This is a genomic window from Streptomyces sp. NPDC006339 (genome assembly GCF_040612775.1).
Lineage (GTDB): Bacteria > Actinomycetota > Actinomycetes > Streptomycetales > Streptomycetaceae > Streptomyces.
The window spans coordinates 111,878-169,548 of the sequence record NZ_JBEXQW010000010.1 but is presented as its reverse complement, the minus strand read 5'-3'; the positions used below and the strand labels follow the sequence as shown (position 1 = coordinate 169,548).

At 71.3% G+C, this 57,671-nt stretch carries 43 protein-coding genes and 1 pseudogene (2 of these 44 running past the window's edge); 15 read left to right on the top strand and 29 right to left on the bottom strand.

Annotated features, from left to right (window positions below; all coding sequences use genetic code 11):
* The 8 genes from ABZ135_RS10995 to ABZ135_RS10960 all read right to left on the bottom strand — a co-directional run.
* On the bottom strand, positions 1 to 1,200 hold the 5' portion of the coding sequence (locus tag ABZ135_RS10995; RefSeq protein WP_356694107.1) for a glycosyltransferase. The gene continues 405 nt to the left of window position 1, outside the view; the window shows 1,200 of its 1,605 coding nt (coding positions 1-1,200); its start codon is at positions 1,198 to 1,200; its stop codon lies beyond the left edge, outside the window.
* A 10-nt stretch (positions 1,201 to 1,210) separates the two neighbouring features.
* The gene (locus tag ABZ135_RS10990; RefSeq protein WP_356694106.1) at positions 1,211 to 2,023 is read right to left on the bottom strand and encodes an Ig-like domain-containing protein; all 813 of its coding nucleotides are present in this window, start codon (positions 2,021 to 2,023) and stop codon (positions 1,211 to 1,213) included.
* Between the two features lie 9 nt (positions 2,024 to 2,032).
* Entirely contained in the window at positions 2,033 to 2,836 is an 804-nt protein-coding gene (locus tag ABZ135_RS10985; protein WP_356694104.1) for a rhamnogalacturonan acetylesterase, read from the bottom strand.
* 38 nt (positions 2,837 to 2,874) lie between these two features.
* The gene (locus ABZ135_RS10980; RefSeq protein ID WP_356694102.1) at positions 2,875 to 4,377 is read right to left on the bottom strand and encodes a bifunctional cytidylyltransferase/SDR family oxidoreductase; all 1,503 of its coding nucleotides are present in this window, start codon (positions 4,375 to 4,377) and stop codon (positions 2,875 to 2,877) included.
* Between the two features lie 68 nt (positions 4,378 to 4,445).
* A complete protein-coding gene (locus ABZ135_RS10975) occupies positions 4,446 to 6,440 on the bottom strand; it encodes a hypothetical protein (protein ID WP_356694100.1) in 1,995 nt (664 codons plus the stop codon).
* 278 nt (positions 6,441 to 6,718) lie between these two features.
* A complete protein-coding gene (locus tag ABZ135_RS10970) occupies positions 6,719 to 7,807 on the bottom strand; it encodes a signaling protein (RefSeq protein ID WP_356694098.1) in 1,089 nt (362 codons plus the stop codon).
* Between the two features lie 131 nt (positions 7,808 to 7,938).
* Complete coding sequence (locus ABZ135_RS10965; protein WP_356694096.1) at positions 7,939 to 10,068, bottom strand: 3-hydroxyacyl-CoA dehydrogenase NAD-binding domain-containing protein; 2,130 nt, start codon at positions 10,066 to 10,068, stop codon at positions 7,939 to 7,941.
* Complete coding sequence (locus tag ABZ135_RS10960; RefSeq protein WP_356694094.1) at positions 10,065 to 11,291, bottom strand: acetyl-CoA C-acyltransferase; 1,227 nt, start codon at positions 11,289 to 11,291, stop codon at positions 10,065 to 10,067. Before ABZ135_RS10960 ends, ABZ135_RS10965 begins: the two co-directional genes overlap by 4 nt.
* 334 nt (positions 11,292 to 11,625) lie before the next feature.
* Between ABZ135_RS10960 and ABZ135_RS10955 the strand changes: the two genes are divergently transcribed.
* Positions 11,626 to 12,804 carry an alpha/beta fold hydrolase gene (locus ABZ135_RS10955; RefSeq protein WP_356694092.1) on the top strand — a complete coding sequence of 393 codons (1,179 nt, stop codon included), beginning with the start codon at positions 11,626 to 11,628 and terminating at the stop codon, positions 12,802 to 12,804.
* 30 nt (positions 12,805 to 12,834) lie between these two features.
* Here ABZ135_RS10955 and ABZ135_RS10950 read toward each other — a convergent pair whose 3' ends face one another.
* The 3 genes from ABZ135_RS10950 to ABZ135_RS10940 form a co-directional block, all read right to left on the bottom strand.
* Positions 12,835 to 14,118 (bottom strand): ribonuclease D, encoded by a 1,284-nt coding sequence (locus ABZ135_RS10950; protein WP_356694090.1) that lies wholly within the window; start codon positions 14,116 to 14,118, stop codon positions 12,835 to 12,837.
* Between the two features lie 167 nt (positions 14,119 to 14,285).
* The gene (locus ABZ135_RS10945) at positions 14,286 to 14,951 is read right to left on the bottom strand and encodes a response regulator transcription factor (RefSeq protein ID WP_015037008.1); all 666 of its coding nucleotides are present in this window, start codon (positions 14,949 to 14,951) and stop codon (positions 14,286 to 14,288) included.
* 237 nt (positions 14,952 to 15,188) lie between these two features.
* Positions 15,189 to 15,917 carry a DUF3000 domain-containing protein gene (locus tag ABZ135_RS10940; protein WP_356694088.1) on the bottom strand — a complete coding sequence of 243 codons (729 nt, stop codon included), beginning with the start codon at positions 15,915 to 15,917 and terminating at the stop codon, positions 15,189 to 15,191.
* 91 nt (positions 15,918 to 16,008) lie between these two features.
* Between ABZ135_RS10940 and hemE the strand changes: the two genes are divergently transcribed.
* Positions 16,009 to 17,085 carry a uroporphyrinogen decarboxylase gene (gene hemE, locus ABZ135_RS10935; protein WP_356694086.1) on the top strand — a complete coding sequence of 359 codons (1,077 nt, stop codon included), beginning with the start codon at positions 16,009 to 16,011 and terminating at the stop codon, positions 17,083 to 17,085.
* Between the two features lie 37 nt (positions 17,086 to 17,122).
* Here the strand turns inward: hemE and ABZ135_RS10930 are convergent, their stop codons facing one another.
* From ABZ135_RS10930 to ABZ135_RS10920, 3 genes are all read right to left on the bottom strand, one after another.
* Complete coding sequence (locus ABZ135_RS10930; protein WP_356694084.1) at positions 17,123 to 17,614, bottom strand: hypothetical protein; 492 nt, start codon at positions 17,612 to 17,614, stop codon at positions 17,123 to 17,125.
* A gap of 66 nt (positions 17,615 to 17,680) precedes the next feature.
* Complete coding sequence (locus ABZ135_RS10925; protein ID WP_356694082.1) at positions 17,681 to 19,054, bottom strand: FAD-dependent oxidoreductase; 1,374 nt, start codon at positions 19,052 to 19,054, stop codon at positions 17,681 to 17,683.
* A gap of 72 nt (positions 19,055 to 19,126) precedes the next feature.
* Positions 19,127 to 20,170 carry a DUF4349 domain-containing protein gene (locus ABZ135_RS10920; RefSeq protein ID WP_356694080.1) on the bottom strand — a complete coding sequence of 348 codons (1,044 nt, stop codon included), beginning with the start codon at positions 20,168 to 20,170 and terminating at the stop codon, positions 19,127 to 19,129.
* Positions 20,171 to 20,354: 184 nt separating this feature from the next.
* On the opposite strand from ABZ135_RS10920, the gene hemG reads away from it, so the two are divergent.
* Together hemG and hemQ are read left to right on the top strand one after the other, a co-directional pair.
* Complete coding sequence (gene hemG / locus ABZ135_RS10915) at positions 20,355 to 21,887, top strand: protoporphyrinogen oxidase (RefSeq protein WP_356694078.1); 1,533 nt, start codon at positions 20,355 to 20,357, stop codon at positions 21,885 to 21,887.
* Positions 21,888 to 21,904: 17 nt separating this feature from the next.
* A complete protein-coding gene (gene hemQ, locus ABZ135_RS10910; RefSeq protein ID WP_282695702.1) occupies positions 21,905 to 22,618 on the top strand; it encodes a hydrogen peroxide-dependent heme synthase in 714 nt (237 codons plus the stop codon).
* Between the two features lie 58 nt (positions 22,619 to 22,676).
* On the opposite strand, the gene ABZ135_RS10905 is transcribed toward hemQ, so the two are convergent.
* The 4 genes from ABZ135_RS10905 to ABZ135_RS10890 all read right to left on the bottom strand — a co-directional run bounded on the left by ABZ135_RS10905 (position 22,677) and on the right by ABZ135_RS10890 (position 27,899).
* On the bottom strand, positions 22,677 to 24,413 hold the full coding sequence (locus tag ABZ135_RS10905; RefSeq protein WP_356694145.1) for an alpha/beta hydrolase: 1,737 nt from the start codon (positions 24,411 to 24,413) through the stop codon (positions 22,677 to 22,679).
* A gap of 143 nt (positions 24,414 to 24,556) precedes the next feature.
* On the bottom strand, positions 24,557 to 25,594 hold the full coding sequence (locus ABZ135_RS10900; protein ID WP_356694076.1) for a TIGR04222 domain-containing membrane protein: 1,038 nt from the start codon (positions 25,592 to 25,594) through the stop codon (positions 24,557 to 24,559).
* Positions 25,595 to 25,601: 7 nt separating this feature from the next.
* Positions 25,602 to 27,053, bottom strand: a complete 1,452-nt coding sequence (locus ABZ135_RS10895) for a DUF692 domain-containing protein (protein WP_356694074.1) — start codon at positions 27,051 to 27,053, stop codon at positions 25,602 to 25,604.
* 93 nt (positions 27,054 to 27,146) lie between these two features.
* Entirely contained in the window at positions 27,147 to 27,899 is a 753-nt protein-coding gene (locus ABZ135_RS10890) for an aminoacyl-tRNA hydrolase (RefSeq protein WP_356694072.1), read from the bottom strand.
* A gap of 82 nt (positions 27,900 to 27,981) precedes the next feature.
* Here ABZ135_RS10890 and ABZ135_RS10885 point away from each other — a divergent pair, with 82 nt between their 5' ends.
* From ABZ135_RS10885 to ABZ135_RS10865, 5 genes are all read left to right on the top strand, one after another.
* The gene (locus tag ABZ135_RS10885; RefSeq protein ID WP_356694070.1) at positions 27,982 to 28,656 is read left to right on the top strand and encodes an AIM24 family protein; all 675 of its coding nucleotides are present in this window, start codon (positions 27,982 to 27,984) and stop codon (positions 28,654 to 28,656) included.
* 15 nt (positions 28,657 to 28,671) lie between these two features.
* Positions 28,672 to 29,577 carry an ATP-binding cassette domain-containing protein gene (locus tag ABZ135_RS10880; RefSeq protein WP_356694068.1) on the top strand — a complete coding sequence of 302 codons (906 nt, stop codon included), beginning with the start codon at positions 28,672 to 28,674 and terminating at the stop codon, positions 29,575 to 29,577.
* Entirely contained in the window at positions 29,574 to 30,224 is a 651-nt protein-coding gene (locus ABZ135_RS10875) for an ABC transporter (RefSeq protein WP_356694066.1), read from the top strand. The genes ABZ135_RS10880 and ABZ135_RS10875 overlap by 4 nt, the downstream gene beginning before the upstream one ends.
* Positions 30,225 to 30,481: 257 nt before the next feature.
* Positions 30,482 to 34,819 carry a LamG-like jellyroll fold domain-containing protein gene (locus ABZ135_RS10870; RefSeq protein WP_356694064.1) on the top strand — a complete coding sequence of 1,446 codons (4,338 nt, stop codon included), beginning with the start codon at positions 30,482 to 30,484 and terminating at the stop codon, positions 34,817 to 34,819.
* 98 nt (positions 34,820 to 34,917) lie between these two features.
* Positions 34,918 to 41,970 (top strand): polymorphic toxin-type HINT domain-containing protein, encoded by a 7,053-nt coding sequence (locus tag ABZ135_RS10865; RefSeq protein WP_356694062.1) that lies wholly within the window; start codon positions 34,918 to 34,920, stop codon positions 41,968 to 41,970.
* Positions 41,971 to 42,287: 317 nt separating this feature from the next.
* Here ABZ135_RS10865 and ABZ135_RS10860 read toward each other — a convergent pair.
* From ABZ135_RS10860 to ABZ135_RS10845, 4 genes and pseudogenes are all read right to left on the bottom strand, one after another.
* Positions 42,288 to 42,593: pseudogene (locus ABZ135_RS10860) on the bottom strand (tyrosine-type recombinase/integrase); the annotation flags it as partial.
* 149 nt (positions 42,594 to 42,742) lie between these two features.
* Positions 42,743 to 43,585, bottom strand: a complete 843-nt coding sequence (locus ABZ135_RS10855) for a polysaccharide deacetylase family protein (protein WP_356694060.1) — start codon at positions 43,583 to 43,585, stop codon at positions 42,743 to 42,745.
* Positions 43,586 to 43,641: 56 nt separating this feature from the next.
* Positions 43,642 to 44,508, bottom strand: a complete 867-nt coding sequence (locus ABZ135_RS10850) for a PPK2 family polyphosphate kinase (RefSeq protein ID WP_356694058.1) — start codon at positions 44,506 to 44,508, stop codon at positions 43,642 to 43,644.
* A 116-nt stretch (positions 44,509 to 44,624) separates the two neighbouring features.
* Positions 44,625 to 45,296 (bottom strand): TetR family transcriptional regulator, encoded by a 672-nt coding sequence (locus ABZ135_RS10845; RefSeq protein ID WP_356694056.1) that lies wholly within the window; start codon positions 45,294 to 45,296, stop codon positions 44,625 to 44,627.
* Positions 45,297 to 45,371: 75 nt separating this feature from the next.
* Here ABZ135_RS10845 and ABZ135_RS10840 point away from each other — a divergent pair, with 75 nt between their 5' ends.
* Positions 45,372 to 46,313: an oxidoreductase gene (locus ABZ135_RS10840; RefSeq protein WP_356694054.1), complete on the top strand. Its 942-nt coding sequence runs from the start codon at positions 45,372 to 45,374 to the stop codon at positions 46,311 to 46,313.
* An 87-nt stretch (positions 46,314 to 46,400) separates the two neighbouring features.
* Here ABZ135_RS10840 and ABZ135_RS10835 read toward each other — a convergent pair whose 3' ends face one another.
* The 3 genes from ABZ135_RS10835 to zapE all read right to left on the bottom strand — a co-directional run bounded on the left by ABZ135_RS10835 (position 46,401) and on the right by zapE (position 49,459).
* The gene (locus tag ABZ135_RS10835; RefSeq protein ID WP_356694052.1) at positions 46,401 to 47,783 is read right to left on the bottom strand and encodes an alkaline phosphatase PhoX; all 1,383 of its coding nucleotides are present in this window, start codon (positions 47,781 to 47,783) and stop codon (positions 46,401 to 46,403) included.
* 130 nt (positions 47,784 to 47,913) lie between these two features.
* Entirely contained in the window at positions 47,914 to 48,342 is a 429-nt protein-coding gene (locus tag ABZ135_RS10830; protein WP_356694050.1) for an OsmC family protein, read from the bottom strand.
* A 34-nt stretch (positions 48,343 to 48,376) separates the two neighbouring features.
* Positions 48,377 to 49,459, bottom strand: a complete 1,083-nt coding sequence (gene zapE, locus ABZ135_RS10825; RefSeq protein ID WP_356694143.1) for a cell division protein ZapE — start codon at positions 49,457 to 49,459, stop codon at positions 48,377 to 48,379.
* 51 nt (positions 49,460 to 49,510) lie between these two features.
* Here zapE and ABZ135_RS10820 point away from each other — a divergent pair, with 51 nt between their 5' ends.
* The 4 genes from ABZ135_RS10820 (at position 49,511) to msrB (ending at position 52,839) form a co-directional block, all read left to right on the top strand.
* On the top strand, positions 49,511 to 50,308 hold the full coding sequence (locus tag ABZ135_RS10820) for a pyrimidine reductase family protein (protein ID WP_356694048.1): 798 nt from the start codon (positions 49,511 to 49,513) through the stop codon (positions 50,306 to 50,308).
* Between the two features lie 106 nt (positions 50,309 to 50,414).
* The gene (locus ABZ135_RS10815; RefSeq protein ID WP_356694046.1) at positions 50,415 to 50,888 is read left to right on the top strand and encodes an indole-3-glycerol phosphate synthase; all 474 of its coding nucleotides are present in this window, start codon (positions 50,415 to 50,417) and stop codon (positions 50,886 to 50,888) included.
* A 113-nt stretch (positions 50,889 to 51,001) separates the two neighbouring features.
* Positions 51,002 to 52,411 (top strand): UDP-N-acetylmuramate--L-alanine ligase, encoded by a 1,410-nt coding sequence (murC, locus tag ABZ135_RS10810; protein WP_356694044.1) that lies wholly within the window; start codon positions 51,002 to 51,004, stop codon positions 52,409 to 52,411.
* A 20-nt stretch (positions 52,412 to 52,431) separates the two neighbouring features.
* Positions 52,432 to 52,839, top strand: coding sequence for a peptide-methionine (R)-S-oxide reductase MsrB (gene msrB / locus ABZ135_RS10805; protein ID WP_356694042.1), 408 nt, complete (start codon positions 52,432 to 52,434; stop codon positions 52,837 to 52,839).
* A gap of 58 nt (positions 52,840 to 52,897) precedes the next feature.
* Here msrB and ABZ135_RS10800 read toward each other — a convergent pair whose 3' ends face one another.
* Positions 52,898 to 53,341, bottom strand: coding sequence for a Fur family transcriptional regulator (locus ABZ135_RS10800; protein WP_356694040.1), 444 nt, complete (start codon positions 53,339 to 53,341; stop codon positions 52,898 to 52,900).
* 211 nt (positions 53,342 to 53,552) lie between these two features.
* Here ABZ135_RS10800 and katG point away from each other — a divergent pair, with 211 nt between their 5' ends.
* The gene (gene katG / locus ABZ135_RS10795) at positions 53,553 to 55,787 is read left to right on the top strand and encodes a catalase/peroxidase HPI (RefSeq protein ID WP_356694038.1); all 2,235 of its coding nucleotides are present in this window, start codon (positions 53,553 to 53,555) and stop codon (positions 55,785 to 55,787) included.
* 89 nt (positions 55,788 to 55,876) lie between these two features.
* Here katG and ABZ135_RS10790 read toward each other — a convergent pair whose 3' ends face one another.
* The 3 genes from ABZ135_RS10790 to leuE all read right to left on the bottom strand — a co-directional run.
* Positions 55,877 to 56,752: a helix-turn-helix domain-containing protein gene (locus tag ABZ135_RS10790; RefSeq protein WP_356694036.1), complete on the bottom strand. Its 876-nt coding sequence runs from the start codon at positions 56,750 to 56,752 to the stop codon at positions 55,877 to 55,879.
* A 23-nt stretch (positions 56,753 to 56,775) separates the two neighbouring features.
* A complete protein-coding gene (locus ABZ135_RS10785; protein ID WP_356694034.1) occupies positions 56,776 to 57,585 on the bottom strand; it encodes an alpha/beta fold hydrolase in 810 nt (269 codons plus the stop codon).
* 72 nt (positions 57,586 to 57,657) lie between these two features.
* On the bottom strand, positions 57,658 to 57,671 hold the 3' end of the coding sequence (gene leuE / locus ABZ135_RS10780; protein ID WP_356694032.1) for a leucine efflux protein LeuE. Its footprint extends 637 nt past the window's final position; only the last 14 of its 651 coding nucleotides appear in the window; its start codon lies beyond the right edge, outside the window — the gene reads right to left on this strand; the stop codon is at positions 57,658 to 57,660.

Here is a 57,671-nt window from a genome sequence, read left to right as displayed (position 1 = left end):
ACGCGTGGTGAGCTGCTCGAAGAACGCGTGCCCGTCGAGCAGGAGCAGCGAACCGTTCCACCGCATGCCGGTCAGCTCCTGATTCACCGTCATCTTGTCGGTGATGTCGAAGAGTTCGTCCGGCAGTGGGACGGCCGGGTCGCGGAAGAACGGCAGCAGCGTGTAGACCCGGCCGTCCTCCACCTTCTTCTTCGGCGCCGGCCGCGTCTTGTCCGCCTCGTACGCCGCCATCTGCGCGGCCTCGGCGTGATGGCCCCCAGCGATCAGAGCGAACCGGACCGCCAGCGGACGCGGCAGCAGGGCCAGCGCGGTCGGCGGGACGTGATCGCGCAGCAACTCGGCGGCCGCCCACAGGGTCCGCTCGCGTTCCGCCTGGCTGTCCGAGGCGAGCAGCAGCGGCCCGGTCGCCTTGCCCAGGTCCGCCTCCAGGTGACGGGAGATCAGCAGGTCCTGCCGCGGCCCCGGCGGCAGCAGCGAGCCGAGCAGTGCGATCATCCGCGCCACCAGGGCGATCCGCTGGGACAGCGCCACGGAACCGGTCTGCGTCGGGCCCTTGATCACACAGGTCTCGTGGGCCACCACCGCGATGTTGTCGGCACGGACGAGGGCGGCCGCCGTGAACGCCTGGTCCTCGCCGATCGTCATGTCGGTGGGGAACTCCAGGCCGCAGCGCCGCACCATGCTGGTCCGGAACAGCTTGTCCGGTGTCAGCGACCAGTACACGCGCGAACCGTAGAGGTCCACCGAGTCCTCGGTCTTGCGGAACATCGACGTCGCCACCGCGTGCTTGCCGGAACTCTCCAGCTTGCCGAGCACCACGTCCGCCTCGTGGGCGTCGGCCGAGCCGACCATCAGCTCGAGCGCGTTCGGGGTGAGCCGGTCGGCGCCCGTCAGGAACAGCAGATACCGGCCGGTGGCCTGGCTCATGCCCCAGTTACGGGCCTCGGCCGTGGACAGCCCCCGGCGGAACTGGCCGGCGCGCAGCCAGCCGGCGTAGCGGTGCTCGGCCTCGGCCAGCAGGGAGGCACCTTCGTCGGTCGAGCCGTCGTCGACCGCGATGACCTCCATGCGGTCGGTGCCGATCGACTGGGCGAGGAGCGAGTCGAGGCACGCCGGCAGCGTGCGGGCCTGGTCCCGGACATGGAGGACCACGGTGACGTCCCGGATGTCTGCCGGGTGCACGGGTACGGAGGTGGTCATGGTCCGGCGCCTATCCGTTCTGCGGGGGGACGGTGGTCCCGGGCCACGGCATCTCGCCGGTGAAGTCCGACCACTGCCAGTTCTGGAATTCGGTGGTGAGCTGCTGCTCGGGGAACACCCCGGCCCGCCCCTCCAGGCTGCCGACGAACACGTTCACCGGGGCGGTGACCTGGTCGCCGTCCGGGGTGGCCACCGTGTAGGTGAACCGGTCGTAGCCGGTGAACCCCTGGTAGGGCAGGTAGCCGAGCCAGCCGTCCTGACCCAGTTGCGCGGCGCCGAAGCGCGGCTGGGAGACCGCGATCGGAGTGCTGCCCGGGGGCACGGCGGCGAGCACGTCGACCGCACCCTGCGTGCCGGGGGCGACGACGATCCGCAGGCCGGGCGCGAACATAGTGCGGATGAGGAGGGAGCGGTCGCGCAGCGAGGCCGTGCGGACCGTCTTGCGGGAGTCGCGCCCGGGCACCGCCACGGCGATGTGGGGGCGCAACCGGGGTTCCTTCTTCTTCGGCCGCTTCACCCGGACCGAGAAGAACCCGACACCGTTCGCGCCGGGCTCGGCCCGCACGCGGTACCAGCGCTGCTTGGGGAAGTAGTCCACGTGCTGGACCGCCAGGATCTCCGCCGCGTCGGCGAAATACTTCTCCTGGAGGTACGCGTAGCCGAACGGGGCGTTCTCGACGGCGACGGAGAGCGCCAGTTGGACGACGTCGCCGGGGGCGACACCGGTGAAGGGGGGAACGGAGCAGTAGAGCGCGGCATGGACCACGCCCGGGGAGCTCTCCTCGTTGCCGACGGCCCTGCCGCGGCACAGCAAGTGGTTCATGGACCGGCCTTACAGATCGCGGGCGGGAGTGACACGGGACTTCGTGCGGTGCTGGAACGTGGCCTCGTCGAGCCACCCCATCTCCTCGTATGAGAAGGTCCGCCGGTCCAGGTCCTTCACCCAGTGGGTGGGGACGAGCTGCTGGGTCACCAGCGCGCGGGCCACGAACCGCGCCACCTCGACGGCCCCGTCGGCCCGCAGGTGCACGTTGTCGGCGTCCTGCACGACCGGCATCAGGGGCTCACCGGGCCGCAGATAGGTGAAGACCCGCTTGGTCTCCTCGGGCCCCAGCTCCTCCCACCACTGCAGGCTCTGGCCGTACACGTCGATGAGGGGGACGAACTCCTCCTGGGCGAGCTGCCGCATGGCCACGGGGTAGTCGCCGAGGAACCGGCTCACGTTGCCGTGCCGGTCGATCCGGCGCCGCTCGAACGGCATCATCAGGATCGGATGCGCCTGACGCTCCCGGGCACCCGTGACGTACGCCCGCAAGTGCTCGATGAAGTCCTCGAACGGCTCCGTGTGGATACCCGGGTCCGGCTTCCAGTCGATCTGCCCGAAGGCCATGATCAGATAGTCACCGGGGGCCATGGTGTCGAGGATCCACTGAAGCCGTCCGCGTTCCCGGAAGCTCTTCGTGCTCGCACGGCCCCGGGAGCAGTTGACGACCTCCACCTCGTCGGTGAGGAACAGATCCAGTGCCTGCCCCCAGCCCATCATCGGCAGATGACTGACCGGCCGCGTGACCGTGCCCGAACCTCCGGACAGGAAGATCCTGGTCCGGTGGCCCTCATGTGCGTTCGTGTAGGTCATGACCCTCCCTCGTTCCACCCCGCCCGGCGGACGGCCCCTCAGAGCTCCTGGACTTCCTGCCGGCTGAGCACCGAGGCGATGGCGCGCTCGAAGCCCGACTGGGACGAGGACGCGCTCGTGGGGTCCTGCTGGCGTACGTCGACCACGTGCCCCGTCATGCGGGACACCAGCACGTCGAGGGCGCTGCGCGCCACGGTCTCGGAGGACAGCAGGCTGCCCGCCGGCTCCTGCCCGAAGGCGTTGGTCCGCATCGGGGTCGCGGTCCGCTCGGGGTTGACGCAGTTGACCCGCACACCGTCCTCCGCCCACTCCTCGGCGAGCGCCTGGGTCAGGTTGACCACGGCCGCCTTCGTGGAGGAGTACAGGCTGTACTCGGAGCGGCCCCGCGTGTAGCTGCTGGACGTGAACAGCAGGAGCTGGCCGTGGGACTCCGCGAGGTACTTGTAGGAGAAGCGCGCGATGTTCACCGGGGCGAGGTAGTTGACCTCGGTCGCCTCCCGGATGGTGTCGGTGTCGGTGTCGGCCAGCCGGCCCGTGCGCAGCACGCCCGCGGTGTTCACCACGTAGTCGATCCGGCCGGTCTCCGCGTACGCCTTCGCGAGCGCTTCCTCGATGTGCGCCGGGTTCTCCACGTGCGTGCCGGTCGTGGACCGGCCGAGCGCGTACACCGTCGCACCGGCGGCCTCGGCGAGCCGGGCGATGTCCGCGCCGATGCCGTACGAGCCGCCGAAGACCAGAACCGTGCGGCCGTGCAGCGCCTCCCGGTAGGATTCCTCGCCGACCGCCGCCGGAGCCGTGGACGAGGCCAGTTGGAACAGCTTGTCGGCGATGAACACGTCGACGGGCTGGGTGACCTTCATGTTGTACTCGTCGCCCATGACCACGTGGACCGGCACGTCCGGCAGGTACTTGATGACGACCGAGCAGTCGTCGGTGGCCTCGAAGGACGGATCGGCCAGCGCCAGTTCGTAGGCCCTGCGGATGGTGGACAGGTGGAAGCCCTGCGGCGTCTGGCCGCGGCGCAGCCGGGAGCGGTCCGGCACCTCGGTGATGAACTCGCCGTCGTCGCCGTGGGTGCGGGTCACGATGATGGTGTCGGAGGACGGGATCGCGACGTCCACGGCCTGGTAGCGCTCCAGGGCCCGCACGCACTCCTTGACCACGCGCTGGGAGAGCAGCGGCCGTACGGCGTCGTGGAACAGCAGGCAGGCGTCCTCGCCGTCGGCCAGGCCGTCGGATATGTGCCGGATGGCCACACTGGTGGTCTCGCTGCGGGTCGCACCGCCGGGCAGGACCCGGGAGACCTTGCCCAGTCCCGCCCTGGCGACGATCTTCTCGGCCTCCGTCACGTAGTCCGGGGCCATGAGGACGATGATCTCGTCCACCTCGGGGGAGTTCTCGAAGACGCACAGAGTGTGTTCGAGGATCGACTTCCCCGCGATCTTCAGGAGCTGCTTCGGGATCGAGAGGCCGACGCGCTGCCCGGTGCCGCCGGCGAGGACGACGGCGACGGTACGACGGCGGGTGGCAGGACTGGTCACGATCTCCGGTCTCCTGGGTGAAGGGTGGGTGTGGCTGGCGGTGTTGCGGGGCGGGCAGGGGGCGCGCCCTAGGCGAGGATCTGCGCCTGCTCCGGGTACTCGATCGGGAAGTCCCCCACACCGCGCCGGTACAGGTCGTTCGCCGCGGCGTTGAACCGGACGACGGACGGCGGGTAGTCCGGGCCGAGCAGGTATTCCTTCAACTGCTCGCGGTACGCGGCCATGGTGTCCCGCTCGGGGTGGAGCATGGCGTCCAGGGCTTCGGCCAGACCGTTGCAGTCCAGGTCCAGCAGGTACGACGCGTACGCCGTGCGCTGCTCGTTGCGGAACTGGTCGTCCGGCAGACCCTCGAGGTTGAAGATCGCGTACGGCTTGCGGGTCGCGACGAAGTCCGAGACCACGCTGGACATGTCACCGATGAGCAGGTCCGAGTGGTTGAAGCAGTCGTTGAGCGTCGGGATCCGGTCCAGCACCACGTGGTGCGCCTCGTCCGGCACCGCGCTCCAGTAGAGGTCCCCGGCCTGGTTGCGGCTGCGCCGGATCCGCGCCGTGCGTTCGGCCTCGGTGAGGTCCGGGTACGGGGAGCGGACGCCGCGCTCGGAGAGGTCGGCGATGCGCTTGTCGATGCGGGCGAGCTTGCGCGCGGCGGTTCTGGCGTCCGACGAGCTGCGCCCGAAGCGACGGGCGTTGTCCTCCTCCAGGAGGGCGATGATGCGCCGGTGGGCGGCGCCGGCCGCGGCGGACCGGGAGCCGGTCAGCGGATGCGGCTTGTAGATGATCCTCAAGCGCCGCTCGTGGGCGAGCAGCGTCTCGATCAGCTTCTCACCGGCCGGGATGACCGAGGTGTAGCAGGCGTCGTCGGTCCAGCCCTCCCACGTCGGCGCGTAGATGACGGTGGGCACCGGCTGGCTGGTCTGCCCGGTCCAGCGGTGCAGGGACATGAGCTGGGGGCGGCCGACCTCGACGATCTGGTCGTGGCGCACGGCGTGCTTGATGCGCTCGTAGCGGTCGCGGCCGGCGCGGCCGGCCACCCAGATCTCGTCGAAGACCTTGCTGACGCGGTTGCTGCTGGCCGCCTTGTCGCTGTCGCCGTGGCCGATGAAGACGTGCTTGACGTCGTGGCGCTGGAGCATGTGCACGTTCTTGCCGGCGTTGCCGGGGTACAGGCAGACGCGCAGCTCCGGCATCTCGACCCGGGCCAGGTACTCGGCCTTGGGGACGCAGATGACCGGTACGGAGGTGGCGTCCAGATAGCGCAGGGTGGCCCGCTCGCGCAGCACGATGATGGGGCGCAGATCCATCGCCTCCAGCGACTCCAGCCACATGTTCACCTGGTACATGAAGTCCCGGGAGATCGCGGCGAAGGTGAAGTAGAGGGCGACCTGGGGGCGGTACCGGGCGAGCTCGTGGTTGAGCTCGTCGATGGCGGTGTCGGCGGAGGGCAGGATCAGCGCGTTGCGGGCGCCCGGCAGCAGGACGAGCAGCGCGATGTAGCCGGCGGAGACCGAGAGGATGCCGCCGTAGGTGACGAACCTCCAGTTGTCGGTCGCCATCGTGCCGAGCGCGCCGGCGAACAGCGGGACGTCCAGGTGCAGCGTCTTGCGGACGTGCTTGTTCATCAGGAACGGGTGGGGCATGCGCCGGATGCCGAGGGACTCCATGTCGAGTCCGCGGGTGGTGTACGGCAGTTCGGCGCGCTTCTTGCGCACGTGCTTGAGGACCGCGCCGTACGCCAACTGGAGGGCGAAGAGCAGCAGCAGTCCGACCGCGGTCATCTGGATGACGAAGGAGTCGATGTCGGCCATCGCGCCGCACAGTCCGAGCAGTAGGAACTGCCGGATGAGGAAGCGGATGGTCAGGCCGAAGCGCGAGTCCCGGAGCCGGTCCAGGGTGGACGACTGGGCGCTGTGGAGGAGCAGGTCGGCGACGTAGCTGACGGCGGCCGAGACGGCGAACACCTTCAGGGACGGCAGCACGACCGCGGCCATCATGCCGACGAAGCTCAGCACCAGGGCGCTCGATATGAGGACACCCAGAAGGGCCTGACGACGCTGCTTGTTCATGGCCTCGAGGCCCCTCCTTGTCGGTGTCGTGACGCGGGTCACTTCGCGCCAGGACCTCGCCACGGTGGGGACGTGACTCTCGACCTGTGCAGATGCTGTAAAGCGTTTGGAAAGTATAAGCAGGGGTATCAGTGGCGCGAACCACGAGTGGACGTAAGGTGAATCCGCTGCGCGCGCGTGCCGAATAGTTATGGAACGATGCCGAAATCGTGCCCTGCGCCCGTACAACCCTGTCGCAGCGTCACCGCCGGATCACTTTCCGTGGCGGCTCGCGTGCGTTACCGCCGCTGCTCGAATCCGTACAGGGCGATGTTCCGGCGGCCGCTCGTCTTGACCGAGAAACCCATGCACAGCAGGGGTTCCGGCGACACCCGCACGGCGATTCCCTCCGGCTCCCGGTAGCGGAGGGAGGGGTCGACGGAAACATGACGGCGGCCGGCGGGTTCGCCCGTCCGGGCATGGACGGCGGAAATGTAGGTGTTTCCGCCCGAATCACGGGGATTTCGACCGTCGGATTTGCTGTAGGGATTTCCGGTGAGCTGGTAGATGTAATCGCCGTGGAGCGCGCACCCCTGAAACGTCTCGCCCTTCAGGAACGCGGCGCGCCCGATGCTGTGCAGCGGTGCTTCCTTCCCCGCCAGGACGTCCTGGAGCCGGTGCACGGAATACCCGTGTTCCTCGCCCTGCCGGTAGCTGATGAGGAGCCGCCCGGTGGTCATGTCCACCGCCGGATGGACGCGGCTGCTTCCCTTGGGTGCCAGCCGGTGGTGCCGCACACCACGGTCGTCGCTGTCCAGGACCGCCCCGTCCCGGAACCGCACACGGGCGACCGCCCGCCCGTATCCCGTCCTGGGGTGCGCCTGCGACTCCATCCACAGCCACACGGTGTCGCCCTCGGGTTCGACGCCCATCGAGACGCCGTGACCGAAGCCCCGCAGATACATCCGGCCCAGGCGCTCGCCGGCGCTCGAGAAGCGGGTGACGCACAGATCGCCGGCCCGCTTCCGGTCCTCCGCGTCCACCGGCCCCTTCTCCCCGCGCAGGGTCAGGCCGCCCTGCGCGAGCTGCACCACGTACACATCACCACGGGTGTCGTCGAAGGCCAGCGACTGCGGTCCGGTGGTGTCGTTGAGCGCGGTGGGGCGCCACAGCCGGGTGGGACGGGCGATGTCGAACGCCCCCGCGATCGCGGGGGCCGCGGGGGCCTCGTCGCCCTCCTTCGACTCCTCGGTCTCCTCGTCGGCCCACAGGGTCACTCCCGCCAGACCACCGAGCGCCAGTGAGGCCGCTCCCGCCACGAGGACGCTGCGGCGGCTGATTCCGGGGCCGGGGGTTGCCATGGTGCGGGCCGTTCTGCCGGGGGACAAGATCCACCATTCTGTCACCCTCCGTTCACGGGTCGAACAGAGGACCGGCACCGCCGGGGGCCTGACGAAAAAAAGGGTGCCCGCCCCTCGAAGAGGGACGGGCACCCGACGGTCCGCACGGACCTACCGCGTTACGCCGGCACGCTCGCCACGCCCTGCTCCAGGAACCGCTTGCCGTTGACGCGCTCGGAGACGCCCTCGCGGTCCAGGTACGGCGTGATGCCGCCCAGGTGGAAGGGCCAGCCCGCGCCCGTGATCAGGCAGAGGTCGATGTCCTGCGCCTCGGCGACGACACCCTCCTCCAACATCAGGCCGATCTCCTGCGCCACCGCGTCCAGGACGCGCCTCCGGGCCTGCTCCTCGGTCAGGACGGTGTCGCCCTGCTTCAGGAGGGCGGCGACCTCCGGGTCCAGCTCCGGCTTGCCGGAGTCGTACACGTAGAAGCCGCGCTTGCCGGCCTCGACGACCGCCTTCAGGTTGGGGGAGACCTTGAAGCGCTCCGGGAAGGCGCGGTTCAGGGTCTCGGAGACGTGCAGGCCGATCGCCGGGCCGACGAGCTCCAGGAGGACCAGCGGGGACATCGGCAGACCCAGCGGCTCGACCGCCTTCTCCGCCGTGGCCACCGGGGTGCCCTCGTCGATGATGTTCTGGATCTCGCCCATGAAGCGGGTCAGGATGCGGTTCACGACGAACGCCGGGGCGTCCTTCGTCAGCACACCCGTCTTCTTCAGCTTCTTGGCGACGGCGAAGGCCGTGGCCAGCGAGGCGTCGTCGGTCTTCTCGCCGCGGACGATCTCCAGGAGCGGGAGGATCGCGACCGGGTTGAAGAAGTGGAAGCCGACCACGCGCTCCGGGTGCTGGAGCTTCGAGGCCATCTCGGAGACCGACAGCGAGGAGGTGTTGGTGGCGAGGATCGCGTGCGCCGGGGCGACCGCCTCGACCTCCGCGAACACCTTCTGCTTGACGCTCATCTCCTCGAACACGGCCTCGATGATGAAGTCCGCGTCCGCGAAGCCCTCGGCCTTGTCCAGGACACCGGAGACCAGGCCCTTGAGACGGTTGGCCTTGTCCTGGTTGATGCGGCCCTTGCCGAGCAGCTTGTCGATCTCGGCGTGGACGTAGCCCACGCCCTTGTCGACGCGCTCCTGGTCGATGTCGGTCAGGACGACCGGCACCTCCAGGCGGCGCAGGAACAGCAGGGCGAGCTGGGAGGCCATCAGACCGGCGCCGACGACACCGACCTTGGTGACCGGGCGGGCCAGCGACTTGTCCGGCGCGCCGGCCGGGCGCTTGGCGCGCTTCTGCACCAGGTTGAAGGCGTAGATGCCGGCGCGCAGCTCGCCGCCCATGATCAGGTCCGCGAGGGCCTGGTCCTCGGCGTCGAAGCCCTTCTGCAGGTCGCCGTCCTTGGCGGCCTCGATGATGTCGAGGGCGCGGTAGGCGGCCGGCGCGGCGCCGTGCACCTTGGAGTCGGCGACGAAGCGGCCCTTGGCGACGGCCTGGTCCCAGCCCTCGCCGCGGTCGATCTCCGGACGCTCGACCGTGACGTCGCCCTTGAGGACGGAAGCGGTCCAGATCAGCGACTGCTCCAGGAAGTCGGCGCCCTCGAAGATCGCGTCGGCGATGCCGAGCTCGAAGACCTGCTTGCCCTTGAGCTGCCGGTTCTGGTTGAGCGAGTTCTCGATGATGACCTGGACGGCCTTCTCCGCGCCGATCAGGTTCGGCAGGATCGTGCAGCCGCCCCAGCCGGGCACCAGGCCGAGGAAGACCTCGGGCAGCGAGAAGGCCGGCAGGGCCTTCGACACGGTGCGGTAGGTGCAGTGCAGACCGACCTCGACACCGCCGCCCATCGCCGCGCCGTTGTAGTACGCGAAGGTGGGCACGGCCAGGTTCGACAGCCGCTTGAAGACGTCGTGGCCGCCCTTGCCGATGGCCAGAGCGTCCTCGTGCCGCTTCAGCAGCTCGACGCCCTTGAGGTCGGCGCCGACGGCGAAGATGAACGGCTTGCCGGTGATGCCGACGCCGACGATCTCGCCGTTCGCGGCCTCGGCCTCGACCTGGTCGATCGCCGTGTTCAGGTTGGCGAGGGACTGCGGGCCGAAGGTGGTCGGCTTGGTGTGGTCGAAGCCGTTGTCCAGCGTGATCAGCGCGAACCGGCCCGCACCCGCGGGGAGTTCGAAGTGCCGTACGTGGGCGGACGTGACGACCTCGTCCGGGAAGAGCTCGGCGGCGCCCTTCAGAAGCTCTGCGGTGGTGCTCACTTGCTGCCTCCGGCGTCCTTGTGGTGGGGGTTCTCCCAGATGACCGTGGCGCCCATGCCGAAGCCGACGCACATGGTGGTGAGGCCGTAGCGGACCTCCGGCTGCTCCTCGAACTGACGGGCGAGCTGCGTCATCAGACGGACGCCGGAGGAGGCGAGCGGGTGGCCGTACGCGATGGCGCCGCCGTACTGGTTGACGCGGGCGTCGTCGTCGGCGATGCCGTAGTGCTCCAGGAAGGCGAGGACCTGGACGGCGAATGCCTCGTTGATCTCGAACAGGTTGATGTCGTCGATCGTCAGGCCGGCCTTGGCGAGGGCCTTCTCGGTGGCCGGGATCGGGCCGTAGCCCATGACCTCGGGCTCGACGCCGGCGAAGGCGTACGAGACCAGGCGCATCTTCACCGGGAGGTTGTTCTCGCGGGCGAAGTCCTCGGAGGCGATGATCGAGGCGGTGGCGCCGTCGTTCAGACCGGCCGCGTTGCCCGCGGTGACGTTGCCGTGGACGCGGAACGGCGTCTTCAGGCCCTCCAGCGACTCCAGGGTGGTGCCCGGACGCATCGGCTCGTCGGCCGTGACCAGGCCCCAGCCCGTCTCCCCGCCCTCGGGGGAGGTGCGGCGGACCGAGATCGGCACCAGGTCCTGCTGGATCTTGCCGTCGGCGTACGCCTTGGCGGCCTTCTCCTGCGAGCGCACGGCGTACTCGTCGGCGCGCCGCTTGGTGATGCTCGGGTAGCGGTCGTGCAGGTTCTCGGCGGTCATGCCCATGAAGAGGGCGGACTCGTCGACCAGCTTCTCGCTGACGAAGCGCGGGTTCGGGTCGACGCCCTCGCCCATGGGGTGACGGCCCATGTGCTCGACACCACCGGCGATGACGGCGTCGTACGCGCCGAAGGCGATGGAACCGGCGACCGAGGTCACGGCGGTCAGCGCACCGGCGCACATACGGTCGATGGAGTAGCCCGGCACCGACTGCGGCAGCCCGGCGAGGATGCCGGCGGTACGGCCGAGGGTCAGGCCCTGGTCACCGATCTGCGTGGTCGCGGCGATGGCGACCTCGTCGATCTTCTTCGGGTCGAGACCGGGGTTGCGGCGCAGCAGCTCCCGGATGGCCTTCACGACGAGGTCGTCGGCGCGGGTCTCGTGGTAGATGCCCTTCGGGCCCGCCTTGCCGAACGGGGTACGGACGCCGTCGACGAAGACGACGTCCCTGACGGTACGAGGCACGATGGCTCTCCTCCAGGGTGCGGGATGGCACTGCTGCGGGCGCACTGCCCGGCACGCGGCTAAGCGCGCGCTTGTTGACCCCATGCTACTTGCGGGTAACCAGACTGCCCAGTCCCCCCGCCCCAAGCGGTGAAGGTCACACCCCGAGAGCCTGCCCACAAAGGTCACGCGCCCCTCCCGCGCGCCCGGCCGATCGGAGCGACCCCGCTACCCGATCGGGTCGGCCGCCCCGCCGCCCCGGTCACGTCGACCCCCTCCGGCACCCGCCCGAGTGGACCCTGTCCACGCCCGGGCGACACCCGCCACGGGCCCGACCGAGGGGAGAGAGCCGCCCGTGCCACCCACCGTGAACGACCTCTACGTGGACCACGAGTCCACCATCCCGGCCAACGAGGGAGACCAGGTCAAGCTCTTCGTCCGCGAGCACGTGGCCGCCCACCCCGGCAGCCCCCGCAGACCCGTCCTCATGCTGCACGGCCGCAGCATCCCCGCGGCGGCCGGCTTCGACCTGCCGTACAAGAAGTACAGTTGGGCCGCCGAGCTGGCGAAGGCGGGCTTCGACGTCTACATCATGGAGCTCCAGGGCTCCGGCCTCTCCACCCGGCCGAAGATGCACACGCACAAGAACGTCAGCCCCGCCCCCGCCCAGCGGGCGCTGCTCAGCCCCAACCCGAACGCCACGCCGTACACCGGCCCGGTGGAGTACGCGGCGCAGCTCAACAACTCCCGGAGCGACTGGGACGAGGTCGGCACCGTCGTCGACTTCGTCCTCCGGCGCACCGGCGCGACGAAGCTCGACCTGATCGGCTGGTCCGCGGCCGCGCAGCAGCTCGGCCCCTACGCCATCCAGAACCCCGGCAAGGTGCGCAGCCTCTTCCTGACGGCACCGATCTTCCCGCCGAACGGCCGCGGCAGTAAGCCCGGCACCGACTTCGACGCTCCCGTGCCCCTCCCCGTCACCACGGTCGGTGCCTTCGACTACCCGATGACCGTCAGCTCCAAGGCCGGACTCGAGGCCGCCTGGGAGAAGGACCTGGACTGCCCGGACCAGCGCGAGAACGGCATGGTCGAGGAGGTCTGGAAGGCGATCATCGCGGTCGACACCGTCGGCGCCGACTGGGGCGGCCCCACACCCGGACGACCGGAGGGGCTCAACCGCATCCGGAACTCCTACTGGTGGGGCTGGAACAGGACCACGGTCAAGCTCCACGGCGTCCTCGGCGACAAGGTGCCCGTCTGCATCGTGTACGGGGAGCACGACACGATCATCAACACCTCGCCGGACCTCGGCCTGGTGTACTTCTCGACGACGGAGCTGTACCGGAACATCCCCGGGCCGAAGAAGCTGATGATCCGGATCTCCTGCGCCGGCCACCAGATCGTCTGGGAGCGCAAGGCGAAACTGCTGCACACCATGTCCGAGCACTGGCTGAAGCACGGCAAGGTCGAGGGCGCGGAGACCGGCAGCTACGCACGGGACGAGGACGGGGCCCTCACCCTCCTGGAGGAGTGAGGACCCCGTATCGCCATACGGCCCGGGCCGTCAGGCCCTCGCCGCCAGTGCCCGCACCAGCAGCGGCGTCACCAGCTCGACCTGCCACGGCCGGGCCCCGAGGTCGCGCAGGGCGGCCGCGACCGTCTCGGGGTCGGCCGGGGCCGGGGGCTCCCAGCAGACGCGGCGGACGGTGTCGGGGGTGATCAGGTTCTCCTGGGGGAGGTTCAGCTCCTCCGCGAGGGCGGAGACCGCGGCGCGGGCCGCGGAGAGGCGGGCCGCGGCGGCGGGGTCCTTGTCCGCCCAGGCGCGCGGCGGCGGGGGGCCCGCCACCGGCTGGCCGGGCTGGGGCAGCTCGGCGTCCGGGAGGGCCTTGGCGCGGTCCACGGCGGCCTGCCACTGCTCGAGCTGGCGCCGGCCCATCCGCTGACCGAAGCCGGGCAGCGCCGACAGCGCGCCCGCGTTCGGCGGCAGCGCGAGCGCCGCCTCCACGATCGCCGCGTCGCTCAGCACCTTGCCCGGGGAGACGTCACGCCGCTGGGCCACCCGGTCCCGGGCCGTCCACAGCTCCCGTACCACCGCCATCTGGCGACGCCGGCGCACCTTGTGCATCCCCGACGTACGGCGCCAGGGATCCTTGCGCGGCGGGGCCGGGGGAGCGGAGGCGATGGCGTCGAACTCCTGGAGCGCCCACTCCAGCTTGCCCTGCCGGTCCAGCTCCTTCTCCAGCTCGTCGCGCAGGTCCACCAGGAGCTCCACGTCGAGCGCGGCATAGCGCAGCCAGGGCTCGGGCAGCGGGCGGGTCGACCAGTCGACGGCGGAGTGGCCCTTCTCCAGGGCGTAGCCGAGGACCGACTCGACCATCGCGCCGAGGCCGACCCGGGGGAAGCCGGCCAGCCGGCCGGCCAGCTCGGTGTCGAAGAGCCGCGTCGGCACCATGCCTATGTCCCGCAGACACGGCAGGTCCTGGGTCGCGGCGTGCAGGATCCACTCCGTCCCGGCCAGCGCCTCGCCGAGGCCGGACAGGTCCGGACAGCCCACCGGGTCGATCAGTGCGGTGCCCGCGCCCTCGCGGCGGAGCTGGACGAGATAGGCGCGCTGCCCGTAGCGGTAGCCGGAGGCGCGCTCGGCGTCGACGGCGACGGGGCCGCGGCCGGCGGCGAAGGCGGCGATCACCTCGGCCAGGGCGTCCTCGGTGGCGACGACGGGCGGAATGCCCTCACGGGGTTCGAGCAGTGGGATCGGCAGCCCATCCGCGGGGACGTCGTCGTCCGAGGGGGCGCCCCCGGTGGTGCGCAGTGCGGTGTCACTCGCGGTGTCTTGGGCGTCGGTCACCTGTCAAGGGTATCTGTGAATGGCAAGCGCCCATCGACGGAACAGCCGGATCAACCGGATCGACCACCCCGGCCGGAACAGCCGTGGTGGTCGGTCGGTCGGACCAGAGGGAACGTTCCGTCGACGGGCGCCCGCCGGGTCTCACACCCCTCGCGGGGTCGGGTCGGTCAGTGGATGATCCCGGTGCGCAGGGCCACCGCGACCATGCCGGCCCGGTCTCCGGTGCCCAGCTTGCGGGCGATGCGGGCGAGGTGGCTCTTCACGGTGAGCGCCGACAGGCCCATCGAGACGCCGATGGCCTTGTTGGACTGGCCCTCGGCCACCAGCCGCAGCACCTCGACCTCACGGCCGGAGAGCTCGCGGTAGCCGCCCGGGTGGCTCGGGGCACCCGGGGGGCGGCGGTGACCGAGGCGGGCGGCCGCGGCGCCGATGGGGGCGGCGCCGGGGCGGGTGGGGTGCCCGATGTTGGTACGGGTGCCGGTGACGACGTATCCCTTGACGCCGCCGGCCAGGGCGTTGCGCACGGCGCCGATGTCGTCGGCCGCCGAGAGGGCGAGGCCGTTGGGCCAGCCCGCCGCGCGGGTTTCGGACAGCAGCGTCAGGCCGCTGCCGTCGGGCAGATGGACGTCGGCCACGCAGATGTCGCGTGGGTTGCCGACGCGGGGACGGGCCTCCGCGATGGACGACGCCTCGATGACGTCGCGCACGCCGAGCGCCCACAGGTGGCGGGTGACGGTGGAGCGGACGCGCGGGTCGGCCACGACGACCATGGCCGTCGGCTTGTTCGGGCGGTAGGCGACCAGGCTTGCGGGCTGCTCGAGGAGAACGGACACCAGGCCTCCTGGGGAAGGTGCGGGACGGAGCCGGCTCGGGGAAGAAGCCGGGGGCGAACCCGTGCTTGAAGGGGTCACTGACTCCTTCGGCAGCCGGGCCGCCCGCCTTTAGGGAAAGATCACGATTTAGTGAGTAACAATTGGTGCAATTCGGACGCGCGATCGATCATCGTACGAGCCTCATGTCCGTCGCACCCGAAAGTGTCCGAAAAACGACGTCCGTCCGCCGCCCGCACGCTACGGCTGCTGCGGCCCCCGCCGCTGGGGAAGCGACACGACCCCCGCCCCCGACGTTGTGCCCGCCCCCGGCCCCGTACCGGAACCGCTCCCCGGCTCAGCCGGCGACGGCGGCAGCCCCGCCACCTGGCACAGCAGATCGCACCAGGCCGCCAGATGCGTCCCGGTGTCCGGGACCCCGGCCACGCCCTCCTGTGGCGTCCACGAGGCCCTGATCTCGATCTGCGTCGCCGGGCGCCGCTCCGCGAGCCCCCCGAAGTAGTGCGAGCTCGCCATCGTGACGGTTCCGCTCGCCTCCCCGTACGACAGACCGCGCGCCTCCATGGCACCCGTCAGCCAGGACCAGCAGACCTCCGGGAGCAGCGGGTCCGCCGCCATCTCCGGCTCCAGCTCCGCCCTGATCAGGGTCACCAGCCGGAAGGTCCCCTTCCAGGCGTCGTGCCCGGCCGGGTCGTGCAGCAGCACGAGCCGCCCGTCCGCCAGGTCCTCCTCGCCCTCCACGACCGCCGCCTCCAGGGCGTACGCGTACGGGGCGAGCCGCTGCGGCGGCCGGGTCGGGTCGACCTCGATCTCCGGCCGCAGCCGGACCGCGCGCAGCCCCTCGACCGCCCGCCGGAAGGCGACAGGTACCGGATTCGTCTCCGTGGGGTCCACCCTCTCGCCCGCCGTCTTCCCCGTCCCTCGAATGCCGTCGGAATGATCGGAAAAATGTCCCTGAGCCGCAGCCATGCCGGGAAGAGTAGGCGGAACGGGGCCCGTGCGCAGGGAGGGACACCCGGGCCGGGTGAGCGGCTTCTCGCCACATGCGAAGATTCTGGGCGTGAGCGCCATCGACGGCCCCGAGGGCCAGCAGACGAAGCACCAGCCGCAGACCTACGACTCCGCGTTCCTGAAGGCGTGCCGGCGCGAGGCCGTGCCCCACACGCCCGTCTGGTTCATGCGGCAGGCCGGGCGGTCCCTGCCCGAGTACCTGAAGGTCCGCGAGGGCATCCCCATGCTCGAGTCGTGCATGCGGCCCGAGCTGGTCACCGAGATCACCCTGCAGCCGGTGCGCCGGCACAAGGTCGACGCGGCGATCTTCTTCAGCGACATCGTCGTCCCGCTCAAGGCCATCGGCGTCGACCTCGACATCAAGCCCGGCGTCGGCCCGGTCGTCGCCGAGCCCGTCCGTACCCGCGCCGACCTGGCCCGGCTGCGCGACCTGACCCCCGAGGACGTCTCCTACGTCACCGAGGCCATCGGCATGCTCACCGGCGAGCTGGGCGCCACCCCGCTGATCGGATTCGCGGGCGCCCCGTTCACCCTCGCGAGCTACCTCGTCGAGGGCGGCCCGTCCCGCAACCACGAGCACACCAAGGCGCTCATGTACGGCGACCCGCAGTTGTGGGCCGACCTCCTCGACCGCCTCGCCGAGATCACCTCGGCCTTCCTCAAGGTCCAGATCGAGGCCGGCGCCTCCGCCGTGCAGCTCTTCGACTCCTGGGTGGGTGCCCTGGCCCCCGCCGACTACCGCCGCTCGGTCATGCCGGCCTCCGCCAAGGTGTTCGACGCGGTCGCCTCGTACGGCGTCCCGCGCATCCACTTCGGCGTCGGTACGGGCGAGCTGCTCGGCCTCATGGGCGAGGCGGGCGCGGACGTGGTCGGCGTCGACTGGCGCGTCCCGCTCGACGAGGCCGCCCGCCGCGTCGGCCCCGGCAAGGCGCTCCAGGGCAACCTCGACCCGGCCGTGCTCTTCTCCTCCCGGGAGGCCGTCGAGGCCAAGACCGACGAGGTTCTGGCCGCGGCGAAGGACCTGGAGGGGCACGTCTTCAACCTCGGCCACGGGGTGCTGCCCACGACCGACCCGGACGCGCTCACCCGCCTGGTGGAGTACGTGCACACGCGGACGGCCGGCTGATCCCTCGGGCGCCGGCCGCCCCCGTGCGCGGGCGGGCTCAGTATTCGCAGTTGATCGGCGGCGTCCCGGTGGTGACCCGGCAGGAGTCGAAACCGCCGGCGCCGTCGACGGTGCCGTTGTTGACGTTCACCCGGAGGACGTCGTTCCCGAGACCGCCCGTCACGGCGCTGCCGGGACCGACCGTCCCCTGCACGATGATGTAGTCGGCCCCGTCGTTCCCGGACACCGTCCCCGTGTTCAGCGAGCCGGAGACGCTGACGTAGTCGCTGCCGGGGCCGCCGGTCACCAGTCCGTCGACGTCCCCGCCGATGGAGATGTTGTCGTTGCCGGCGACGCCGTTGACCTGGTGACCGTCCGGCACCGAGCCGCAGCGGATGACGTCGTTGCCGGGCGTGCCCATGACGACGTCGGCGGTGACGGTGGCCCCGTTGACCGTGCAGGTCACCGCGTGGGCGGGGGTCGCCGTCAGGGCGAGCGGAGCGATGACGAGTGTGGCCGCGCAGAGCGCGCGCATGCTGTGTCGGATCATGTGAACAGTGACACATGGTGATATCACGGTCGCAATTCGTCACACCGTGTCATTGCGCTGCCCGGGTCAGCCCGCCGCCCGAACGGCCGCCACCGCCTTCCGCGCCGCGACCAGCACCGGATCCCACACCGGCGAGAACGGCGGCGCGTAGCCCAGGTCCAGGGACACCATCGTGTCCACCGTCATCCCCGCCGTCAGCGCCACGGCCGCGATGTCCACCCGCTTCCCCGCGCCCTCCCGGCCCACGATCTGCACCCCGAGGAGCCGCCCGGTCCGCCGCTCCGCCAGCATCTTCACCGTCATCGGCGCGGCCCCCGGGTAATAGCCCGCCCGGCTCGTCGACTCCACCGTCACCGTCACATAGCGCAGACCCACCGCACGGGCGTCCTTCTCCCGCAGCCCGGTCCGGGCGATCTCCAGATCACAGACCTTCGACACCGCCGTGCCCACCACACCCGGGAAGGTCGCGTAGCCGCCGCCCACGTTCGCGCCGATCACCTGGCCGTGCTTGTTGGCGTGCGTGCCCAGCGGCACATACCGGTCCCGCCCGGACACCAGGTCCAGGACCTCCACACAGTCGCCGCCCGCCCAGATGTTGTCGTGGCCCCGCACCCGCATCGACAGATCGGTCAGCAGACCGTCGTACGAGCCGAGCGGAAGCCCCGCCGCCCGCGCCAGCGAGGTCTCCGGCTGTACGCCCATGCCGAGCACCACCACGTCCGCCGGGTACTCGGCGTCGTCCGTGGCCACCGCCCGCACCCGCCCGTCCTCGCCGGTCAGGATCTTCGTCACCGTCGCGGACCCGACCGTCGTGATCCCCAGGCCGTCCATCGCCCGGTGCACCAGACGCCCCATGTCCGGGTCGAGCGTCGCCATCGGCTGCTCGCCCCGGTTCAGGACCGTCACCTCGAAGCCGCGGCCGAGCAGCGCCTCCGCCATCTCCACCCCGATGTACCCGGCGCCGACCACCACCGCCCGCCGGCCCTCCGCCCGCTCCAGGCTGTCCAGCAGTGCCTGCCCGTCGCCCAGGGTCTGCACCCCGTGCACCCCCGGCGCGTCGATGCCCGGCAGCGGCGGGCGCTGCGGCCGGGCGCCCGTCGCGATCACCAGCTTGTCGAAGTCCGTCCAGGACTCCTCGCCCGACTCCAGATCCCGGCTGCGCACCCGCTGCCGGTCCACGTCGATCTCGGTCACCTCGGCCCGCATCCGCAGATCGATGTCCCGGGCCCGGTGCTCCTCCGGACTCCGGGCGATCAGCTCGTCCAGGGAACCGACGTCACCGCCGACCCAGTACGGGATGCCGCAGGCCGAATAGGAGCTGAAGCGCCCCCGCTCGAAGGCGACGATCTCCAGCTCCCCGGGCCCCTTGAGCCTGCGCGCCTGCGACGCGGCCGCCATGCCCGCCGCGTCCCCGCCGATAATCACCAGTCGTTCGCTCATATGAACACGCTACGACGGGCGGGGCGTTGGGGAACGCGCCGGGCGCGTCCCGGAGCGGAGGAGGCGGGTCCGTTACGGGGTCTCCTCCCCGCCCGGCCCGGGCAGCGGGACGCCGGTGGCGGTGGTACGGCGCTGAACGGGCACGGCCGGGACGGCCTCCGCCGCACCGTCCGGCCCCTGGCCGTGGCCAGGACCCGCACCCGGGCCCTCGACCCGCCGCGGCCACCGCGGCCGGATCAGCCGGCGCCACACCCCGTACAGCACCGCCGCCGTCGCCAGCCACGGTGCCAGCGCGGCGAGCACGACCAGGACCCAGGCGGCGGCTCCCACCAGGGCGCCCCAGCCGCCGGCCAGCGCGTCGAGGAAGCCCGGCCGGGCGTCGTCCTCGGCGACCGGCTTCGCCTCCGGCTCGGTCAGGTGCAGGGTGATCGTCGCCAGCGACGTCCGGTCCTTCAGCGATGCCTGCTGGGCGAGCAGCGACTCCAGATCCGCCTGACGGCGGCTCAGTTCCTTTTCCAGGGTGACCACGTCGCTCAGCTTCGTCGCCTTCTCCATCAGCGCCCGCACCCGCGCCACGCTCGCCCGCTGGGTGGCGATCCGGCTCTCCACGTCCACCACCTGGTCGGTGACGTCCTTGGCGTTCGCCGTGCGCGACAGCAGCTTGCCCGCGCCCGCCAGCTCGGCGAGGACGGAGTCGTAACGCTCCTGCGGGACCCGGAGCACGATCCGCGAGCCGACGTGTGTGCCGTCGATCCGCTCCGTCGTCTCGTTCTCGACGTGACCGCCCGCGCCCGCCGTGACCCGGCGGGCCGCGGCCAGCGCCTTCGTCGCGTCCCCGACCTCGACGGACAGCTCGGCGGTACGGATGACGTGCTGCGGGGCCACCGGGCTCCGGCTCCCCGACTGCCCGCTGCCCGGCTTCCCGCCGGGCGACCGCTCCGCGCCCGAGGCGCCGTCCGCCGCGCCCTCGGGCACCCCCGTGTCGGCCGGCCTGGCCGCGTACCCGCCGCCCTTGCGGTCGGCGGCGGCACCGCTCTCGTCCCCCGCGCCGCACCCGGTCAGGACGAGCCCGGCCGTCAGCAGCGCCGCCGCCGTGACCGTGCGTGTGCTGCGCATCCGGCTTGCGCGCGTCCGGCTTCCTCGCGTCCGGCTTCTTCCCATCCGGCAACCCCCCAAGGTGATCGTGTGTCGTGCCCCTTGGACGCCAGGGTGAGGGCCGGGGTTTCCGTCCGGCGATCGCGAAGCGGTCACGGTCGGGCCTCGGAACGGAAGCGCGCGGGCGATTTGAGACAGTGGTCCCATGAACGGCCCCACGCACGCGCAGCCCACCGACGGCCGGCCCCCGACCGGGAGCGGACCGCACGTCGTCGTCGTCGGAGGCGGCATCGCCGGTCTCGCCGCCGCCCACCGGCTCGTCACGGCCGGCGCGCGGGTCACCCTCCTCGAAGCGGGGGACCGGCTCGGCGGGAAGCTCCTCACCGGCGAGATCGCCGGCGCCCCCGTCGACCTCGGCGCCGAGTCGCTGCTCGCCCGCCGCCCCGAGGCGATCGCCCTCGCCCGGGCCGTCGGCCTCGGCGACCGCCTCCAGGCCCCCGCCACCACCACCGCGTCCGTCTGGTCCCGCGGCACGCTCGTCCCCATGCCCAAGGGCCACGTCATGGGCGTCCCCGGCGACGGGCACGCCGTCGGGGAACTCCTCTCGGCCGAGGCCGTCCGCCGCGTCGCCCGCGACCTCGAACTCCCGCCGACCGAGATCGGCGACGACATCGCCATCGGCGCGTACGTCGCCGAACGCATGGGACACGAGGTCGTCGACCGGCTCGTCGAACCCCTCCTCGGCGGGGTCTACGCGGGCGACGCCTACCGCATCTCCATGAAGGCCGCCGTCCCCGCCCTCTTCGAGGCCGCCCGCCGCCACCCCAGCCTCACCGAGGCCGTCCGCGCCGTCCAGCGCGCCGGCGCCGCCACCCCGGCCGACGCGGCGGGCGCCGCCACCGGCCTCGGCGGCGCCGCCTTCGCCGGCATCCGGGGCGGCATCGGCACCCTGCCCGGCGCGGTCGCCGACGCCGTCCGCGCCGCCGGCGGCGAGATCCTCACCGGCACCCCCGCGGACGCGCTGCTGCGCGCCGGCGCGCGCGGCTGGCAGGTCGTGACCCCGCAGCGGCTCCACGACGCCGACGCCGTGGTCCTCGCCACCCCGGCCGGCATCGCGGCCGGCCTCCTCGCCGCCCACGCCCCGGCCGCCGCCGGCGAGCTGGAGGAGATCCGCTACGCCTCCATGGCCCTGGTCACCCTCGCCTTCCGGCGCTCCGACCTGGCGGCCCTGCCGGCCCTGCCCGGCTCCGGCTTCCTCGTGCCGCCCGTCGACGGCCACACCATCAAGGCGTCCACCTTCTCCAGCCAGAAGTGGCGCTGGGTCGCCGACGCCGCCCCCGACCTCTTCGTGCTGCGCACCTCCGTCGGCCGCCACGGCGAGGAGGAGCAGGTGCGCCGCGACGACGCCGACCTCGTCGACGCGTCGCTGAAGGACCTGGCCGCCGCCACCGGCCTCACCGCCCGGCCCGTCGCCTCCACCGTCACCCGCTGGACGGACGGACTTCCGCAGTACCCGGTCGGCCACCTCGCCCGCGTCGAGCGCGTCCGCACCGCCGTCGCCGGCCTGCCCGGCCTGCGCCTCGCGGGCGCCGCGTACCAGGGCGTCGGCATCCCCGCGTGCGTCGCCTCGGGCCGCCGGGCCGCCGACGAGATCCTGGAGGAGATTCCCGGCGGGATCCGGGACGAGATCATCGCCACGTCGGAAACGGCCGACCCGGGTACGGGGCACTGTCCGTGACGGGCGAGAATAGGCGTATGAGTGCGCCCGAAAAGATCCCGAACGCCGGTAAGAAGGCGAAGGACCTCAACGAGGTCATCCGCTACACCCTGTGGTCTGTGTTCAAGCTGCGCGACGTCCTGCCCGCCGACCGCGCCGGTTACGCCGACGAGGTCCAGGAGCTGTTCGACCAGCTCGCCGCCAAGGACATCACGATCCGCGGCACGTACGACCTGTCCGGTCTGCGCGCCGACGCCGACGTCATGATCTGGTGGCACGCGGAGACGAGCGACCAGCTCCAGGAGGCGTACAACCTCTTCCGCCGCACCAAGCTGGGCCGTGCCCTGGAGCCGGTCTGGTCGAACATGGCGCTGCACCGCCCCGCCGAGTTCAACAAGTCGCACATCCCGGCCTTCCTGGCCGACGAGACCCCGCGCGACTACGTCTCGGTCTACCCCTTCGTGCGCTCCTACGACTGGTACCTGCTGCCGGACGAGGACCGCCGCCGGATGCTCGCCGACCACGGCAAGATGGCCCGCGGCTTCCCGGACGTGCGCGCCAACACGGTCGCCTCCTTCTCGCTCGGCGACTACGAGTGGATCCTCGCCTTCGAGGCCGACGAGCTCTACCGGATCGTCGACCTCATGCGTCACCTGCGCGGCTCCGAGGCGCGGATGCACGTCCGCGAGGAGATCCCGTTCTACACCGGCCGCCGCAAGAGCGTCGCCGACCTGGTGGCCGGCCTGGCCTGACGGCCCGGCACCGACACCGACACCGGTACCGTCACCGGTGCCGGTACTCCCGACTCGGTCACCGTCCGGCGCCCAGCCGCGCGGTGACCCCTCGACCCGGAAGATCAGACGGCCGGCGGAACTCCGCCTGCCGCTCCAGCGACACCGGGTCCGGCTCCGGGTGCGGCGCGCATGACGCGCGCCGCACCGGCGTCTTTCCCGAGCCGGCGCCACCCGCCCCGCCCTCGGCACGCACGGCCGGTACGGCACCGGTCAGCAGATAGCGCTCCAGATGGCGGTTCACACAGGCGTTCGCGCCGCCCGCGATGCCGTGCGTCCCGGCGCCCCGCTCCGTCACCAGGGCGGACCCCGACAGCCGACGCTGCATCTCCAGCGCCCCCTCGTACGGCGCCGCCGCGTCCCGCTCGGCCGCCAGGATCAGCACCGGCGGCAGCACTCCCGGCCCGGTCCGCACGTCCAGCGGCTTCTGACGCGGCGCCTTCCAGTAGGCGCAGGGCAGGTTCGCCCACACGTTGTCCCAGGTCTCGAACGGGGCCTGCCGCGCGAGCCGGGTGTTGTCCCGGTCCCACAGCGCGAAGTCCTCCGGCCAGGGCGCGTCGTTGCACTCCACCGCCGTGTAGACGGCGGCCCCGTTCCCCGGATCGCCGGACGCCGGCTCTCCCGTACGGGTCGGGACCGCCGGCGCCGCCTGCGCGACGAGCGGCTTCGGGTCGCCCTTGAGGTACGCGCCGAGGGCGCCCGCCCGCGCCGCCCAGAACCGGTCGTCGTACAGCGCCTGGAGCATCGCCCCGTGAAGCTGGCCCGGCCCGACCCGGCCGCCCGCGGGGGACGCGGCCAGCTCGACCCGTACCCTCTCGTAGTTCTCGCCCACCTCGGCGGCCGTGGTGCCGAGCCCGTACACCGCGTCGTGCTTCGCCGCCCAGGTGCGGAAGTCGGCCCAGCGGCGCTCGAAGGCGAGCGACTGGTCGAGATTGTTGACGTACCAGACGCGCTCCGGCGCCGGGTTGACGGGCGCGTCGAAGACCATCCGGCGCACCCGGTGCGGGAAGAGCGTCGCGTACAGGGCGCCGAAGTACGTGCCGTAGGACGCGCCCATGTACGTCAGCCGCGGCTCGCCCAGCGCGGCCCGCAGGACCTCCAGGTCGCGGGCGTTGTTGAGCGAGTGGTAGTGCCGGAGCGCGGGCCCGGTGCGGTTCAGGCAGCCCTGCGCGTACGTCTTGGCGCGGGCGATCCGCTCCTTCTTGTAGACCTCGGAGGGGATCGTCGGCGCGAGCGTGGGCCCGGTCACCCGGTCCGCCGGGTCCTGACAGGAGACCGGGGCCGAACGGCCCACCCCGCGCGGGGCGTAGCCGACCAGGTCGTACGCGGCGGCGATCCGCTCCCAGACCGGGAGCCCGGCCGCGAGCGGGAAGTACGTCGAGGAGGCGCCGGGGCCGCCCGGGTTGAAGACGAGCGCGCCCTGCCGTCCGGCCGCCGGGCCGGAGGCCCGCACCCGGCTGACGGTGAGCGGGATGCGGGTGCCCTCCGGGTGCGCGTAGTCGAGCGGTACGCGCACGGTGCCGCACTCCACCGGCGCGGGCAGCCTCTCGACCGCCGGGCACGGCCCGAACCGGATGCCCTGCGCCGCCGCGGCCCGCGCGGCGACCTGGACGCCACGGCTCTCGGCCGGCGGTGCGCCGAGCGGTGCGCCGAGCCGTGGTGCGTCGAGCCGTGGTGCGGCGTCGGCGGGCGGCGTGAGGGCCGGTGTGAGGAGGGCGGACAGTGAGGCGGACAGCATCAGCGCGACGGACTTCATCGGCGCTTCCCTTCGTAGCCACGGAGGCGGGCGGGCGACAAAGGGATCGTTCGGGCCGGGGACGAGGAAGTAAAGGATCCACGACGGGTGTCGGCTGTCATGTCCCCGAAAGGCGGCACGCGGCTCGGTCCGGGCCGGTCCCGTCAGGAACTGCTGGACGAGCAGGAGCTGCCGCTGGACGACGACGAACACGAGCTGGAGGACGACGAGGACGAGCAGGAGCTGGAGGAGCCCGACGAGCCCGAGGAGCAGGAGCTGGACGAGCCCGAGGAGCAGGACGAGCCGGAGGAGCACGAACTCCCGCCGCCGGAGCAGGAACTGCCGCCCCCGCAGCCGCCCCCCGTGCCCCCGGCCGAGGCCGCGCACCACAGGACCGGCAGCACGGCGACGTCATGCGCCGAGTGGGGGGAGTGCGGGCGGGAGGAGGAGCGGCGGACCGGGGGCGGCACGGGGGTCCGGGCCGCCGTCGCCAACTGCTCCCGCAGGAACGGGTCCGGCAGCGCGCGCAGCCCGTACAGGGCCACCGGCATTCCGCCGTGCGGCAGATGCGCGTGCGCCGTGGCGTACGCCGAGACGGCCGCCCGCCCGGCGGGCGTCACCCGGTGTTTCGCGGCCGAGGCGCACAGCACCGCCGCCACGATCAGACCGGCGATCACCGGCAGCACCTTCAGGATGAACGGCAGCCGCGGGCCCGACCCCATCAAGTCCGCCGCCGTGAGGATCAGCGAGACCGGCACCGCCAGCATCGCCAGGATCCCCAGGACCGTGCTCCAGGTCAGCGCGGACCGCCGGGCCCGGGGCTCCATGATCAGCCCCCGGGCGGCGAGCCCGTCGCCGATCTCCTGCACCGCCGGGTGCCGCATCACGGCGAACCGCAGCGGAGCGAGGGCGCCGTGCGGGGCGGCGGCCAGCTCCTGGAGCACGGCCCGCTCGACCGGGTCGTGCGCGGTCGGCCGCAGCACCCGCACGATCCCGGGACCGCCCACCACCACCCGGCCGTCCGTGTGCAGGGCGGCCAGCGCGGTGTCGACGACCCGGGCGGGTCCGCCGTTCAGGAACGCCGCCTCGTACGGGTCCTGGACCGGCCCGCCCGTACCGCGCCCGACCCGGCCGCGCTTGACGAACAGCACCGCCATGCCGGCGCCGCCGACCACGTAGAAGAAGAACGCGAGCGTGTTCACGGTCGCCTCACCCCCGTCCCAGAACCGTACGAACCCGATGTGCGAAGCGCGCTGCCGGCCCCGGCGGCCGGACGCCCGCCCGCTCCCGCCACCACGCGGTGAGCCGCCGCCGGACCTCCGCGTCCTCCGGCCGCCCGGCGACGAGCAGCCCCTCGACGAAGTCGAGGGCGTCGTGCCGGTAGCCGTCCGTCATGGGCCGGCTCCGGGCGTACGCGAGGAACGCGGGCCGGTAGCCGTCGCCCAGGATCTCGGGCAGCTCGGGAGCCACCTTGGCCACCACGTCCGCCCGCTTCGCCGCGAGCGCCCGGCTCTGCACCCCGAGCCGCCGCACATCGAACCCCTCCGGCGCCGGCGTCCCCGCCACCAGCGCCGAAAGCAACGCCGCCTCGGCCACCCCGACCCGCTGCCGCGCGCCGAGCACGCGGTCCGCTGCGACCCCGGGCCCGACCCCGGGCCCGTCCCCGAGCCCGACGGGTATCGCCGGGACGGCCGCCGCCGCGCCCGCCGCCGTACCGGACGCGCCGGACGCGCCGGTCGCCGCGGCCGCTGCCGCACTGGCCCGGGTCGCCGACGGTCGTATCGGCATCGGGCCGCCCGAGACGCGGGCGCCCGCGCCGATGAGGAGCGGGCGGGGGCGGGCGGCGGCGAGGGTCGCGCGGATGGCGGACAGTTCGGCGGCCAGCTCGTCCGCCGGCGGGAAGTGGTCGTCCCGCTCCAGGAGGACGCCCGGCGGGGAGACGCGCGAGGCCAGGTCCGCGAGGATGTCGAGGACGGGCCGGGGCACCGGGTGAGCGTGGGTGTCGTGCCAGACGCCGTCCCGCTCCAGGCCGCCCGCCACGTGCACGTACGCGATCGCCTCGACCGGCAGCGCGGCCAGCGCCTGCGCCGGGTCCTCGCCCCGGTTGACCCGGTTGGTGTGCAGGTTGGCCACGTCGATGAGGAGCCGCACCCCCGTGCGCTCCACCAGCTCCGCCAGGAACTGCCCCTCCGTCAGCTCCTCGCCCGGCCAGGAGACCAGGGCCGCGATGTTCTCCAGGGCCAGCGGCACCGGGAGCGCGTCCTGGGCGATCCGGACGTTCTCGCACAGCACGTCGAGCGCGTCCCGGGTCCGCGGCACCGGCAGCAGGTGCCCGGCCTCCAGGAGCGGCGTCGCGGTCAGCGGCCCCCCGGCCCGTACGAACGCGATGTGCTCCGTCACCAGCGGCGCGCCCAGGGCCTCCGCCTTCTCCGCGAGCGCGGCCAGCCGCCCGGCGTCCGGCCGGTCGGCACCGCCCAGGCCCAGTGAGACGCCGTGCGGCACGACGGTCACGCCGCGCGCCCGCAGTCGCTCAAGGGAGTCGGGCAGGTGGCCGGCGCAGATGTTCTCCGCGACGACCTCCACCCAGTCGACCCCCGTCAGCCCCTCGACCGCGTCCGCGATCTCGGGCCGCCAGCCGATGCCGACACCCAGTTTCGTCATGTCCCCCTCCTTCGGTCCCCCAGGTGATGGCCCGGGAGCGGCCCGGCGAATCCGGACGGGGAGACGTTCAGAGCTTGATTTGAGGTTTCGGCCTCAGGGAGCCGCGCGGAAGCCCATCGCCGGGAACTCCGACACCACCGTGCACGAACCGGGCGCGATCTCCGTGAAACCCGCGTCCCGCACCACCGGCAGCCCGGCCGACGTGAGCCGCGCCCAGCGCACCGGGGCGGCCGTCCGTACGGCGAGCGGGAAACCGGCCTCCCGCCAGGTCTTGCGGTCGGCGTCCGACAGCTCCCACCACAGCAACTGCGCGCCGTGCCCGGCCTGCGCCATGGCCTTGCCCGCCGACATGCCGAGCTCGGGGTTGAGCCACAGCACGGCGGCACCCTCCGGCACGGGCCCCGGGTCGGCGGGGTCGTCGAGGTCGGTGCCGGACACCTGGAGCCGGGCCAGGTCCTTGGGCCAGCCGTCCAGGGGGACGGGCGGGAAGACCCGTACCTCGGCGGCGGGAACGCCGTCCCCGTCCCCCTCCCCGTCCGTGCCGGTACGCGTACCCGTCACCGTGATGCCCGGCAGCGCCTCGGCCCGGCGCCACTCCGCGCCGCGCGCCCGGCGCACCACCTTGCGGATCCGGGCGTCCTGCCAGTCCGTCATGACCTGCGCCCACGCGCCCTCGCCGAGCGACCGCTCGTCGGCCAGGATCTCCAGGACCGCGCGGGCGGCCGTCTCCAGGGCGTCGGTACGGGCCGGCGGCGCCGCCCGCTCGATGCGGACCACGAGGGGCAGGACGAACTGCGGCTTCTCGTCCCGGGAATCGTCACGGACGTCGGTGTCGTTGCTGCTCACCCGGCAAGTCTGCCACCGCCGGAACGGATGCCCGTACGAGCGATTCTTGTAGGAATGGGAGCCTCCGGGACAGGATGCCCCCATGAAGAGTGATCTTTTCGCCAGTGAGCACCTCGCCGAGGCGGCGACGTTTCCGGGGATGACCCTCCAGAACGCCAAGTCGGTCAAGTACACCGTCAACGGGGAGATGCACGCCCGGCAGGGCTCGATGATCGCCTTCCGGGGGAACCTCCAGTTCGAGCACAAGAGCCAGGGCCTCGGCGGCCTGCTCAAGCGCGCCGTGACGGGGGAGGGCCTGGCGCTGATGGCCGTACGCGGTCAGGGCGAGGCGTGGTTCGCCCACGAGGCGCAGAACTGTTTCATCGTGGAGATCGAGCAGGGCGACGCCCTGACCGTCAACGGCCGCAACGTGCTGTGCTTCGACCCCACGCTCCGGTACGAGATCAAGACGGTGAAGGGCGCCGGCATGACCGGCGGCGGCCTGTTCAACAGTGTCTTCACGGGCCAGGGCAAGATCGCCCTGATCTGCGAGGGCACCCCCATCGTCATTCCCGTCGGGCCGCAGGAGCCGGTCTTCGTCGACACCGACGCCGTCGTCGGCTGGAGCGAGCAGCTCCACACCTCGCTGCACCGCTCCCAGTCCTTCGGTTCGATGATCCGGGGCGGTTCGGGCGAGGCGATGCAGCTCAAGCTGGAGGGCCAGGGCTTCGTCATCGTCCGCCCGAGCGAGGCGGTCCCGCAGAAGCCGACCGGCTGACCCGGACCGACCGCCGTGCGACTGGAAGGCGTGGGTCGGCGCTACGGGCTGCGCGGGCCGTGGGTGCTGCGCGGGGTGGGGCTCGATCTGCCCGCCGGCACCCTGACCCGGATCACCGGGTCCAACGGGAGCGGGAAGTCGACGCTGTTGCGGCTCGTCGCGGGCATCGACGCGCCGGGCGAGGGCCGGATCACGGGCCGGCCGCCGCGCACCGCGTACGTGCCCGAGCGCTTCCCGGCCGCCCTGCCGCTGACGGCCGTCGGCTACCTCGTCCACCTCGGCCGGATCCAGGGCCTCGGCGGGCGGACGGCGCGGGCGCGGGCGGGGGAGTGGCTGGAACGCTTCGGCGCCGCCGCCCACCGCGACGCGCCGCTCTCCGCACTCTCCAAGGGCACCAGCCAGAAGGTCGCCGTCGCCCAGGCCCTGCTCGCCGAGCCGGACCTCCTGGTCCTCGACGAGGCATGGACCGGCCTCGACACCGCCGCCCGCACGGAACTCGACCGCGCGGTGCGCGAACGGGTCGCCGCGGGCGCCCGGGTCGTCTTCGTCGACCACGACCCCCGCCGACTCGCCGGCGAGCCGGACGCGGAGTACGCGGTGACGGCGGGCCGCGTCCACCGCGCGGAGCGGACCGGCCTCCGGCCCGCCGCGCCCCCGCCCCTGGCCCATATCACCGCATCGGGCGGTACGGAGCCTCCCGCGGGCCTGCCCGTGGCCACGGAACCCGCCCGCGGCGGCGACCGGTTGACCCTCACGGTCGACGTGGCACACTCCGACGCCGCGCTGCGCGCCCTGCTCGACGCGGGCTGGCACATCGAGAACGTCAGCACCGAAAGCACCAGCCGCACCGAAAGCACCAGCGCCACCGATCACCCCGACGGCACCAGCCGCACCGACACCTCCGAAAGCACCCGGGCATGACGGCACTGCTCCGCTACCAGACCGCCCTGCTCCTGCGCTCCCAGCGCTGGCTGGCACCCTTCCTCCTCTACGCGGCCTTCGTCGGCGTCGGCCTCCGGCCGGGGGAGCCGGTGCTGGGGGCGCTCGGCTACGCGGTGACCGGGCTCGTCCCGGTGGCGGCCTGGGCGGTGCGGGTCTGCCTGGGGCAGGAGCCGGCCGCCGCCCGTACGGTGACCGCGGCGGCGGCCGGGCCCGCCCGGGCCCACCTCGCCGGCATCCTCACCGCCACCGGGGCCGTCCTCCTGGTCGGCACCGTCACGGTCCTGGCCGTGACGGCCGTGAGCGACCGGCGCGGTGTCGCCGCGCTCACCGCCGGCAGCGCGGGACTGCTCGCCGCCACCGTGTGCGTTCTGACCGGCGCGGCCGTCGGCACCCTCACCACCCGCCCCCTGATCCCCTCCCGCGGCTGGTCCCTCGCGACCCTCCTCCTCGGCTCCCTCCTCGCCCTGGTCACCACCGGCTCCCCGGCCCACGCCGCCCTCACCGCCCTGACCACCGGCGCCCGCACCCCCACCCTCCCCCTGCCGTGGACCGCCCTCGCGGCCGCCCTGCTGCTCGCCTCCGCCTCGGCGACGCTCGCGAGCCGGGCGGCGGGCCGGCACGCCTGACTACCCCCCGGTAGCGGTGTGTTGTCTCTCACAGGACATGGAGTGCAACTGTCAGCTTTGCCTCAGACTGTAGTCGGCTTATGACCGCTTGTGTCCGAACCGTGTCGGCCCCGCGACCTGACAAACAGCTTTGACGTCGGGAAGTCGCATCCCCTTTATTCCTCCGCAGTACTTGTAACGGGGGGAATGGGGGGGGACATATGAGATCCAGACGTACGCGGTTGAGATTTCCGCGCAGCGCAGCGACGGTCGTAGCCGTGGTGTGCGCCGTCACCGGATTGAACGCCGTGCCCGGCGGCGCGACGCCGAACACTGCCGCCACTCGTGAGGACGGCGCCCATCCGCGCACCGGAGCGGAGGCCGCCGACACGCCGGAAAGCCTGGCTGTCGCGAAGGCCAAGAAGACCGGCAAGCCGGTCGACGTGGTGTCGATGCGGACCGAGTTCAGCGAAGTGACCGCCCGCCCGGACGGCACCCTGGAATCGGTCACCCACACCCGTCCGGTCCGCACCCGGAAGGACGGCGCCTGGGTGGACATCGATCCCGCACTGCACAGGGTGGCCGGTGGCATGGTGGAGCCGAAGGCCGCCTTGTCGGGGCTGGCCTTCTCCGGTGGTGGTGACAAGCCGCTCGTGCGCATGTCGCGGGCCGGTAAGGTCCTCGAACTGACCTGGCCCAAGCCTCTCCCGGCGCCCGAACTCAAGGGGGAGACGGCCACCTACGCGTCCGTTCTGCCCGGCGTGGACCTGCGCCTGACCGCCACGCGGACAGGCTTCAACCAGCTACTGGTGGTGAAGAGCCCCGAGGCGGCGAAGAATCCGGCCCTCGACCGGCTGCGCATCGGTGTGAACACCGCGGGCCTCGCCGTGCGGGAGAACGCCGACGGGACACTCACGGCGGTCGACGAGGCCGGCGGCGGCACGGTGTTCACCGCGCCCAGGCCGATGATGTTCGACTCGTCGGCCGGCGCGAAGGACGGGCCCGGCAAAAAGGACTCCGGTCCGACGGCGGCCACCGGCACGGCCAAGTCACCCCTGCTCGCCGCCGCCTCGGGTGAGGGCCCCGTTCAGGCGGTGGCCCATGCCGCCCCGGTGGGACTGGAACTGTCCGCGGACGGCCGGGGAACCCGTGGCGAGGACGCGATGGTTCTCACCCCGGAGCGGACCCTGCTGGACGACCCCCGCACGGTCTACCCGGTGCTGATCGACCCGGCCTGGGACACCCCCCACACCTCGGCCTGGGCCGGCATCTCCCGGACCAACGGTGACCAGCCCTACTACAAGTTCTCGTACAACGGCACGTACGTGCCGGATTTCGGCACGGGCTACTGCGCGTCTCCCGGCTGCTCCACCGCGGATGTGAAGCGGGTCTACTACCGCATCCCGGTGACCAGCAAGTTCGCCGGGAAGCACATCCTCTCCGCCGAGTTCAACGTGTACGAGTCCCACTCGTACAGTTGCACCGCGAAGCCGGTCCAGCTCTACCTGACCCACGCCATCGGCGCGAGCACCACGTGGAACAACTCGTCCACGAGCGCCCACTGGCACAAGTGGCTCCAGACCCAGAGCGCGGCGAAGGGCTGGAGCTCGGCCTGCGCGGCGGGCTACCTGGAGTTCGGGGCCACCAACGTCAAGAACGTGGTGCAGCAGGCCGCCAACAGCTCTTGGCCGAGCATCACCTTCGGCCTGAAGGCGGAGAACGAGGCCGACGCCGGCGCGTGGAAGCGCTTCACCGACGACGCGAGCCTGCGGGTGAACTACAACCTGCCGCCACGCCAGATCCCGATGAAGTCGCACTCCATGTCGCCCGGCTCCGTGTGTCTCTCGACGGGCCTGAAGATCAACCGGATGCCGCAGATCACGGTGGTGGCCACGGACCCGGACAACGAGAAGATCGGGGTGCAGTTCGCGGTCGCCTGGGACTCGGGTGACGGAACCGGCCACAAGCGACGCTGGTTCTCGACCGGCAGCGAGGGCGCGGTGCCCGCTTCCGGCACGTTCAAGGCGTCCGGATCCCCGTTCTCCGTCATCCTGCCGACGACCATCCCGAAGAGCACCTGGTTCGGATGGGAGGCGCGTGCCTGGGACGGGGCCGAATGGGGTCCGTGGACCTCCACCGGTGACCCGACGGCCTGCTACGTCATGGTCGACACGGAGCACCCCAGCGGGCCGGACGTGACGTCCACGGACTTCCCGGGCAGCAAGATCCAGTCCGACGACGTCCCATGGACCGATGGCGTCGGCAAGTACGGCACCTTCGTCATCGACAGTGCGAGCACCGACGTCGTGAAGTACGAGTACGGCCTCGACGAGGAAGCCTCCCCGGCCAACACGGTGACGACCACGAAGGGCGAACCGAGATCGGTCACCCTTCTGATGGACACCCCGGGGCCGCACTGGCTGTCCGTCAGGGCGCTCGACGGCGTCAACGCCTCGCAGCCCGAGACGTACTACTTCAACGTCCTCAGCGGCCAGCCCCAGCGGGCCGGATGGGCCATGGACGAGAAGGAGCCGGTCGGCTCGGTCGCGGGCATGGTGAGCACGTTCGCGACGACGCGTGGTTCGGGCGTCGGCACCGACCCCACCGGCCACGACGGTACGGGGGCGGGCGCCACGCTCGACAACACCGCGAACGGATACATCTCGGCGGAGCGCGCGATCGTTGATACCGATCGCAGCTTCACGTTCTCCGGGTGGGCCAAGCCGGTCGGCATCGTGGCCACCGAGAGCTCCGCGGCGATCACCCAGCTTGGCCGGCATCAGTCCATCACCCTCGGGCTCCTCGGGGACAAGTGGGCCGTCAAGGCCCCGACCGCAGACGTCCTCTCGGGCCATAGCTGGTACACGGTCGCGTCCACCACACCCGCCGTGGACGGCAGGTGGACCCACATCGCCGCGACCTACGACGCAACGGCTCGCAGCCTCACGCTGTATGTCGACGGTGTCGCCGCCGGCACGATGAGCAATGTGAACATGTGGGCGGCCCGCGGTGCGCTGACCTTCGGCCGGATGAAGTGGAAGGACCAGCTCACCGACTCCTGGAACGGCTCTCTCGACGACATCGCCGTCTGGGACCGCGCCCTGGGAGCCGCGGAAGTGTCCGAGGCGGCGAAGGACCGGCCGGTGACGACGGGCCGCCCGGCCAAGGCGGTGTGGAAGCTCGACGAGCCGACCGGCGAGGTCGCGTTCGGACGCGGTGAGGCCACCGAACTCGCGCTCAACGGCGCCACACCCGGCGTCCCCGGCGCGGCCGGCAAGGCCGTGCGTTTCGACGGCGTCGACGACTACGCGCGCACCGCCCGGCCGCAGGTGGACACCAACCGCAGCTTCTCCGTCTCGGCCTGGGTCCGGCTTCCCGCCACGGCCGCCGGCGACGGCATGCCGCGGATGGTCGTCACCCAGAACGGCCAGCACCAAGGCGAGTTCTTGCTGTACTACTCCGCGTACAGCAAGAAATGGAACTTCGGCCGCTTCTCCGAGGACGCTGCAACGACCACGCTGACGACCGCTCAGCAGCCCACATGCACCGGTGTCGTCAACGGCGTTCCCTGCTTCGGTCCGGCCAACAACGAGTGGACGCACCTCGTGGGCGTCTACGACGCCAAGACCGGAAAGCTGCGGCTGTTCATCAACGGATACAAGGTGGCGGAGACCGCCTACACACCGGCGAAGCCGTGGACGAACTCAGGCGGCCTCCAGGTCGGCGCCGTCAACCGTGAGGGCGTCAACCGGGAGTTCTTCGGCGGTGACATCGATGACGTTCGGGTACACGACCGCGTCGTCACCGCGGACGAGGCCCACTCGATGGTCAAGCAGCGCCCGCAGCTCGGCGCCCGCTGGAAGTTCAACAACTCCTCGGGCACGCCCGCGGCGGCACCGGACGAGGCAGGCAGCGCGGAGAACGCTGTCCTCTACAAGGAGGCCAAGGTCAGCACGGGCAGCGGTGCCGTCGCCGGTGCCGACGGGCTTCCGTCCGGAAGTCTTGCCCTCGACGGAGTGAACGACTACGCGGCCACCACGGCCATGCCGATCCACACGGGGCAGAGCTTCAGCATCACCGGATGGGCCAGTCTCGCTTCAACGAACCGTGACATGACGGCGCTGTCCGTGGCGGGCAGCAGGCAGAGCGCCGTCGAAGTCGGCTGGGACCACCAGAAGGCGGTGGACGGGCAGGACGTAGGACAGTGGAGGGTCAGCGTCACCGGCGCCGACGGGGAGACGGTCACCCGCACGACGGCCGTCCATACCTACGACTTCTCGACCCGCACCGGATGGAACCACCTCGCGGTCGTGTACGACGGGTTCTCCGACCAACTGTCGCTCTACGTCAACGGTGCCCTCGAGAACCAGATCTGCCCCGACGCCGAGGCCGAGGCGGGTACCTGTACAGATCACGTCTCGTGGGCTTCGGCGGCGCAGCCGTTCGAGGCCACGGGGCAGGTGCAGTTCGGCCGCGACCTGACGAACGGCATCTTCGGGTCGTACTTCTCGGGTGAGCTCGACGACGTGTGGATGTTCCAGGGCGCGCTGAGCCCGGCGCAGGTCGTCGCCCTCACCGAATCAAGCGTCGAACTGAGCACGACCTCGGCGCTGTAGGTCCTCCACTTCCGGAACGAGGGGTGGACGGGTCACCTTCCCGTCCACCCCTCGGCATTCCTCCGGAACCAACCCCGTGACCAGGAGGTAGTTCCTTCATGCAGCTATTCGGCCCAGGACGGAGACGGGCGCGGGCCCGTCTGTCCGTGCTGGCGAGCGGTGCCTTGCTGGGCACCCTGATACAGGGCCTGCCGTCCGCCGTGACCACGGCGTCGGCGGACGACAACAGGCCGGCGGCCGTCTCGCCCGAGCGGCCGGTGAAGGGCGGGACGGCGAAGCCCAAGCCGGGTCGCCCCGAGCAGCGATCGAAGGCCACCAGGCCGTCCATCGCCTGGCCCGCGGCCGGCAGCGTCCGCGTGGTCCTCCCGGAGGGCGGCGGCACGGCGGGTGGCTCCGTCCCCGTCGGCAAGACGCCCGTGACACTCGACGCGGTCAAGGGGCGCGGCGCCGCCCGCTCGGCACAGAGCGCACAGAGTGTCCGGCCCGCCCAGGCCGACGTGCGCCTGCTCGACCGCTCGGCGGCCGAGCGCGCCGGCGTCGACGGCGTCCTCCTGACCATCGGCAACGCGACCGCCGGAACGGTCGCCGCGCCGCTCACGACCAAGGTCACCGTCGACTACAGCGGCTTCGCCAGGAGCGCGGGTGGCGGCTACGGATCCCGCCTGCGGCTCGTCCGGCTGCCCGACTGCGTCCTGACGACACCGGAGAAGCCCGCGTGCCGTGCTCCGATCCCGCTCGCGGGCGGCAACGATACGGAGACGAAGAAGGTCACCGCCGACGCCGTGCCGGTGCCGCCGGCCGCCCCGGCGGGCCTTCAGACACAGTCGGGCGCCTCCACCACGACCGTCCTGGCCGCGACCTCGGGGGCATCGAGCCTCGCCGGTGATTTCAAGGCGAGCCCGCTCGCGGCGTCCTCGTCCTGGAACACCGAGCTCAACACAGGCACGTTCACCACCTCGTACGCCATGGCCGTGCCCTCCGTACCGGGCGCCTTCGTGCCCAAGGTCGCCCTGAACTACTCCTCGGGGACGCTCGACGGCCGTACCTCCAACAGCAACAACCAGGCTTCCTGGGCCGGTGACGGTTTCGACATGTCTCCGGGCTTCGTCGAGCGTTCGTACAAGCCCTGTGGTGACGAAGGCGTCAAGAAGGATGACGCCGAGATCGGTGACCTGTGCTGGGGCTACGACAACGCGACGATCAGCTTCGCCGGCCACTCCGGTGAGCTCATCCCCATCGGCGCGAACGAGTGGCGGCTCAAGGGGGACGACAGCACCAAGGTCACCCGGGTCAAGGACGCCAATCGCGGCAACGGGGACAACGACGGTGAGTACTTCAAGGCCGTCACGTCGGACGGTACGACGTATTGGTTCGGCTACAACCGGCTCGACAACTGGGCCACGGGCAAGCCGGAGACGAAGTCGGTCTTCACCGTCCCGGTGTTCGGCAACAATTCCGGTGAGCCCTGCTACAACGCCGATATCAAGAGCGCGTGGTGCCAGCAGGGTTGGCGCTGGAACCTCGACAAGGCGGTCGACACCAAGGGCAACGTCATCACCTACTGGTACGACCAGGAGGCGAACTCGTACGGCCGCTATCTGACCGCGGCAGATGACACCCCGTACGTGCGCGGCGGCACGCTCGACCACATCGAGTACGGCCAGAAGGCCACGGACATCAACTCGGCGACCGTGAAGCCGATGGCCCGGGTCAACTTCGCCACCGCGGAACGCTGTCTGGAGACGGACGCCGCGCTCTGCGATCCCGCGAAGATCGACACCAACCGGCAGTACTGGTACGACACGCCGTGGGACATGGACTGCAAGGCCGGCACCGACTGCGACGCCGGCCGCTACTCCCCGACGTTCTTCACCCGTACACGGCTCGCGTCGGTCACCACGCAGACGCTGCAGTCGGACGGTACGTACAAGGACATCGATTCCTGGACCCTGAAGCACCGGTGGGGTTCGTCCGACATCGACTACCAGTTGCTCCTCTCCTCGATCGTGCGGAAGGGACTGGCGGGAAGCACGCCGATCACCCTCCCGCCGACCGTCCTCAACTACGACGAGCGGACCAACCGGCTCGACAAGTCGGGTGACGGCCGGGCGCCGTTCATCAAGGAACGCCTCTCCACCATCACCGACGAGGCCGGTGGCCAGGTGGACGTCAACTACTCGCAGCAGGCGTGCTCCTGGAGCGCGCTCCCCACGCCGCAGAGCAACACCACGCGGTGCTTCCCGCAGCAGTACCAGCCGAGCAACAAGATGCCGGTGACCACGGAGTGGTTCAACAAGTACGTGGTCGACTCCGTCATCGCGACCGACCTCACCGGCGGCTCGCCCGACATGGTCACGCGCTATACCTACCTGGGGCCCGCGGCCTGGGCGTTCGACGATGACGACGGTCTGACCAAGGAGAAGCTCAAGACCTGGTCGCAGTGGCGCGGCTACCAGCACACCCGTGTGCAGACAGGCAGCACGTCGCAGATGCTTTCGCAGGTGGACCACTGGTTCCTGCGTGGCATGCACGGCGACCGCAACGACCCCGCTGACAAGACGAAGACGCGTACGGTCACGGTGTCCGACGGCGTCGGCGGCACGATCACCGACGACCAGGCATGGGCGGGCTACGAGTACCGGGTCGAGACGTACGACGCGCCCGGCGGCAAGATCCTGTCCAAGACGGTCAACACGCCCTGGAAGAAGGAGACCGCCAAGCGGGTCCGTGACTGGGGTACCACCACCGCCAACATCACGAGCACCGAGACGACCCGCTCGTACACCTCGCTCGACAACGGAGCCGGCAGCAGTTGGCGCGAGGTCCGTTCGAAGAACTTCTTCGACGACTACGGCCGTGTCACCAAGGACGAGGACCTCGGAGACGTCGCGGTCGCGTCCGACGACCAGTGCACGCGCACCACGTACGTCGACAACACGAGTGCCTGGATCCTCACCGGTCTCATCCGCAAGGAGACCGTGGCGGCGAACTGCACCGCGACGGTCAACCGGGACACGAGGGCCGACGGAAGCTCCGCCGTGATCTCCGACGTGCGCACGCGGTACGACGGTCAGGGCTACGGTGTCGCCCCGACCAGGGGCCTGCCGACCATGGTCGAGGTCCTGAAGCATCGTTCGGGCACCAAGGCGACCTACCTGGACAGCGCGACCACGTTCGACACGTACGGCCGACCGCTGACCGTCACGGAACTGGCGTCCACGAGCGTCTTCGATCCGGCCGACGGGACCGCCGCCCCGGTGACGACCGCCCACACGGGCGCCCGGACCACCACCACGGCCTACACCCCGGCCACGGGACGCCCCACCCAGAGCACGGTGACGACGCCTCCGGCCACGGCAGGCGTCACGTCCACGGCGCACGTGTCCAAGACCTTCTACGAGCCGCTTCGCGGACTGCCCTCGGCGGAGGTGGATGCCAACCAGCTACGCACGGATGTCGTGTACGACGCGCTCGGCCGCAACCTCAAGCTGTGGAAGCCCGACCGGTCGAAGCTGAGCAACCAGACCCCGAACGTCGAGTACCGCTACCACGACGACGCGGGGAACATCCGCTCGGTCGAGACCCTGACGCTCAACGCGGACGGCTCGCAGACGGCGAACTTCCTGCTCTACGACGGTCACCGCCGCGAGCGACAGACCCAGGGACAGGGGGACAACGGCGGCAAGGTCCTGACGGACACGTTCTATGACGCGCGTGGCCTGGTGGAGCGCAAGCACGCCCCGTACTACGCGACGGGCGGTCCGTCGGGTTCGCTGTTCAAGCTGGAGAACGCGACGGGTGTCGAGTCGCAGACGGAGACCGCGTACGACGGTCTGGGCCGTGCGACGAAGGTGACCGAGCTCGCGGGCAACGGCGTGGGCCTGAAGGTCCTGTCCACGACCCGCACGATCTACGGCGGAGACCGGACCACGGTCATCCCGCCGAAGGGCGGTACGACGACCACGTCGGTGACGGACGCGGCCGGCCGTGTCGTGGAGAGGTTGCAGTACCAGGGCGTGGACCCCAACGGCCCGGCTGACAGTACGAAGTACGGGTACGACCCGTCGGGCCACATGGTGAAGCTCACCGATCCGTCGTCGAACGAGTGGAGCTGGATCTATGACCAGCTTGGTCGGCAGACGGGCGCGGTCGACCCGGACACGGGGACGACGGCCAAGAAGTACAACGACCGTGGTGAGCTGACCAGCAGCGAGAACGGCAACAAGAAGACGGTCTGGTACGTCTACGACAACCTCTCCCGCCAGATCGAGTCGCGTGACGGCAGTGGGAGCGGGCCGCTGCTGACCTCACAGACCTGGGATCCCCTGAACAACAAGGGCATGGTGGGGAGTTCCAGCAGCTACGTGACGGTGGGGACGACCAGGTACGAGTACAAGACGACGGTCAACGTGTACGACGCGTTGTACCGGCCGACGCGTACGACCCTGACCGTGCCGTCGGTTCCCGGCCAGGAGGGTCTGGCGGGCAGTTATGTCACCGGCACGTCGTACAACCTCGACGGCACGGTGAAGTCGGTGGCCTACCCGGCCGCGGGCAACCTCGCGGGTGAAGCGCTCGCGTTCACGTACGACGGTCTGCGCCGGACGACCTCGGCGGGCAGTCTGCTCTCCACGTATCTGACCAAGCAGACGTACAGCCTGACCGGCAAGCCGCTGCAGACGACCCTGAACGCGGCCGGCGGCAAGAACGTCTGGATCACCAACGAGTGGGAGTTCGGCACCCAGCGTCTGAAGGGCAGCCGGACGGATCTGGAGGGCGGCAGCGGCGCGGAGCGCGCGGCGGGCTACACCTATGACGAGGCCGGCAATGTCACATCGCTCAGTGATGTGTCGCGGTACGGCGTGGACACGCAGTGCTTCACGTACGACCACCTGGCGCGGCTGACGGAGGCGTTCACACCGTCGGCGACGACCTGCCCGACGGATGGTCCGTCGGCGTCCTCCATGGGAGGCCCGGCTCCGTACTGGACGAGCTGGACGTACAACACCGACGGCACGCGCAAGACGGAGACGGAGCACGACCCCTCCGGCAACGCGGCCGCCGACAAGGTCCGTACGTACACCTACCCGGCCAAGGGCGCGACGCGGCCGCACTCGCTGCTCGGCACCAGCACGGTCACCGGTGGCACGGGTGATCCGGTCACCGAGTCGTACGTGTACGACGACAGCGGCAACACGACCGAGCGGCACCTGAGGCCCGGGGCCGGCACCAGCAGCGACCAGGTCCTCGCTTGGAACTCCCGGGGCAAGCTCACCAAGCTCACCGACACCGTGAAGAAGGAGTCGGGCGGCGTCACCGTCACCACGACGAAGACGAGCGACTACGTCTACGCCGCGGACGGCAGCCGGCTGCTGAGCCACGACGTGGACTCGGCGAACCCGGAGGCGGAGTCCTTCACCCTCTACCTCGGCTCCACCGAACTCAAGCTGGTCAAGGGGGCCGCCAAGCCGACCGCGACCCGCTACTACGAGCTCGGTACCGCGACGGCCGTCCGCACCGATGACAACAAGGTGTCCTTCCAGGTCACCGACCACCACAAGACGGGCACGATCGACATCGACGCCTCCGGCGTCGTCGTCGACCAGCGCCGTATGACCCCCTTCGGCGAACTGCGCGGCACCGCCCCGACCGGCTGGGCCGGCACCCGTGGCTTCGTCGGCGGCACGGTCGACCCGACGGGCCTCACCCACCTGGGCGCCCGCGAGTACGACCCGACCACGGGCCGCTTCATCAGCGTGGACCCGATCCTGGCCCCCGAGGACGTCCAGTCCCTCAACGGCTACGTCTACTCCAACAACAACCCGATGACCCTGTCGGACCCGTCGGGCCTCCGCCCGGACGGGATCTGCGGCGGGAACTCGAGCACGTGCCGGCCGAGCGACTCCGGCAACGAGATGTCGGTGACGTACCACGAGTCGTGGCAGCCCACGGGCAACGGCTGGAAGTGGAGTAAGTACGACGAGTCCAAGAGCGGCAAGCGGTACTACACCTACGGTGGCGTGAACTGGGGCACGGTCATCGACGTGACGCCCCGGAAGATCAAGTGGAACCGCAACACGATTCCCGGCATCGTCCGCAGCTTCGTCTCGACGCTCGACCTGGTCCCCGGCCTGCCGTCCGCCTCGGAGCAGTACGACAAGCTCGTCAGCAAGATGGGCTTCGACCCGACCGACCCGGCCTACGAGGATGGGGAGGCCGGGGCGGACACGCTGACTCTGATCTTCACCGGAGTCGGGGGCGTCGCCAAGGGCGGTGCGAAGGGCGTCGCGAAGGCCGCTGGGAAGGACGGTGCGAAGGACGCGGCTGGGGCAGCGAAGACCTGCAACAGCTTCGTGGAGGGCACCAAGGTCCTGATGGCGGACGGAACGTCCAAGTCCATAGAGGACGTCAAGGTCGGAGACAAGGTCCTGGCCACCGACCCGGAAACGGGAGTGACCAGGGTCGAGACGGTCACCGCGGAGATCAAGGGCGAGGGCCTCAAGCACCTCGTCAAGATCGCGGTCGACATCGACGGCACGTCGGGCAAGAAGACGGCCCAGATCACGGCTACGGACGAGCACCCGTTCTGGGTTCCCGCGCTGGGAGAGTGGATTGACGCGACCGACCTGAAGGCGGGCCAGTGGCTACGCACCAGTTCCGGCACCCTCGTCCAGATCACGGCCGTCCAGCGTTGGACTGCACAGGACGCCACTGTTCGCAATCTGACCGTCTCCGACCTTCACACGTACTATGTGCTGGCGGGCGAGACGCCGGTACTGGTGCATAATTCCAACTGCCCGCTGACTGGCGGCTTCAAGGTGGGTGTAACCCCTGATGAGATCACCGATATCAATCGTGGTTTCGGTGGTGAAACTCTGCTCAGCGGTTCACCGGCCAACACCATGGCTAACGCCAGTCGCTACAACAGCTTCTGGGACAAGTCGGCCGTCGTAATTCGCGATATTGCCGGTAGTCACATGTTCAACAATGGAAACAAGCGCACTGCCCAAGCTGTCGTGGAAGAGCTGATGCGTCGGAACCGGGTCACGAGTGGCCCAACCTCTGCCGACCTGCGAAGCGTCATCGACAGAGTTGGCAAAGGCCAGCTGCACGACGTCAGCGACATCTCGGCAGCCTTGAGGGGTTACTGATGGGAGTGCAAGGGATGGATATTGAGCAGCTCATGGAGAGGCTGGGCCGCTCAGGTGTCACTGTGATCCTCAAGGTGGACGACGAGAGGATGGCGGAAGGTGGTGAGCCCTGGACTTTGGTGATGTCGGGTCCAGGGCTGGGGGAGCAGGGGTTTATTCGAGCTGAATCTTCCAGCTTGAGTGACTGTCTCGAACAGGGATTCAGTCGGTTGCGTTCCCGGCCCGGCGACTGGGAATGGTTGGCGGAATTCTCGTAACCATTGAAACGAGGCCCTCCCGAACCTCTCGGGAGGGCCTCAAGTCGTTTCACGGCAACGTCAGCGGACGACGGCTGCGGCGGGTGGGTCGTCAGGGTCGCCGTCCCGGCCGCCGAGAGCATGGCCCAAGGCGTCAATGGCGTCACGCTGGAGTCGGAGTCGTATGTGGGCGTAGACGCGGGCGGTAACGCCGATGTGGGCGTGGCCGAGGAGTTCCTTGATGACGATGAGGTCAATGCCCTGTTCCAGGAGCAGGTTGGCGGTCGAGTGCCGGAGATCGTGGAAGCGGATGGTCCGAAGGTCGGCGCTGTGGAGGAGGCGGAGGAAGCGGCGGTTGAGGTTGCCAGGGTCGAGCGGCCTGCCCTTCGGGCCCGGGGGGCTTCCGTGACAAAATCGCAGAGGTTCGCCGGTCGCATGACGAGGTGCGGCAAGGTCCGTGGAATCCCGAGAATGGCGGCGGCGACTATTTCTTCCACCGCCGAGGGCATGATCTTCTAGTGACGGCCGGGGCGGCCTCAGCGGCTCATCAGCTCCGACACCTTCACGAAGCGGTAGCCCCGGGCGCGCAGCTCCGGGACGATCCGGCGGATGGCCTGCTCGGTCACCGGGGCGGCGCTGCGGGTGCAGTGCAGGACGACCAGGGAGCCGGGGCGGACGCCGGAGAGGACCTGGTCGGCGACGGCGTCGGGGTCCTTGGCGAAGGCGTCGCCGCTGACCACGTCCCACTGCACGGCGGTGACGCCGGCGGGGGCGAGGGCGCGGCGGGCGTCGTCGTCGTAGCAGCCGCCGGGGAAGCGGAAGTACGGGACGACGTTGACGGCGCCCGCGTCGCGGAAGGCGTCGAAGGCGCGCTGGACGTCGGCCGCCATGTCCGGCCGGGGCACGGTCGGTAGCCCGTAGCAGGGCGCGGCGAAGGCGTAGTGGCTGAACGAGTGGTTGGCGATCTCGAAGAGCGGATCGGTCCCGATGGAACGTGCCTGGTCCGGGTACTCCTCGGCCCAGCGGCCCGTCATGAACACGGTCGCGTCCACCTTCAGGCGGCGCAGGGTCGCGATGAGCTGCGGATTGTCGAAGCGTTCGCCGCGCGCGGCGCGCGGGCCCTGGTCGGCCGTCATGTCGGCGTCGAAGGTGAGGGCGACGACCTTCTCGGCGCTCTTCACCCGGTGCGTGTAGACGGGGGTGAGGCCGCCGGCGGCCGGTGCGAGCGTCGGCGGTGCCTTACGGGCCGGCGCGGCCTGGTGGCCGGGCGCGGGCGGGGCCGCCTTCGCGGCGGGCGTCCTGGCTGCGGGTGTCTTGGCGGCCACCGGTGCGGGCCGCTCGGCCGCGCCCCCGCCGCAGCCGACGAGAACGGCACCCAAGAGAGCAAGCGCCGACAGTCTTCGTACAGGAATGGTCACCCACGGAAATTAACCGATCATTGGGTGAGCAGCCGCCTCCGGCACTCCGCCACGTCGAAGTCGCCCTTCGGGTAGCGCGGGTCCAGCTCCTCCAGGTGTTCCAGGAGCAGGGTGCTGATCGCCCAGTTGCGGTACCACTTGCGGTCGGCGGGGACCAGGTACCAGGGCGTCCGGTCGGTCGCGCAGCGGGCGAGGGCGATCTCGTACGCCTCCTGGTAGGCGGGCCACAGGGCGCGCTCGTCGATGTCGCCGGGGCTGAACTTCCAGTGCTTGTCCGGGTTGTCCAGGCGCTCCAGGAGCCGGTCGCGCTGCTCCTCGTACGAGAGGTGGAGGAAGACCTTCACGAGGGTGACGCCGTCGTCCGCGAGGGACCGCTCGAAGGCGTCGATCTCGCCGTACCGCTCCTCCAGCTCCGCCGGCGGGACCAGGCCGCGGACCCGGGCGATGAGCACGTCCTCGTAGTGGGAGCGGTCGAAGATGCCGATCTCGCCGGCGTGGGGGAGGGCCCGGGTGACGCGCCACAGGAACGGGTGGGCGCGCTCCTCCGCCGTCGGTGCCTTGAAGGCGTGGACGCGGCAGCCGGAGGGGTTGAGGTGGCCGATCACATGCTTGACCGTGCCGCCCTTGCCGCTGGTGTCCATGCCCTGGAGCACGAGGAGCACCCGGCGCCGGTCGCCGGCCGTGCTCGCCGCGTAGAGACGTTCCTGCAGCTCGGCGAGGCGGGGGCCGATCGTGGTCGTGGCGGCGAGACCGGCCGCCTTGCCGTCCGGGGCGCCGGGCGTCGCGGCGGCGTCGTACGCGGAGAGCTCGACGCGCTCGCCCACGGGGACCCGCAGCAGCTCCCGCAGGGATCCCCGGCTCGCGGTGGTGTGGTCGCTCGACATCCGCTCCCGCCTTCCCGGCCGGTGTCGGCCGCTGTCCGTCCGCTTCCCGGCCGTTGTCCGGCCACTGCCCGGCCGCTGTCCGTCCGGCGCTCGTCTACCCCGGTTCGCCGCCGCTGCTACCGATCCTGCGCGTCGAGCGCCGGTGCCACCACCGCGAAGGCCCGGTCGAGCAGTTCCAGCGGGTCCTCCGCCGCGTCGCTGTCGGCCCAGCGCTGGAGCGCCGTGTGGAACGCGACCAGGGCCGTGCCCGCCGCCAGCCTCGGATACAGGTCGCCGGCCGGGTCGAGGCCCCGGCGGGCGGCCAGTTCCGCCGCGAGCGCCTCGCGCCAGTCGGCCTGCCGCTCCAGGAAGCGGGCGAGGAGCGGGGGCGTACGGAGGATGAGCTGGACCACGCGCAGGGCGCGGGCCGCGTGGTCGGCGTGGCGGTCCGTGCAGGCGGCGAGCGGTACGGCGACGGCGTGCCGCAGCGACGCGGACGGGGGCTCGCCGGCCGGGCGCCCGGCCAGGGCGGCGTGGATGTCGGCGCCCATGCCGGACAGGAACCGCACGACCACGTCCTCCTTGGAGGCGAAGTAGCGGAAGAAGGTCCGCTTCGACACCCCGACGTCGGTCGCGATCTCGTCCACCGTGACCGCGTCGAAGCCCTTCCGGGCCAGGAGCTGGAGCGCCGACTCGGTGAGCTCGGTCGCGACCACGAGGCGCTTGCGCTCGGCCAGGCTGAGGGCGGGGTCGGCGGCGGTGGAGGAGGGGGCGGCGGGGGTGGAGGAGGGGTCGGCGTCGGTGGTCATGTGCCGATCGTAGCCCGGCTCTGTCACTCGGAGAAGTGCTTGACACCGAGTGACACGCGCGGCAGCGTGTGTCACATGACTCGACCCTCACCCTGGAACGCCGACCGCATCCCCGACCTCACCGGCCGCGTCTTCGTCGTCACCGGCGCCAACAGCGGCCTCGGCCTCGCCACCACCCGCGAGCTCGCCCGGCACGGCGGGCACGTCGTCCTCGCCGTCCGCGACGAGCGCAAGGGACGCGATGCGGCCCACGGCATAGCCCGCGAGGTGCCCGGCGCCCGCCTCGACGTGCGGCGGCTCGACCTGGCCGACCTCGACTCCGTACGGGACTTCGCCGGAAAGCTGCGCGCCGACCACGAGCACGTCGACGTGCTGGTCAACAACGCCGGGGTGATGGCCCCGCCCCGCACCCTCAGCGCGCAGGGCCATGAGCTCCAGTTCGCCGTCAATCACCTCGGCCACTTCGCGCTCACCGGGCTCCTGCTCGACCGCCTGGCCGCCGGCCGCGACGCCCGGATCGTCACCGTCAGCTCGCTCCAGCACCGCAAGGGCCGGATCGACCTCGACGCCCTGGAGGACGGAGACAGCGTCCGCCGCTACGCGCCCATGGGGGCCTACAACCGGTCCAAGCTGGCCAACGCCGTCTTCGGGCACCAGCTCCACCAGCGCCTGACGGCGGCCGGCAGCCCCGTGCGCAGCCTCCTCGCCCACCCCGGCTACACGGCCACCAACCTCCAGAACGACACGCCCGTCGCCCTCGTCCGGCTGGTCTTCGGCCGCGTCCTCGGCCCGCTGCTCGCCCAGGCCCCGCAGACCGGGGCGCTGCCCCAGCTCTACGCGGCGACGGCTCCGGACGCCGAGGGCGGCGCGTTCATCGGACCGGACGGCCGGGGCGAGCTGCGCGGCGCGCCGACCCGGGTGGCGCTCGCACCGGCGGCGGCCGATCCGGAGACCGGCCGCCGCCTGTGGGAACTGTCCGAGACCCTCACCGGTGTGCGGTACGAGACGCGGGGCTGACCGGCACCGGATCCGGCGCCACGCCCGGCACCCGGTCCGGCACCACGCCCGGCGCCATGAGCAGCCTCACCGCCGGCGCCGGGCTGCTCAGCGCCAAGGGCCCGTCACCGCGAACGTCGTCCCCGGCGTGTAGCAGTTCACGTACATGGTCGAACCGTCCGGGGAGAACGTCACGCCCGCGAACTCGCCCCACTCCGGGGCCTCCCGTGTCCCTATGTTCTGCGCGCCGCGCGCCACCGCGTACACCTCGCCCTTCCGGCTGACGCCGTAGACGTGCTGTCCGCCGTCCCCGTCCTCGCAGACCATCAGGCCGCCGGTCGGCGCGAGACAGATGTTGTCCGGCGACTCGCCGGGGAGCTGGATGTCGGTGCTCGGGCCGAAGACCACGACGAGGGTGAGCCGGCGCCGGTGCGGCTCGTACCTCCACACCTGCCCGAAGTGGGTCGCCCCGGAGCCGTCCTTGGTGCGGGCGAACGACGACACGAAGTACACGGCCCCCGGGCCGTCGCCGTGCCCGCCCCAGTAGCAGCCCTCCAGCTTCTGGGCGTGGGTGATGCCCTTCGGACCGAAGTCCTGGAGTCTGATGGGGGTCTCGACCGCCTGCGGGTCCGGCACCGGCACCCACTCCACGCCCTCGAAGCAGGCGCCCGTCTCCTGGACCACCGACAGGTCCGGCACGCCCGGCACCCGCATCGCCTCCAGGGCGCCGCCCGCGCGCAGCGAACCGGTGCCGCCGAGCGGCTTGTTCGGCAGGAAGCGGTAGAAGAGCCCGAAGGGATGCTGGAAGGCGTCCTCCGTCTCGTACACGATGCCGCTCTTCGGGTCGACGGCGACCGCCTCGTGCTGGAAACGGCCCATGGCGGTGAGCGGTACGGCGCCGGTGCGGCGCGGGTCGGCCCCGTCGACCTCGAAGACGAAGCCGTGGTCCTTGGTGTAGCCGTTCGTCCCCGCCTTGTCCTCGGTCTCCTCGCAGGTGAGCCAGGTGCCCCAAGGGGTCGGCCCGCCCGCGCAGTTGACGGCGGTTCCGGCGACGCCGACCCGCTCGTCCAGGACGTTGTTCCGCCCGTCGAGGGTGAGGACCGTGCAGCCGCCCTTGGCCGCCGGGTCGTAGGTGAGGCCCGCGACGGTCGGGACGCCCAACCTGGCGGTGGCCCGGTTCTCGTGATTCCGTATCAGGTGGATCCGGCCGCGACGGCCGGTGAAGGCACCCATGCCGTCGTGGTTGCCGGGGACGGGACCCTCGCCGGAGCGCAGGGTGTCCCCTTGCCGGGAGAGGACCTTGTAGGAGAAGCCGGCCGGGAGGTCGAGCAGCCCGGCCGGGTCGGGGATCAGCGGGCCGTAGCCGGCGTGACCCCCGAGGGGCGAGGCGGCGGCGCTGCCGGCGAAGAGTTCGGAGACGGCGCCGGTGAAGGCGATGCCGGCGACGGACGCGCCGGTACGGGCGAGGATCTGACGTCGTGTTGCGGACATGAGGCAACCCACTTCCTGCTGGCGGACAGGACTGAAGTACGTGGTGTGACGTGTAACCCGCATGGTGTATCACGCACGGTGGTGACACGTGAACCATGCGGGTCCACGTTGCCTCAAGTGACGGAAGGGATCAGGAGGTCAGCTCGGCGTCGAGCGTGATCGTCGTCCCCGCCAGTGCCTGGCTCACCGGGCAGTTCTTCTCGCCCTCCTGGGCCAGCCGCCGGAACTCCTCCGCGTCCAGTCCCGGCACCGTCCCGCGCACGGTGAGGTGGCTGCCCGTGATGCCCTTGCCGGGCACGAAGGTGACCTCGGCCGTGGTCTCCAGGCGGGTCGGCGGGGTGTCGTTCTTCGCGAGGACGTTGGAGAACGCCATGTTGTAGCAGGAGGAGTGCGCGGCGGCGATCAGCTCCTCGGGGCTGGTCACCCCGTTCGGCTCCTCGGTGCGGGCCGGCCAGGACACCGGGTACGAGCCGATGCCGGAGGAGTCGAGCGACACGACGCCCGACCCCTTGAACAGGTCGCCCTCCCAGACGTTGCGGGCGGTACGCGTAGCGGCCATGGTGGATCCCTTTCGATCGGGTATGGCCCCCAAGCTACTGCGCCACGAGTCCCTTCGCGTCCCGCGCCAGCGCGGTGAGCCGCGAGATCGCCCGGAAGTACTTCTTCTTGTACCCGCCGTTCAGCATCTCGTCGCTGAACAGCTTGTCGAAGGGCATCCCGGAGGCGAGGACCGGGATCTCCCGGTCGTAGAGCCGGTCGGCGAGGACGACGAGCCGCAGCGCGGTCGACTGGTCGGGGACGGGCTGGACGTCGGTCAGACAGACCGCCGTCAGGTCGTCGGTGAGCGCCCCGTACCGGCTCGGGTGCACCCTGGCCAGGTGTTCGAGCAGGTGCGGGAAGTCGTCGAGCGAGGCGCCGGGCGTGGCGTACGCGGCCTTCGCGACGACCTCGTCGGCGTACGGCGCGGGGGCCTCCGGCAGGCCGCGGTGGCGGTAGTCCTCGCCGTCGATCCGCAGCGGCCGGAAGTGCGCCGACAGGCCCTGGATCTCGCGCAGGAAGTCGGCGGCGGCGAACCGGCCCTCGCCGAGCTTGCCGGGCAGGGTGTTGGAGGTGGCGGCGAGCGCCACGCCCGCGTCGACCAGCTTGCCGAGCAGGGTGGAGACCAGGACCGTGTCGCCCGGGTCGTCGAGCTCGAATTCGTCGATGCACAGGAGCCGGTGCCCGCTGAGGGTCTGCACGGTCTGCTGGAAGCCGAGGGCGCCCACCAGGTTGGTCAGCTCCACGAACGTGCCGAACGCCTTGAGCGCGGGCTCGGCGGGGGTGGCGTGCCACAGCGAGGCCAGCAGGTGGGTCTTGCCGACGCCGTAGCCGCCGTCGAGGTAGATCCCGCGGGGTCCGGCCGGAGCGGCGGACTTCTTCGGGGCCCTGGAGAACCAGCGGCGCCTGCCCGCGCCGGAGGCGTGGGCGCCGCCGAGGCCCTCGGCGAAGCCGCTGAGGATCTTGACGGCTTCGATCTGGCTCGGCTGGTGCGGGTCCGGGATGTACGTGTCGAAGCGCACCGAGTCGAACCGGGGCGGCGGCACCATCTCCGCCACAAGACGGTCGGCGGGGACGTGGGGCTCTCGGGAGCACAGCGAGAGCGGGGCCGCTTCGGTGGAAGCCGCCGCTTCGGTCATGGCACGGGTCGACACAGTTCCCCACTGTAAGCGCCATGTCAGACTGCGGGGATGCGACGCCTGTTCCCTGTGACGGACATGACAGCCGCCGGCACGCCGGCCCCCGACACCACGGCCGCCTCGGACAGGGAGTGGTCCCTCGACGAGCTCGCCGACGCCTACGCGTATCCGGCGGAGGCGGCCTCCGCGCCCTGGCTGCGCGCCAACATGGTCTCCTCGCTCGACGGGGCGGGCCAGCACGACGGCCGCTCGCAGCCGCTGTCCTCCGAGGCCGACATGCGGATCTTCGGGACCCTGCGGGCCCTGGCCGACGTGGTCGTCGTCGGCGCCGAGACCGTACGTCTGGAGGGCTACCGTCCGGCGCGGGCGCGGGAGGCGTTCGCGGCCCGCCGGGCGGCGGCGGGGCAGGGGCCGGCGCCGGTGATCGCCGTCGTGACGGCCTCGCTGGACCTGGATTTCTCGCTTCCGCTTTTCACCGAGCCGCTGGTGCCGACCCTCGTCCTGACCGGAGCCGCGTCGTCCCCCGAGCGGCGGGCGGAGGCCGAGCGGGCGGGCGCGGAGGTGGTGATCGCCGGCGACGGTCCGGGGGTCGAGCCGGAGCGGGCGGTGGCGGCGCTCGCCGAGCGCGGTCTGCGGCGGCAGCTCACCGAGGGCGGGCCCCGTCTGCTCGGGCAGTTCGTGGCCGCGGGGGTGCTCGACGAGCTGTGTCTGACGGTCTCGCCGACCATGACCGCGGGCGGTGCGCAGCGGATCGCGGGCGGGCCCTCCGTGGAGGTTCCGAAACGCTTCGCCGTGGCGTCGGTGCTGGAGCAGGACGGCTTCCTCTTCACCCGCTACCGTCGGATCTGACAATCGGCGGAATTTGTCGTTCCGCTTAGCGTCCGCTGGGCACACTTACTCTCGCAGTCCCCGTGCGGGCACGGGGAAGGATGGTTTCCGCAGAAGGGCTCCTGAGGTGTTCACAAGCGTTCTGATGATCGAGAAGCCCCTGACGTCCGTCGACGTGGATTTCGTCACCACCCTGCACGGCGACGAGGGCGTTTCCTTCATCGTTCTGATGCAGCCGCGCGGTGACCAGGCCGATGTACTGCTGCGCGCCATCGACGACGTCGCCATGGGCGAACTGAGGGAAGCGGCCCGCGAGGGCGAAGAGCCGGAGGGCAAGGAGGCGCGGCCGCTCGCCGAGCAGGCCCTGGAGCGCTCCCTCCAGGCGCTGAGAGACGCGGGCTGCGAGGCGGTCGGACAGGTGGTCGAGGACCACCCCCTGGACAAGATGAAGTCCGTGGTCGACGAGGTCGACGCCGACGAGGTGATCGTCCTCACCGCCCCCCACTACGTGGAGGAGTTCTTCCACCGCGACTGGGCGTCCCGGGCCCGCCACAAGGTCGGCGTCCCGGTCCTGAAGCTGTTCGCCCACAGCGAGGAGTAGCCGGTCCACGGCCGGCCGGCCCGGGCGCCCGCCCGGGCCGGCCGCCCCCAGCCACTAGGCTGGAGCGCGACAGTTCGCCGCAGCATCCGCACGTACTCCGGGGAGAGAACCGCATGGCACCCGCCATCCCTGCCGCCATGGAACGGCCGCACTTCATCGGCATCGGCGGTGCCGGAATGTCGGGCATCGCGAAGATCCTCGCCCAGCGCGGCGCCAAGGTCGCCGGCAGTGACGCCAAGGAGTCGGCGACCGCCGCGTCCCTGCGCGCCCTGGGCGCCACCGTGCACATCGGTCATGCCGCCGCGCACCTCGCCGACGACGCCACCGCCGTCGTCGTCTCCAGCGCCATCCGCGCCGACAACCCCGAGCTGGCCCGCGCCGCCGAGCTCGGCATCCCGGTCGTCCACCGCTCCGACGCGCTCGCCTCCCTCATGGACGGTCTCGGCGCGATCGCCGTCGCCGGCACGCACGGGAAGACGACGACCACCTCCATGCTGGCCGTGGCCCTCACCGAGCTCGGTCTCGACCCCTCGTACGCCATCGGCGGCGACCTCGCCGGCCCCGGCACCAACGCGCGGCACGGCGACGGCCGGATCTTCGTCGCGGAGGCGGACGAGAGCGACCGCAGCTTCCAGAAGTACGACCCCGAGGTCGCCATCGTCCTCAACGTCGAGCTGGACCACCACGCGAACTACGCGTCGATGGACGAGATCTACGAGTCCTTCGAGGCGTTCGCCGCCAAGATCCGCCCCGGCGGCACCCTCGTCGTCGGCGAGCATGCGGGCGCCCGCGAACTGGCCCGCCGCGTCGCCGGGCGCGAGGGCCTCACCGTGCTCACGGTCGGCGAGTCCGAGGACTCCGACGCCCGCATCCTGAAGATCGTCCCGAACGGGATGAAGAGCGAGGTCACCGTCGCCCTCGACGGCACCGAGCACACCTTCACCGTCTCCGTGCCCGGCCGCCACTACGCCCACAACGCCGCCGCCGCCCTCGCCGCCGGCTCCCGCGTCGGCATCGACCCGGCCGAGCTGGCCCGGGCGCTGACCGCCTACACCGGCGTCGGCCGCCGCCTCCAGTTGAAGGGGGAGGCCGCGGAGGTCCAGGTCATCGACTCGTACGCCCACCACCCCACGGAGATGACCGCCGACCTGGAGGCCATGCGCGGCGCCGCCGGGGCCGCCCGCCTCCTCGTCGTCTTCCAGCCGCACCTCTTCTCCCGCACCCAGGAGCTGGGCCGGGAGATGGGCGAGGCCCTCGCGCTCGCCGACGCCTCCGTGGTCCTGGACATCTACCCGGCCCGCGAGGACCCGATCCCCGGCGTCACCAGCGAGCTGATCATCGCCGCGGCCCGCGCCGCCGGCGCCGACGTCACCGCCGTCCACGACAAGGAGGCGGTGCCGGAGGTGATCGCGGGAATGACCAAGCCCGGCGACATGGTTCTGACCATGGGCGCGGGCGACGTCACCGACCTGGGCCCGAAGATCCTGGACCGGCTCGGCCGGCCGGGCCGGCTCGAGCGGTAGGGAAGGCAGGGAGCGAGCTCATGGCGTACGAGGTCGAGAAGACCGACGAGGAATGGCAGGCCGAGCTGACCCCGGCGGAGTACCAGGTGCTCCGCCTCGCCGGCACGGAGCCCGCCTTCCGCGGTGAGTACACGGACACCAAGACGAAGGGCGTCTACTCCTGCCGCGCCTGCGGAGCGGAGCTCTTCACGTCGAACGAGAAGTTCGAGTCGCACTGCGGCTGGCCGTCCTTCTACGACCCGAAGGACAGCGACGCGGTCGAACTGGTCGCCGACACCTCCCACGGCATGATCCGCACCGAGGTCCGCTGCGCCCGCTGCGGCTCCCACCTGGGCCATGTCTTCGAGGGCGAGGGCTACCCGACCCCGACGGACCAGCGCTACTGCATCAACTCGATCTCGCTGCGGCTCGAGCCCGACGAGAGCTGAGCCCCGAGGCACCCCCTCCACCGGACCCGAGCCGGCCCGCGCGTCCGCGCGGGCCGGCTCAGTCGTTCCCGGGGGCCTCCTCCGGCGCCGCCGCCCCGCACACCGGGCACAGCCCCCGGTACGTGATCTCCACGCCCGTCACCGTGAAGCCGAAGCGCTCCGTCTCCGGCAGGCCGACCATCGGGTCGCCCTCCGGGTGGACGTCGCGGACCGTGCCGCAGCCCGCGCAGACCAGGTGCTGGTGGGCGCGGTGGGCGTTCGGGTCGTAGCGCTTGGCGCGGCCCACGCTGGAGACCTCGATCACCTCGCCCAGCGAGACCAGCTCGCCCAGCGTGTTGTAGACCGTGGCGCGGGAGATCTCCGGCAGCCGCTCCGTCGCGCGCGCCAGCACCTCGTCCGCCGTCAGGTGGATGTGCTCGCCGTCGAGGACCTCGGCGACCACGCGGCGCTGGGCGGTCATCCGCCAGCCGCGTCGGCGAAGCCGTTCCAGCAGGTTGCTCATGGTCACCCAGCCTTGCACCGCGACATCAGAACGAATCGGCCATGAAGAGCTCGGGTCGGTCTGACCGTCGTATTGACTTGGACTGAGTCCACCATAGGATCTACTCCAGCAGTAGCCAAGAGGGTGTGCACCGGCCACACCGATACCCACACCGGCGCCTCGGCAGTCAGTACCCGAGCTCGCGATCCGAATGGTTCGGAAGGAAGACCCGATGTCTGAGCAGAATCACGATCCGCTGGTCACCGAAGACGAGGCGGCGAAGGGGGTCGGGGGCTGCCCGGTCGCGCACGACCGCGCCCCGCACCCCACCCAGGGCGGCGGCAACCGCCAGTGGTGGCCGGAGCGGCTGAACCTGAAGATCCTCGCCAAGAACCCCGCCGTGGCGAACCCCCTCGGTGAGGACTTCGACTACGCCGAGGCGTTCAAGGCGCTCGACCTCGCGGCCGTGAAGCGGGACATCGCCGAGGTGCTCACCACCTCGCAGGACTGGTGGCCGGCCGACTTCGGCAACTACGGCCCGCTGATGATCCGCATGGCCTGGCACAGCGCCGGCACCTACCGCATCAGCGACGGCCGCGGCGGCGCGGGCGCCGGCCAGCAGCGCTTCGCCCCGCTGAACAGTTGGCCGGACAACGGCAACCTCGACAAGGCCCGCCGTCTGCTGTGGCCGGTCAAGAAGAAGTACGGCCAGAGCATCTCCTGGGCCGACCTCATGATCCTCACCGGCAACGTCGCCCTGGAGACGATGGGCTTCAAGACCTTCGGCTTCGCCGGCGGCCGCGAGGACGTCTGGGAGGCCGAGGAGGACGTCTACTGGGGCCCCGAGACCACCTGGCTCGGCGGTGACGAGCGCTACAGCGGCGACCGCGAGCTGGAGAGCCCGCTCGGCGCCGTGCAGATGGGCCTCATCTACGTCAACCCGGAGGGCCCCAACGGCAACCCGGACCCGATCGCCGCGGCCCGAGACATCCGCGAGACCTTCCGCCGGATGGCGATGAACGACGAGGAGACCGTCGCCCTCATCGCCGGTGGCCACACCTTCGGCAAGGCCCACGGTGCCGGCCCGGCCGACAACGTCGGCGCCGACCCCGAGGCCGCCCCGCTGGAGCAGCAGGGCCTCGGCTGGAAGAACTCGTACGGCACCGGCAAGGGCGCCGACGCGATCACCTCCGGCCTCGAGGTCACCTGGACCACCACCCCGGCCAAGTGGGGCCACGACTTCTTCAAGCACCTCTTCGAGTACGACTACGAGCTCACCAAGAGCCCGGCCGGCGCCCACCAGTGGGTCGCCAAGGACGCCCCGGAGATCATCCCGGACGCCCACGACCCGGAGAAGAAGCACCGCCCGACGATGCTCACCACCGACCTGTCGCTGCGCTTCGACCCGGTCTACGAGCAGATCTCGCGCCGCTTCTACGAGAACCCGGAGCAGTTCGAGGACGCCTTCGCCCGCGCCTGGTACAAGCTGACCCACCGTGACCTCGGCCCGGTCGTCCGCTACCTCGGCCCGGAGGTCCCCTCCGAGGTCCTGCTGTGGCAGGACCCGCTGCCGGCCCGTTCGTACGAGCTGATCGACGACGCCGACATCGCCTCCCTCAAGGAGCGGATCCTCGGCTCGGACCTCACGGTCACCCAGTTGGTCTCCGCCGCCTGGGCCGCCGCCTCCTCCTTCCGCGGCAGCGACAAGCGCGGCGGCGCCAACGGCGGCCGCATCCGCCTGGAGCCGCAGCGCAACTGGGAGGTCAACAACCCGGACGAGCTCGCCCAGGTGCTGCGCGTCCTGGAGGGCATCCAGGAGTCCTTCAACTCCGCCCAGACCGGCGGCAAGCAGGTCTCCCTCGCCGACCTCGTCGTCCTCGCGGGCACCGCGGCCGTCGAGAAGGCGGCCAAGGACGCCGGCCTCGACATCGAGGTCCCGTTCACGGCCGGCCGCGTGGACGCCTCCCAGGAGCAGACGGACGTCGAGTCCTTCGCCGCCCTGGAGCCGGCCGCGGACGGTTTCCGCAACTACGTGGGCAAGGGCCAGCGCCTCCCCGCCGAGTACCTGCTGCTCGACAAGGCGAACCTGCTGACCCTCTCCGCCCCGGAGACCACGGTCCTCGTCGGCGGCCTGCGCGCCCTGGGCGTGACCCAGCCGCAGACCTCCCTCGGCGTCTTCACCGAGACCCCGGGCAAGCTGACGAACGACTTCTTCGTCAACCTGCTCGACCTCGGCACGACCTGGAAGTCGACCTCCGCCGACCAGACCACGTTCGAGGGCCGCGACGCGGCCACCGGCGAGGTCAAGTGGACGGGCACCCGCGCCGACCTGGTCTTCGGCTCGAACTCCGAGCTGCGCGCGCTCGCCGAGGTGTACGCCTCCGACGACGCCAAGGAGAAGTTCGCGAAGGACTTCGTCGCGGCCTGGAGCAAGGTCATGGACCTGGACCGGTTCGACCTCGTCTGATCGGGTCGCCTGATCAGGTCGCCTGATCGGACTGAGTGAGACAGGGCCCCGGCGGTTTTCCGCCGGGGCCCTCCCTTATACCGGTCGTTTCAGAACGAGTCCGACCGAGCGCTCCGGTCCGCGAACGAGGCCGGCCACGCGACGTCATCGACCGCGAGCCACGGCGCAGCGGCTACGCCGGCAGGTGTCACCCCGGTGAAGGCTCTGACCTCGCGGTGGAGGTGGGCCTGGTCGACGTAGCCGCTCACGGCCGCCACCTGGGCGGCGGCGTTACCCGCCGCGAGGAGATGGGCGGCGTGGTCGAAGCGCACCAGCCGGGCGGCATGCTTGGGGGTGACGCCGATCTGGGAACGGAAGCGGGACCACAGGCGCTTGCGGCTCCATCCCACCTCGTTCGCCAGGCTGTCGACGCGCACCCGTCCCCGACGGGTGAGCATCATCTCCCAGGCGGCGGCCACCTCGGGATCAGGCGACGGGCGCGCGCCCATCCGTCGGCCGAGGGCATCGAGCGCGATCGTGAATCGCTCGTCCCACGACGTGGCGGCCCGCAGCCTTTCCTCGACTCGCCCGGCCTCGCGGCCCCAGACGTCCTCCAGGGAGACCACCGCCGCCCCGCCGAGGTCGGTCGACGCGCCGAGCACCGCAGCCGCCAGGACCGGTGACAACCGGATCTGGAGGCACTCGATCCCTCCGGCCGCCCGGCATCCGAAGCGAAGGTCGCCGGGTGCCAGTCCGACGACCGCGCTGCCGCATGCGCGCCCGCCGCGGGTGTCGTGGACCAGGCTGTTCTCGTTGCTCAGATCCACGAACAGGGTGACCGAGGGGTGCGCGACCATGGTGATCTCCACGTGCGCCGGGCCGCGTTGCCGGAACCCGGCCAAGCCGACCCCCGGCAGCCGGACCGGCTGTCGGGGCACGGCGACCTCCACCGACGTCCAGTCGAGTGGTGGTTCGGTGGGCTTCACAGCACCAGGGTAGGCGAGGGGCGTCAGCGGGCCGTCGCTGCGAAGTGCAGCAGCAACTCGCCGGTCGTCTCCGGTGCTTCGAGCATGGGGAAGTGCCCGACGTCGGGCAACAGCTCGACGCGCGCGTTCGGCACCGTGTCGTAGTGGTGCGCCGAAGCCGGGTCCCAGCGGGGGTCGGCGGCGCCGAAGATCACCAGAACAGGGACGTCGAGTGCGGTCAGGCGCGCGGGGAGGCTCCTCTCGGCGATGTACGCGCTGTTGTGGCGCAGCACCGTCCTGAACGTGCGGTAACCGATGCCCCGTACGTCGGCGATCAGGTCGTCCGGGACGTCCACCGGGCGCTGGCACACCGCGGTCACCCCCCGGCGGAGCATCGCGTCGGAACGGATTCTCCATACCAGCGGGCCGAGCGGCGGTCCGATCAGGACCCGGAGGAAGGCGGGCTGTGGAAGGAGCGCGTCGGGACTCGGTCCACTGCTGATGAGTGCGAGCGATCCCACCAGGTCCGGGCGCTGTTCGGCGAGGGCTGTGGCGATGTATCCGCCGCTGGAGTGCCCGGCCACGGTGACCGCACGAAGGCCCAGTTCATCGAGCGCCGCGGCCAGGCCGGCCGCCTGCGCGGGCACGTCGTACGACGGCGCGGGCGGGGACTGACCGTGGCCCGGGAGGTCGATCCGGATGACGTGATACCGGCCGGCCAGTGCCGGCACCACCGGGCCCCAGGAGCTGCCCGCGGCCCCCGATCCGTGGATGAGCACGAGCGGCGGCGCCTCCCGCGGGCCGTCGTGGACCACGTGCATCCCGTGCAATCGCCTACTGCCGAAGAGATCCATGCACGGGAGGATGTCCGGGCTGCCGGCCCTCGGTCTTGTACAAATGTCGTCACGGGGCGACGAAACGATCAGTCAGTTGCTCGTCG

Bases quoted from the DNA above. Each gene is read 5' to 3' on its own strand.
- ABZ135_RS10990 (WP_356694106.1), bottom strand. From the start codon at position 2,023: ATGAACCACTTGCTGTGCCGCGGCAGGGCCGTCGGCAACGAGGAGAGC.
- ABZ135_RS10985 (WP_356694104.1), bottom strand. From the start codon at position 2,836: ATGACCTACACGAACGCACATGAGGGCCACCGGACCAGGATCTTCCTG.
- ABZ135_RS10975 (WP_356694100.1), bottom strand. From the start codon at position 6,440: ATGAACAAGCAGCGTCGTCAGGCCCTTCTGGGTGTCCTCATATCGAGC.
- ABZ135_RS10940 (WP_356694088.1), bottom strand. From the start codon at position 15,917: ATGGCTGCGGCTCAGGGACATTTTTCCGATCATTCCGACGGCATTCGA.
- ABZ135_RS10930 (WP_356694084.1), bottom strand. From the start codon at position 17,614: ATGATCCGACACAGCATGCGCGCGCTCTGCGCGGCCACACTCGTCATC.
- ABZ135_RS10925 (WP_356694082.1), bottom strand. From the start codon at position 19,054: ATGAGCGAACGACTGGTGATTATCGGCGGGGACGCGGCGGGCATGGCG.
- ABZ135_RS10920 (WP_356694080.1), bottom strand. From the start codon at position 20,170: ATGCGCAGCACACGCACGGTCACGGCGGCGGCGCTGCTGACGGCCGGG.
- hemG (WP_356694078.1), top strand. From the start codon at position 20,355: ATGAACGGCCCCACGCACGCGCAGCCCACCGACGGCCGGCCCCCGACC.
- hemQ (WP_282695702.1), top strand. From the start codon at position 21,905: ATGAGTGCGCCCGAAAAGATCCCGAACGCCGGTAAGAAGGCGAAGGAC.
- ABZ135_RS10905 (WP_356694145.1), bottom strand. From the start codon at position 24,413: ATGAAGTCCGTCGCGCTGATGCTGTCCGCCTCACTGTCCGCCCTCCTC.
- ABZ135_RS10895 (WP_356694074.1), bottom strand. From the start codon at position 27,053: ATGACGAAACTGGGTGTCGGCATCGGCTGGCGGCCCGAGATCGCGGAC.
- ABZ135_RS10885 (WP_356694070.1), top strand. From the start codon at position 27,982: ATGAAGAGTGATCTTTTCGCCAGTGAGCACCTCGCCGAGGCGGCGACG.
- ABZ135_RS10875 (WP_356694066.1), top strand. From the start codon at position 29,574: ATGACGGCACTGCTCCGCTACCAGACCGCCCTGCTCCTGCGCTCCCAG.
- ABZ135_RS10865 (WP_356694062.1), top strand. From the start codon at position 34,918: ATGCAGCTATTCGGCCCAGGACGGAGACGGGCGCGGGCCCGTCTGTCC.
- ABZ135_RS10850 (WP_356694058.1), bottom strand. From the start codon at position 44,508: ATGTCGAGCGACCACACCACCGCGAGCCGGGGATCCCTGCGGGAGCTG.
- ABZ135_RS10845 (WP_356694056.1), bottom strand. From the start codon at position 45,296: ATGACCACCGACGCCGACCCCTCCTCCACCCCCGCCGCCCCCTCCTCC.
- ABZ135_RS10840 (WP_356694054.1), top strand. From the start codon at position 45,372: ATGACTCGACCCTCACCCTGGAACGCCGACCGCATCCCCGACCTCACC.
- ABZ135_RS10835 (WP_356694052.1), bottom strand. From the start codon at position 47,783: ATGTCCGCAACACGACGTCAGATCCTCGCCCGTACCGGCGCGTCCGTC.
- ABZ135_RS10830 (WP_356694050.1), bottom strand. From the start codon at position 48,342: ATGGCCGCTACGCGTACCGCCCGCAACGTCTGGGAGGGCGACCTGTTC.
- zapE (WP_356694143.1), bottom strand. From the start codon at position 49,459: ATGACCGAAGCGGCGGCTTCCACCGAAGCGGCCCCGCTCTCGCTGTGC.
- ABZ135_RS10820 (WP_356694048.1), top strand. From the start codon at position 49,511: ATGCGACGCCTGTTCCCTGTGACGGACATGACAGCCGCCGGCACGCCG.
- murC (WP_356694044.1), top strand. From the start codon at position 51,002: ATGGCACCCGCCATCCCTGCCGCCATGGAACGGCCGCACTTCATCGGC.
- msrB (WP_356694042.1), top strand. From the start codon at position 52,432: ATGGCGTACGAGGTCGAGAAGACCGACGAGGAATGGCAGGCCGAGCTG.
- ABZ135_RS10800 (WP_356694040.1), bottom strand. From the start codon at position 53,341: ATGAGCAACCTGCTGGAACGGCTTCGCCGACGCGGCTGGCGGATGACC.
- katG (WP_356694038.1), top strand. From the start codon at position 53,553: ATGTCTGAGCAGAATCACGATCCGCTGGTCACCGAAGACGAGGCGGCG.
- ABZ135_RS10785 (WP_356694034.1), bottom strand. From the start codon at position 57,585: ATGGATCTCTTCGGCAGTAGGCGATTGCACGGGATGCACGTGGTCCAC.